General features: G+C 60.5%; 59 protein-coding genes and 2 riboswitches (1 of these 61 cut by a window edge). Of the genes, 30 read left to right on the top strand and 29 right to left on the bottom strand.

The features are described 5' to 3' along the window. The 3 genes from purL to BJ928_RS24540 all read right to left on the bottom strand — a co-directional run. Positions 1-667, bottom strand: partial view of a phosphoribosylformylglycinamidine synthase subunit PurL gene (purL, locus tag BJ928_RS24550; RefSeq protein WP_047633134.1) — the beginning only. Its footprint begins 1,565 nt before the window's first position; the window shows 667 of its 2,232 coding nt (coding positions 1-667); it begins with the start codon at positions 665-667; the stop codon falls past the left edge of the window. A 171-nt stretch (positions 668-838) separates the two neighbouring features. Then, a complete protein-coding gene (locus BJ928_RS24545; RefSeq protein ID WP_047633138.1) occupies positions 839-1,483 on the bottom strand; it encodes an acyloxyacyl hydrolase in 645 nt (214 codons plus the stop codon). A 123-nt stretch (positions 1,484-1,606) separates the two neighbouring features. After that, positions 1,607-3,025 carry a PLP-dependent aminotransferase family protein gene (locus BJ928_RS24540; RefSeq protein ID WP_047633140.1) on the bottom strand — a complete coding sequence of 473 codons (1,419 nt, stop codon included), beginning with the start codon at positions 3,023-3,025 and terminating at the stop codon, positions 1,607-1,609. Between the two features lie 105 nt (positions 3,026-3,130). On the opposite strand from BJ928_RS24540, the gene BJ928_RS24535 reads away from it, so the two are divergent. Next, entirely contained in the window at positions 3,131-3,376 is a 246-nt protein-coding gene (locus BJ928_RS24535) for a DUF1127 domain-containing protein (RefSeq protein WP_047633238.1), read from the top strand. A 41-nt stretch (positions 3,377-3,417) separates the two neighbouring features. Here BJ928_RS24535 and BJ928_RS24530 read toward each other — a convergent pair whose 3' ends face one another. The 6 genes from BJ928_RS24530 to BJ928_RS24505 all read right to left on the bottom strand — a co-directional run bounded on the left by BJ928_RS24530 (position 3,418) and on the right by BJ928_RS24505 (position 7,171). Next, on the bottom strand, positions 3,418-3,951 hold the full coding sequence (locus BJ928_RS24530) for an AAA family ATPase (protein ID WP_047633141.1): 534 nt from the start codon (positions 3,949-3,951) through the stop codon (positions 3,418-3,420). Positions 3,952-4,032: 81 nt separating this feature from the next. Continuing rightward, positions 4,033-4,443 carry a hypothetical protein gene (locus BJ928_RS24525; protein ID WP_047633143.1) on the bottom strand — a complete coding sequence of 137 codons (411 nt, stop codon included), beginning with the start codon at positions 4,441-4,443 and terminating at the stop codon, positions 4,033-4,035. Between the two features lie 110 nt (positions 4,444-4,553). Beyond that, positions 4,554-5,225 carry a phosphoribosylformylglycinamidine synthase subunit PurQ gene (gene purQ / locus BJ928_RS24520; RefSeq protein WP_047633145.1) on the bottom strand — a complete coding sequence of 224 codons (672 nt, stop codon included), beginning with the start codon at positions 5,223-5,225 and terminating at the stop codon, positions 4,554-4,556. A 102-nt stretch (positions 5,226-5,327) separates the two neighbouring features. After that, positions 5,328-5,570 carry a phosphoribosylformylglycinamidine synthase subunit PurS gene (gene purS, locus BJ928_RS24515; protein ID WP_004108879.1) on the bottom strand — a complete coding sequence of 81 codons (243 nt, stop codon included), beginning with the start codon at positions 5,568-5,570 and terminating at the stop codon, positions 5,328-5,330. 17 nt (positions 5,571-5,587) lie between these two features. After that, entirely contained in the window at positions 5,588-6,352 is a 765-nt protein-coding gene (gene purC / locus BJ928_RS24510) for a phosphoribosylaminoimidazolesuccinocarboxamide synthase (protein ID WP_034504846.1), read from the bottom strand. 264 nt (positions 6,353-6,616) lie between these two features. Beyond that, on the bottom strand, positions 6,617-7,171 hold the full coding sequence (locus tag BJ928_RS24505; protein ID WP_047633239.1) for an alpha/beta hydrolase: 555 nt from the start codon (positions 7,169-7,171) through the stop codon (positions 6,617-6,619). A gap of 169 nt (positions 7,172-7,340) precedes the next feature. Here BJ928_RS24505 and BJ928_RS24500 point away from each other — a divergent pair, with 169 nt between their 5' ends. Both BJ928_RS24500 and BJ928_RS24495 read left to right on the top strand, forming a co-directional pair. Then, positions 7,341-8,141, top strand: coding sequence for a DUF2189 domain-containing protein (locus tag BJ928_RS24500; RefSeq protein WP_047633240.1), 801 nt, complete (start codon positions 7,341-7,343; stop codon positions 8,139-8,141). Between the two features lie 87 nt (positions 8,142-8,228). Then, the gene (locus BJ928_RS24495) at positions 8,229-8,744 is read left to right on the top strand and encodes a low affinity iron permease family protein (protein ID WP_047633147.1); all 516 of its coding nucleotides are present in this window, start codon (positions 8,229-8,231) and stop codon (positions 8,742-8,744) included. On the opposite strand, the gene purB is transcribed toward BJ928_RS24495, so the two are convergent. The 4 genes from purB to BJ928_RS24475 all read right to left on the bottom strand — a co-directional run bounded on the left by purB (position 8,725) and on the right by BJ928_RS24475 (position 12,487). Continuing rightward, a complete protein-coding gene (gene purB / locus BJ928_RS24490) occupies positions 8,725-10,026 on the bottom strand; it encodes an adenylosuccinate lyase (protein WP_047633148.1) in 1,302 nt (433 codons plus the stop codon). The genes BJ928_RS24495 and purB overlap by 20 nt on opposite strands. Before the next feature lie 103 nt (positions 10,027-10,129). Then, entirely contained in the window at positions 10,130-10,543 is a 414-nt protein-coding gene (locus BJ928_RS24485) for a hypothetical protein (RefSeq protein WP_047633150.1), read from the bottom strand. Between the two features lie 94 nt (positions 10,544-10,637). Further along, positions 10,638-11,324 carry a ribulose-phosphate 3-epimerase gene (gene rpe, locus BJ928_RS24480; RefSeq protein WP_047633151.1) on the bottom strand — a complete coding sequence of 229 codons (687 nt, stop codon included), beginning with the start codon at positions 11,322-11,324 and terminating at the stop codon, positions 10,638-10,640. Positions 11,325-11,404: 80 nt separating this feature from the next. Next, positions 11,405-12,487, bottom strand: a complete 1,083-nt coding sequence (locus BJ928_RS24475) for an ABC transporter substrate-binding protein (RefSeq protein ID WP_047633153.1) — start codon at positions 12,485-12,487, stop codon at positions 11,405-11,407. A gap of 168 nt (positions 12,488-12,655) precedes the next feature. On the opposite strand from BJ928_RS24475, the gene BJ928_RS24470 reads away from it, so the two are divergent. The 7 genes from BJ928_RS24470 to BJ928_RS24440 are packed head-to-tail and all read left to right on the top strand — an operon-like array spanning position 12,656 to position 18,349. Next, complete coding sequence (locus BJ928_RS24470) at positions 12,656-13,150, top strand: flavin reductase (RefSeq protein WP_047633241.1); 495 nt, start codon at positions 12,656-12,658, stop codon at positions 13,148-13,150. Positions 13,151-13,169: 19 nt separating this feature from the next. Beyond that, on the top strand, positions 13,170-14,099 hold the full coding sequence (locus tag BJ928_RS24465; protein WP_047633155.1) for a MoxR family ATPase: 930 nt from the start codon (positions 13,170-13,172) through the stop codon (positions 14,097-14,099). 3 nt (positions 14,100-14,102) lie between these two features. Continuing rightward, on the top strand, positions 14,103-15,350 hold the full coding sequence (locus BJ928_RS24460; protein WP_047633157.1) for a VWA domain-containing protein: 1,248 nt from the start codon (positions 14,103-14,105) through the stop codon (positions 15,348-15,350). 7 nt (positions 15,351-15,357) lie between these two features. Next, entirely contained in the window at positions 15,358-15,687 is a 330-nt protein-coding gene (locus BJ928_RS24455; protein ID WP_047633158.1) for an XdhC family protein, read from the top strand. Continuing rightward, positions 15,687-16,394, top strand: coding sequence for an XdhC family protein (locus tag BJ928_RS24450; protein WP_047633159.1), 708 nt, complete (start codon positions 15,687-15,689; stop codon positions 16,392-16,394). Before BJ928_RS24455 ends, BJ928_RS24450 begins: the two co-directional genes overlap by 1 nt. Further along, the gene (locus BJ928_RS24445; protein ID WP_047633161.1) at positions 16,391-18,025 is read left to right on the top strand and encodes a molybdopterin-binding/glycosyltransferase family 2 protein; all 1,635 of its coding nucleotides are present in this window, start codon (positions 16,391-16,393) and stop codon (positions 18,023-18,025) included. The genes BJ928_RS24450 and BJ928_RS24445 overlap by 4 nt, the downstream gene beginning before the upstream one ends. Positions 18,026-18,028: 3 nt before the next feature. Beyond that, the gene (locus tag BJ928_RS24440; protein ID WP_047633163.1) at positions 18,029-18,349 is read left to right on the top strand and encodes a TfoX/Sxy family protein; all 321 of its coding nucleotides are present in this window, start codon (positions 18,029-18,031) and stop codon (positions 18,347-18,349) included. A gap of 3 nt (positions 18,350-18,352) precedes the next feature. Here the strand turns inward: BJ928_RS24440 and BJ928_RS24435 are convergent, their stop codons facing one another. The 5 genes from BJ928_RS24435 to BJ928_RS24415 form a co-directional block, all read right to left on the bottom strand. Next, on the bottom strand, positions 18,353-18,775 hold the full coding sequence (locus BJ928_RS24435; RefSeq protein ID WP_047633165.1) for an NUDIX domain-containing protein: 423 nt from the start codon (positions 18,773-18,775) through the stop codon (positions 18,353-18,355). Between the two features lie 67 nt (positions 18,776-18,842). After that, entirely contained in the window at positions 18,843-20,360 is a 1,518-nt protein-coding gene (locus BJ928_RS24430) for a DEAD/DEAH box helicase (protein WP_047633166.1), read from the bottom strand. Positions 20,361-20,557: 197 nt separating this feature from the next. Continuing rightward, on the bottom strand, positions 20,558-21,874 hold the full coding sequence (locus BJ928_RS24425; RefSeq protein WP_047633167.1) for a M23 family metallopeptidase: 1,317 nt from the start codon (positions 21,872-21,874) through the stop codon (positions 20,558-20,560). A 114-nt stretch (positions 21,875-21,988) separates the two neighbouring features. Beyond that, positions 21,989-22,819: a ferritin-like domain-containing protein gene (locus BJ928_RS24420; RefSeq protein ID WP_047633168.1), complete on the bottom strand. Its 831-nt coding sequence runs from the start codon at positions 22,817-22,819 to the stop codon at positions 21,989-21,991. Between the two features lie 4 nt (positions 22,820-22,823). Beyond that, positions 22,824-23,306 (bottom strand): peroxiredoxin, encoded by a 483-nt coding sequence (locus BJ928_RS24415; protein ID WP_047633169.1) that lies wholly within the window; start codon positions 23,304-23,306, stop codon positions 22,824-22,826. Between the two features lie 128 nt (positions 23,307-23,434). On the opposite strand from BJ928_RS24415, the gene BJ928_RS24410 reads away from it, so the two are divergent. Next, complete coding sequence (locus BJ928_RS24410; RefSeq protein ID WP_047633170.1) at positions 23,435-26,854, top strand: DUF3971 domain-containing protein; 3,420 nt, start codon at positions 23,435-23,437, stop codon at positions 26,852-26,854. Between the two features lie 51 nt (positions 26,855-26,905). Here BJ928_RS24410 and BJ928_RS39405 read toward each other — a convergent pair whose 3' ends face one another. Beyond that, positions 26,906-27,232, bottom strand: a complete 327-nt coding sequence (locus BJ928_RS39405) for a hypothetical protein (protein WP_047633171.1) — start codon at positions 27,230-27,232, stop codon at positions 26,906-26,908. Positions 27,233-27,379: 147 nt separating this feature from the next. On the opposite strand from BJ928_RS39405, the gene BJ928_RS24400 reads away from it, so the two are divergent. Continuing rightward, a complete protein-coding gene (locus tag BJ928_RS24400) occupies positions 27,380-28,276 on the top strand; it encodes an alpha/beta hydrolase (protein WP_245432526.1) in 897 nt (298 codons plus the stop codon). Between the two features lie 102 nt (positions 28,277-28,378). Here the strand turns inward: BJ928_RS24400 and tyrS are convergent, their stop codons facing one another. Beyond that, positions 28,379-29,635, bottom strand: coding sequence for a tyrosine--tRNA ligase (gene tyrS, locus BJ928_RS24395; protein ID WP_047633172.1), 1,257 nt, complete (start codon positions 29,633-29,635; stop codon positions 28,379-28,381). 295 nt (positions 29,636-29,930) lie between these two features. On the opposite strand from tyrS, the gene BJ928_RS24390 reads away from it, so the two are divergent. Then, positions 29,931-32,306 (top strand): caspase domain-containing protein, encoded by a 2,376-nt coding sequence (locus BJ928_RS24390; RefSeq protein ID WP_052227773.1) that lies wholly within the window; start codon positions 29,931-29,933, stop codon positions 32,304-32,306. A gap of 182 nt (positions 32,307-32,488) precedes the next feature. Continuing rightward, positions 32,489-33,004 (top strand): GNAT family N-acetyltransferase, encoded by a 516-nt coding sequence (locus tag BJ928_RS24385; RefSeq protein WP_082011899.1) that lies wholly within the window; start codon positions 32,489-32,491, stop codon positions 33,002-33,004. 65 nt (positions 33,005-33,069) lie between these two features. On the opposite strand, the gene BJ928_RS24380 is transcribed toward BJ928_RS24385, so the two are convergent. Continuing rightward, positions 33,070-33,747 (bottom strand): alpha/beta hydrolase, encoded by a 678-nt coding sequence (locus BJ928_RS24380; RefSeq protein ID WP_047633174.1) that lies wholly within the window; start codon positions 33,745-33,747, stop codon positions 33,070-33,072. Positions 33,748-33,980: 233 nt separating this feature from the next. Here BJ928_RS24380 and BJ928_RS24375 point away from each other — a divergent pair, with 233 nt between their 5' ends. The 8 genes from BJ928_RS24375 (at position 33,981) to BJ928_RS24340 (ending at position 41,821) form a co-directional block, all read left to right on the top strand. Next, positions 33,981-35,147, top strand: a complete 1,167-nt coding sequence (locus BJ928_RS24375) for a cysteine desulfurase family protein (protein WP_047633178.1) — start codon at positions 33,981-33,983, stop codon at positions 35,145-35,147. 146 nt (positions 35,148-35,293) lie between these two features. Continuing rightward, entirely contained in the window at positions 35,294-36,763 is a 1,470-nt protein-coding gene (gene sufB, locus BJ928_RS24370; protein WP_047633179.1) for a Fe-S cluster assembly protein SufB, read from the top strand. Positions 36,764-36,834: 71 nt separating this feature from the next. Further along, positions 36,835-37,590 (top strand): Fe-S cluster assembly ATPase SufC, encoded by a 756-nt coding sequence (gene sufC / locus BJ928_RS24365; RefSeq protein ID WP_047633180.1) that lies wholly within the window; start codon positions 36,835-36,837, stop codon positions 37,588-37,590. A gap of 22 nt (positions 37,591-37,612) precedes the next feature. After that, complete coding sequence (gene sufD / locus BJ928_RS24360; protein WP_047633181.1) at positions 37,613-38,887, top strand: Fe-S cluster assembly protein SufD; 1,275 nt, start codon at positions 37,613-37,615, stop codon at positions 38,885-38,887. Between the two features lie 15 nt (positions 38,888-38,902). After that, positions 38,903-40,144, top strand: a complete 1,242-nt coding sequence (locus BJ928_RS24355; protein WP_047633244.1) for a cysteine desulfurase — start codon at positions 38,903-38,905, stop codon at positions 40,142-40,144. Positions 40,145-40,155: 11 nt separating this feature from the next. Further along, on the top strand, positions 40,156-40,536 hold the full coding sequence (locus BJ928_RS24350) for an SUF system Fe-S cluster assembly protein (protein ID WP_047633182.1): 381 nt from the start codon (positions 40,156-40,158) through the stop codon (positions 40,534-40,536). Positions 40,537-40,612: 76 nt separating this feature from the next. Continuing rightward, entirely contained in the window at positions 40,613-41,002 is a 390-nt protein-coding gene (gene sufA, locus BJ928_RS24345; protein ID WP_047633183.1) for a Fe-S cluster assembly scaffold SufA, read from the top strand. Positions 41,003-41,128: 126 nt separating this feature from the next. Continuing rightward, entirely contained in the window at positions 41,129-41,821 is a 693-nt protein-coding gene (locus BJ928_RS24340; RefSeq protein WP_047633184.1) for a transporter, read from the top strand. Positions 41,822-41,848: 27 nt separating this feature from the next. Here BJ928_RS24340 and BJ928_RS24335 read toward each other — a convergent pair whose 3' ends face one another. From BJ928_RS24335 to gcvT, 5 genes are all read right to left on the bottom strand, one after another. Continuing rightward, positions 41,849-42,115 carry an addiction module antidote protein gene (locus BJ928_RS24335; RefSeq protein WP_047633185.1) on the bottom strand — a complete coding sequence of 89 codons (267 nt, stop codon included), beginning with the start codon at positions 42,113-42,115 and terminating at the stop codon, positions 41,849-41,851. A gap of 1 nt (position 42,116) precedes the next feature. Next, positions 42,117-42,770, bottom strand: coding sequence for an esterase (locus BJ928_RS24330; RefSeq protein WP_245432524.1), 654 nt, complete (start codon positions 42,768-42,770; stop codon positions 42,117-42,119). 114 nt (positions 42,771-42,884) lie between these two features. Continuing rightward, positions 42,885-45,749, bottom strand: coding sequence for an aminomethyl-transferring glycine dehydrogenase (gene gcvP, locus BJ928_RS24325; protein WP_047633189.1), 2,865 nt, complete (start codon positions 45,747-45,749; stop codon positions 42,885-42,887). Continuing rightward, complete coding sequence (gcvH, locus tag BJ928_RS24320; RefSeq protein WP_004108766.1) at positions 45,749-46,111, bottom strand: glycine cleavage system protein GcvH; 363 nt, start codon at positions 46,109-46,111, stop codon at positions 45,749-45,751. Before gcvH ends, gcvP begins: the two co-directional genes overlap by 1 nt. Before the next feature lie 25 nt (positions 46,112-46,136). Next, positions 46,137-47,273: a glycine cleavage system aminomethyltransferase GcvT gene (gcvT, locus tag BJ928_RS24315; protein WP_047633190.1), complete on the bottom strand. Its 1,137-nt coding sequence runs from the start codon at positions 47,271-47,273 to the stop codon at positions 46,137-46,139. A 71-nt stretch (positions 47,274-47,344) separates the two neighbouring features. Next, a riboswitch (glycine riboswitch) is annotated at positions 47,345-47,422 on the bottom strand. Between the two features lie 3 nt (positions 47,423-47,425). Beyond that, positions 47,426-47,509: riboswitch (glycine riboswitch) on the bottom strand. 168 nt (positions 47,510-47,677) lie between these two features. Between gcvT and BJ928_RS24310 the strand changes: the two genes are divergently transcribed. The 8 genes from BJ928_RS24310 (at position 47,678) to BJ928_RS24275 (ending at position 54,015) form a co-directional block, all read left to right on the top strand. Then, the gene (locus BJ928_RS24310; RefSeq protein ID WP_047633245.1) at positions 47,678-48,211 is read left to right on the top strand and encodes a copper chaperone PCu(A)C; all 534 of its coding nucleotides are present in this window, start codon (positions 47,678-47,680) and stop codon (positions 48,209-48,211) included. Positions 48,212-48,396: 185 nt separating this feature from the next. Continuing rightward, entirely contained in the window at positions 48,397-49,395 is a 999-nt protein-coding gene (locus BJ928_RS24305; protein WP_047633191.1) for an RluA family pseudouridine synthase, read from the top strand. Beyond that, the gene (locus BJ928_RS24300; protein WP_047633192.1) at positions 49,392-50,045 is read left to right on the top strand and encodes an HAD-IA family hydrolase; all 654 of its coding nucleotides are present in this window, start codon (positions 49,392-49,394) and stop codon (positions 50,043-50,045) included. Before BJ928_RS24305 ends, BJ928_RS24300 begins: the two co-directional genes overlap by 4 nt. A 9-nt stretch (positions 50,046-50,054) precedes the next feature. After that, positions 50,055-50,840: an ATP12 family chaperone protein gene (locus BJ928_RS24295; RefSeq protein WP_047633193.1), complete on the top strand. Its 786-nt coding sequence runs from the start codon at positions 50,055-50,057 to the stop codon at positions 50,838-50,840. 189 nt (positions 50,841-51,029) lie between these two features. Beyond that, positions 51,030-51,380: a hypothetical protein gene (locus BJ928_RS24290; RefSeq protein WP_348628251.1), complete on the top strand. Its 351-nt coding sequence runs from the start codon at positions 51,030-51,032 to the stop codon at positions 51,378-51,380. 62 nt (positions 51,381-51,442) lie between these two features. Further along, positions 51,443-52,975, top strand: a complete 1,533-nt coding sequence (locus BJ928_RS24285; RefSeq protein WP_047633195.1) for an acyl-CoA carboxylase subunit beta — start codon at positions 51,443-51,445, stop codon at positions 52,973-52,975. Positions 52,976-53,098: 123 nt separating this feature from the next. After that, positions 53,099-53,491, top strand: a complete 393-nt coding sequence (locus BJ928_RS24280) for a DoxX family protein (RefSeq protein WP_034477484.1) — start codon at positions 53,099-53,101, stop codon at positions 53,489-53,491. Positions 53,492-53,628: 137 nt separating this feature from the next. Next, the gene (locus BJ928_RS24275) at positions 53,629-54,015 is read left to right on the top strand and encodes a DoxX family protein (RefSeq protein WP_047633197.1); all 387 of its coding nucleotides are present in this window, start codon (positions 53,629-53,631) and stop codon (positions 54,013-54,015) included. Between the two features lie 11 nt (positions 54,016-54,026). Here the strand turns inward: BJ928_RS24275 and sugE are convergent, their stop codons facing one another. From sugE to BJ928_RS24260, 3 genes are all read right to left on the bottom strand, one after another. After that, positions 54,027-54,341 carry a quaternary ammonium compound efflux SMR transporter SugE gene (gene sugE, locus BJ928_RS24270; protein ID WP_047633199.1) on the bottom strand — a complete coding sequence of 105 codons (315 nt, stop codon included), beginning with the start codon at positions 54,339-54,341 and terminating at the stop codon, positions 54,027-54,029. Positions 54,342-54,475: 134 nt separating this feature from the next. Continuing rightward, complete coding sequence (fghA, locus tag BJ928_RS24265; RefSeq protein ID WP_047633201.1) at positions 54,476-55,312, bottom strand: S-formylglutathione hydrolase; 837 nt, start codon at positions 55,310-55,312, stop codon at positions 54,476-54,478. A 17-nt stretch (positions 55,313-55,329) separates the two neighbouring features. Continuing rightward, positions 55,330-55,773 (bottom strand): YaiI/YqxD family protein, encoded by a 444-nt coding sequence (locus tag BJ928_RS24260; protein ID WP_047633203.1) that lies wholly within the window; start codon positions 55,771-55,773, stop codon positions 55,330-55,332. Between the last annotated feature and the right edge of the window lie 160 nt (positions 55,774-55,933).

Here is a 55,933-nt window from a genome sequence, read left to right as displayed (position 1 = left end):
TCGCGCCGCCGACGCCGTCACGACCGGTCTTGGCGCCGAGATAGACGACGGGAAGGCCGACGCCCTTGGCTTCCGACAGGAAGATCGCGTTGGACTTGGCAAGGCCGGCCGCAAAGGCGTTGACCAGGATATTGCCGTTGTAGCGCGCGTCGAACTCGACTTCGCCGCCGACCGTGGGAACACCGAAGGAGTTGCCGTAGCCGCCGACGCCGGCGACGACGCCCGAGACGAGGTGGCGGGTCTTCGGATGATCGGGCTCGCCAAAGCGCAGGGCGTTCATGGCGGCGACCGGGCGGGCGCCCATGGTGAAGACGTCGCGCAGAATGCCGCCGACGCCCGTCGCAGCGCCCTGATAGGGTTCGATGTAGGAGGGGTGGTTGTGGCTTTCCATCTTGAAGACGACGCAGTCGCCGTCATCGATATCAACGACGCCGGCATTTTCGCCTGGACCCTGGATAACGCGCGGACCTTTTGTCGGCAGCGTGCGGAGCCACTTCTTGGAGGATTTGTACGAGCAGTGTTCGTTCCACATGGCCGAGAAGATCCCGAGCTCGGTAAAGGAAGGCTCGCGGCCGATCAGATCCAGAATGCGCTGATATTCATCCGGCTTGAGGCCGTGGGAGGCAATCAGTTCGGGGGTGATCTGGATCGAATTGGAGATGGTCATGGGCGCTCGAGGGTCCTTGCCTGTAAAGGGTTTGAAAGCCGGTCAGGGGATCGGGGTCTCTTTAGCGCAAGTCGCCCTGTCGTGCGACAGGAAAATCACCGGCGTTCACAACACGCCGGCATCGGTGATAAACGGATCGTACGAGCAGCCACTGAGGCCGCTTCGCGATTGTCAGAACTTGTAGCCGACCATGACGCCTGCGCGCGTCATCCCGCCGTTGGGGCCGTCGCAAAGATCGGCGTGCGACGAATGCGCGATCTGCGCCATCACGTTCCAGTGGCTGTCGAAATTGTATCCGAGGCCGGCATATTCGTGGAAGAGCAGCCGACAGCCGAGCATCGGGCCGTGTTCCCTCCAGTCGTCGAGGTTGCCGGTGTGCACCGTGCCGCCGAAGCCGATTTCCGTGAAGATACCGTTGCTATGGGTGAGCGTCCAGGAGAGGCCGCCATAAACCTGTGTTGCAGATCCTTCCGTGCCGATCGATGTGCCCAGGTGAATGCGCGGATGGGTCAGCTGATCCTTCCAGCCGGCAGTCGGATTGTATCCGAACGGATTGAATAGCACCTGAACATCCGGAAACACGCCGCTCTCGTGCTCGTTGCCGTTCTGGATAGAGCCGCTTGCCCCGAAGCGCAATTCGTCGAAGATCTTGACCGGCGCGCTGGCGGCAACGGTAGCCGGGGCAGGTGCAACGGCCTCCGGGCTGGTTGTGATGGCGTCGGCGGCGGTTGCGACCGACTGACCTGCGATGAATATGGAACTGGCTGCCAGAAAACTCGTAACTAAACGCTTGCTTACAAAGCCTGCAATAGCCATGCACTCCCCCTGGTGTGGCGGGCGAATCCTCATTTTTGATTGATAGAATGGTAGGGTGCTAAGAGTCGAGATGGCGGAATTGCATTTGCCTGAGATGTCTGTCGATAAATTAGTAAGGCTTGCTTAAATGTGACTATCGTAACCCGATGAGCCGTTTTCCAGCAACCTGCGTAATGTCATGAAGCCTGCCGCGACATCTTCTCGCTGTGGCGGCGAGGAAAAGGCGACACGGACGCGGTGATAGACCCTCTCGATTCGAGCGGCCTTGAACTCGTCTTCGTCGTCAATGAGCACGCCCTCGGCAAGGGCCGCGTTCTTGAACGTACCGGAGAGCCAGGGTTCGGGTAGCTTCAGCCACAGGAACGGCGCGTGCGGATGCGAATTGAATTCGAAGCCCGCCAATGCCTCGCGTGCCAGTTGCTCGCGTGCCTTGATCTCCTCCACCGACTTGCGGCGCAGTTCGAGCGCGTGGCCTTCTAATACGAGCCGGGCACAGGTTTCCGCCAGGATGAAGGGCAGGCCGCCCGTCGTCATCTTGTGGGTAACCTTGATGCGCTGGGCGAAATGCGGAGGGCAGGCGACCCAGCCGCCGCGGACCCCCGCCGTCACTGACTTCGCCAGGCTGCTGACGACGAAAGTCCGTTCGGGTGCTATCGAGACCATGAGCGGGTTCTGGTCGCCGGTCATGCCGCCATAGAGATCGTCCTCGATGAGCCAGACGCTATGCCGCCGGGCGATCGCCGCGATCGCTCGGCGTCTGGCCTCGGGCATTGTCACCAGCGTCGGATTATGGGCAGTCGGCATCAGGAAGGCGAGGCGTGGATGTTGCTGCTGGCAGAGACGCTCGAAATCTTCGGGGATCATGCCGTGCTCGTCGGAATCCACCAGGATCGTGCGGCGCCCGAGCAGGCGAGTGGCGCGGCTGATCTGTGTATAGGTGAGATTCTCGAAGACGATCTTGTCGCCCGGCGAGGTAACGGCCGAGATCACCGCAATGGCGCCGGCATGGGCGCCGAGCGTCGGCACGATCGTCTCGATTGCCGGCTTCCAGCCGTTGCGGGCGAGCCATATCTGGCCTGCCTCAAACCAGCTTGCCGGGAAATTCCGCGAATAGGAGGAGATCTCCGATTGGTGCTCGGTGCTGATGTCGGCGAAGAGCTTGCCGATGATGACGCCCTGGCCGATGTCGGGAGCGGCTGTCGTATCGAAGCGGATCTTGGCGTCAGGCGTATTCAGCCCGCGGGTGCCGGCGAGCGCTTGCGTGATCGGGTCTACGATCTCGATCTGCTTGCCGTTCGAGCGCTCCAGTACATAGGTGCCACGGCCGACTTCGCCAGCTACCAGGCCGCGCTCGTGAACAAGGGCATAGGCCCTGCTCACCGTGCCGATGGTGACGCCGATATCGTAGGCAAGATTGCGTTGCGGCGGCAGCTTTGTGCCGGGCGGCAATACGCCATGGGTGATCGCGTTCTCGATGGCGTCGGCAACGCGGATATAGACCGGGCCGGTTCCGCTGGAAATGTCAGGTAGCCAATTTGTCATAATGACAATTTCCTAGATTGTCTCCGTTATGGAGTCAATACTATGAGTCAATTTGTATCGTTTGGCTCGGTACATCAAAATTGTCATCATCACATGGAATCGAATATGAGTACAATAGATACAATCTGTTCGGCTGAGGCGCATGACGCCCGCTCAACGGAGACGAGGAGTGTAGCGGCACAGCCAAGGCCGCATGCGATGCGTCGGCTCTGGGCATTTTACCTGCATTGGCTGGAAAAGCGCGAGGGGCGGCGAGTTCTCAGGGACCTGACTAACGAGCAGTTGCGCGACATCGGCCTGACACGTCGTCAGGCGATCAAGGAGGCCAACAAGTCGTTCTTCTGGGACTAAGGGGGATGGCAGGTCCGCCCGACATCAGGGCAGCCTGCCGCTTAGCCATGTCCCAGCACGGAAAGAACGAAGTCAGCACGTTCCTCGACGCCGACCTTCGGCAGGACATGGACTTCGTAGCCAAGCGCCGGATAGGCAAGACCTAGCCGCTCATATTCCGCAACCGCGGCTGAAAAATCATGCCTCCGCTCATGGTCGCCCACATAGATCTCCGGCCAGGGCGGCGTCAGGAAAACATGCCGGTTGTAGCGATGTAATCGGCCGAGCGTGGTCAAGGCTGGCTTGCCCATCAGATGCTCGAGTGCCGATGCCGCATCGATCAAGCCTCTGTCGAAGAAGACCGTTCCGGATATTTTCGCTGCTTCTTCGCGGTCGGCGAGCGACATGGCGATTGCCCTGCGCGCAAATGCCGGCGCATCGACCCATGGCAGCGCCGAACCGTCGCCTTCCAATTCCTCGATGACGATGCGCCGTCCCGGCTCTTCGACGACGTGGTGACCGCGACGCTTGAGTGCCTCCAGCAATGTGGATTTCCCGCCGCCGGAGCAGCCCGAAAGAATGACAAATCTGTCCATGACTATGATCCCGGTGATTGGGGCACGTCATGCGCTGGCTGCGGAATTGCGGTTAAAGCGGGTAGACTTGGGACAAGCAGCTCAGCTGCAGGCCTTCGATCCCCCGGCCCAGCGATTGACGTCGCCCGTGATGCGGCCGCCGGAGGCGCCGCCCATCATCGGACCGAAGGCCTGCAGTTGTGCGGGATTGCCTTCCGCTTGCACAACGAGCGACGGCCGGCCGGTCGGATGTCTCTTGTCGACCACGAGGATGCGCGGGCGACCGCTAAAGGAATTGAGTTCCGGAGCGAGCTGATAACCGGCAAAAGCCGGGTCCGAGGACTTGAACCAGCAGGTATTGGCATTGAGCATGATGCGCTCCATCGTCGACAGGGCGCTGCGATCCGTCGCGTTGATGCTCGGCACGCGCGGACCACCGCAAGATGTGACCAGAAGCCCAAGCATCGCGATGGCAGCGGCGGAGTAGAATCCTGTCGGAAGGCTATGGCGCATCGATCTTTTTCCCATGAGGCGGTTACAGCTAGTCCGCCGAAATTTGTCGGCGTCCTGCTGTTTTATGCAAAGACGCCGATTTTATGGTTCCCGCACAGGGTGGCTTGCTATCAGGCCGCGACCACGCCGAGCGCGGAGGCGAAGAGGCCGCGGCCGTCGTTGCCGCCGTGGGCCGCCTCGATCAGGTTTTCCGGGTGCGGCATCATGCCGAGCACGTTGCCCCTGGCGTTCATCACGCCGGCGATATCGTTGACGGAGCCGTTCGGGTTGGTGCCTTCGGCATAGCGGAAGACCACCTGGCCATTGTCTTCGATCGCCTTCAGCGTGTCGGCATCGGCAAAATAGTTGCCGTCATGATGCGCGACGGGGCTGCGGATGATCTGGCCCTTGGCATAGGCTGCCGTGAAGTCCGTCTCGGCATTGACGACTTCCAGCTTCACTTCGCGGCAGACGAATTTCAGTGAGGCATTGCGCATCAGTGCGCCCGGCAGCATGCCGGCTTCGAGCAGGATCTGGAAGCCGTTGCAGACGCCCAGAACCTTCACGCCCTTGTCGGCTTTGTCCTTGATCGCCTGCATGATCGGCATGCGGGCGGCTATCGCACCGCAGCGCAGATAGTCGCCGTAGGAGAAGCCGCCGGGAATGACGATCAGGTCGACATCCGGGATCTCGGTCTCCGTCTGCCAGACGGTTACCGGTGCGTGGCCGGAAATCTTGGTCAGCGCCGCGATCATGTCGCGATCGCGATTGAGGCCGGGAAGTTGGACGACTGCTGATTTCATGATTCTGGTCCCGCAAGAGGCTAGGGATGATTGCTTGAATTGTTTGGCGAGCCATACTCCATTGCCCGAGACAAAGGAAGAATGGCCCGCGAAAGAGGACAATCAGTCGATCGAAATGGCGAAGTTTTCAATGACCGTATTGGCGAGAAGCTTTTCGCACATGGCCTTCAGGTCCGCTTCCGCCTTTGCCTTGTCGGTGCCTTCGAGCTCGAGATCGAAGACCTTGCCCTGGCGCACCTGATGGACGCCGTCAAAGCCGAGCGCGCCGAGCGCGCCTTCGATTGCCTTGCCCTGCGGATCGAGAACGCCGTTCTTCAGCGTGACGGTTACACGAGCCTTGATCACGATTGTCCTTCCTGAACTTACTTGACGAGAACCGGGCCCGTGCCGCGCACGGGTTCGTTTTCATTGATGATGCCGAGACGGCGGGCGACTTCGGAATAGGCTTCGAGCAGACCGCCCATGTCGCGGCGGAAGCGATCCTTGTCCATTTTCTCGCGGGTTTCGATGTCCCAGAGACGGCAGCTGTCCGGGGAGATCTCGTCGGCGAGGATGATGCGCATCATGTCGCCTTCGAACAGGCGGCCGCATTCGATCTTGAAATCGACGAGCTGGATGCCGACGCCGAGGAACAGACCGGTCATGAAGTCGTTGACGCGGATGGCGAGCGCCATGATGTCATCGAGTTCCGCCGGGTTGGCCCAGCCGAAGGCGGTGATGTGCTCTTCGGAGACCATCGGGTCTTCGAGTGCGTCGGACTTGTAATAGAATTCGATGATCGAGCGCGGCAGCACCACGCCCTCCTCGATGCCGAGGCGCTTGGAGAGCGAGCCGGCGGCAACGTTGCGCACGACGATCTCGAGCGGAATCATCTCCACTTCCTTGATCAGCTGCTCGCGCATGTTGAGGCGGCGGATGAAATGTGTGGGAATGCCGATCTTGTTCAGATGGCTGAAGATATATTCGCAGATGCGATTGTTCAGAACACCCTTGCCATCGATGACTTCGTGCTTCTTCTTGTTGAAGGCGGTGGCGTCGTCCTTGAAAAACTGGATCAGCGTGCCCGGCTCAGGCCCCTCGTAAAGGATCTTGGCCTTGCCCTCGTAAATACGGCGGCGACGGTTCATTGGTATTGTTCTCTGTCTTTGGCGCTCATGGGACAGCGCAAGTGGATCGTGTGTGGGCGTCCCCATAACGGATAAGAAGCGAATTCACAATCCGCCTGCGCCTCCTTCCTCGGAATTCCGGCCTTGGCGGGGTGCCAATGCAAGATTCGGGGTCCAGTTATCACCTGTTTTACAGGCTTTTATCTGACGATGGAATGAAGGTGCCCGGTACTTCACAGGCTAGTGAGGCGACGCATGCCCCTATCCATCGTTGTTACAATAATACTACGGCTTCAGCTGGCTGAGAAACTTGGCAAATACCATCGTGCCCTCGGGCCAGGGGCCGTGTCCGGATTCGGTGTTGATGTGGCCGGCCTCGCCGGCATCGATCAGCATCGAGCCCCAGCTATTGGCGACATCATCCGCATGCTCGTAGGTGCCGAAGGGATCGTTGCGGCTGGCAATGGTGATCGACGGAAACGGCAGGGGATCGCGCGGATAGGGGCCGAAGGTCATCAGATGCTTCGGTCGGATGCCGGGATTGGCGACATCTGGCGGCGCGACGAAGAAGCCGCCTGCAACCTTGTTGCGGAAATGCGGGATCGCATGGATCACGGAGGGAACGCCAAGGGAATGCGCGAGCAGCACGACGGGCTTGTCCGAGGCATTCACCTCTTCAGCGATGCGGGCCACCCAATCGTCGCGCACGGGCTTCGACCATTCGGCCTGTTCCACGCGCCGCGCGGTCGAGAGCTTCTGCTCCCAGCGCGTCTGCCAGTGGTCGGGGCCGGAATTCGTGTAGCCGGGGATGATGAGGATGTTTGCGTCGGAGGCTTTCATGATTTCGCCGATGTGGAAAAGGGGAGCCCAACTGTCAAGGGAAAAAGGCGACAATTGCGGCAAAATTTGCTAGGATCGTGCTTGCCGGTAGCGAATGACGATGTCGGCGACCCATTTTGCCGCCATCTTGCGCCGCCAGCCGAGCACCACGGTTGAGGAGGAGAGCACTATGACGGCATTTCACGTCATGACCGGAGCGGACCACACATTTACGCGTCCCGCCATCCGTAAGATCGGTATCGCCGATCTCATCGATGCCCTGAAGATGGGGCTGGACGATTTCAGCGAGAAGCCATCGCACTACGTCTTCTTGTGCCTGATGTATCCGATTGCGGGCATTGCGCTGGCGATCTGGAGCACCGACCAGAATCTGCTGCCATTGCTGTTTCCGTTGATGTCCGGCTTCGCCCTGCTCGGACCCTTGGCCGCAATCGGCCTCTACGAGATCAGCCGTCGGCGGGAAAAAGGACTGGATACTTCGTGGAGCCATGCATTCGATGTGCGCTTTTCGCCGGCCTTGCCGTCGATCATCGTCGCCGGCCTCATGCTGTTCGGCCTGTTCATCGTCTGGCTCATCGTGGCGCAGAGCATCTACTTCACCTATTTCGGCGATGGTGTCCCTCCGACGCTTTCATCCTTCGCGTCGAGCGTGCTGACGACGCGCGAGGGCATGGCGATGATGCTTTGGGGCGATCTGATAGGCTTCGTTTTCGCTCTCGTCGCTCTGGTGACAACGGTCGTTACGTTCCAACTGCTGCTGGATCGTGATGTCGGTGTCGTCGCCGCGATCGACGCCAGCATCCGGGCGACGCTGACCAATCCCGTGCCGATCGCGGTATGGGGGCTAATCGTGGCCGCGCTGCTCGTCATCGGAACCATTCCGATCTTTGCCGGGCTTGCGGTCGTCATGCCGGTGCTCGGTCATGCGTCCTGGCATCTCTATCGCAAGCTGATTGCGGCCGAAGGCTAGCCCCAAGCGCGATTAGGCAGCGCGCCGTCATCATTGGAACCGCAGCGCGGTTTTCACGTTGATCCGCATCATAGGGAGGTGCGGATCATGGCTCGGCTTACGCATATCTTTACCCGCTTCGCGGTGGTGGTTTCGGAATGGACGGGCAAGCCGGCAATCTTCGTGCTTGCCCTGTTTTCCGTCATTCTCTGGGCCGCGACCGGGCCGGTCTTCGATTACTCCGACACATGGCAGCTGGTCATCAATACCAGCACTACCATCGTTACCTTCCTGATGGTCTTTTTGCTGCAGAACGCACAGACGCGTGACACGCGGGCCATTCAGGCCAAGCTCAACGAGCTGATCCTGACGAGTGCGGCCGAGAACCGTTTCGTCGGGATCGAAAATCTGGACGAAGAGGACCTGAAGCACCTCGACCGGCTCGTAGAAAAGGCAGCGAAGCGCCATCACGAGCAGCAGCAAGGCAATGCCGGCGAGAGTGTTGAACACAATCGCGCGGTAGCCGCAAAATCCGCGAGCAAAGCAAAAAGGCGGCGCGTTGCTCGCACCGCCTCAGGCAAAAGACAATCGAAAACAGGAAATTCTAGCCGAAAACCCGCTTGAAGATCGTGTCGACATGCTTGGTGTGATAGCCAAGGTCGAACTTCTCGCGGATGTCCTCTTCGGAAAGCGCCGCGCGCACCTCCTGGTCGGCCAGCAATTCCTCGAGGAAGTCCTTGCCTTCCTCCCAGACCTTCATGGCGTTGCGCTGAACCAGACGGTAGGAATCCTCGCGGGACACGCCGGCCTGGGTCAGCGCTAGCAGCACGCGCTGCGAATGAACAAGTCCACGGAACTTGTTCAGATTCTTCATCATATTGTCCGGGTAGACGAGAAGCTTGTCGATGACGCTTGTCATGCGGGCCAGCGCGAAATCCAGCGTGACGGTCGCGTCCGGGCCGATCATGCGCTCGACGGAGGAGTGCGAGATATCGCGTTCGTGCCAGAGCGCCACGTTTTCCATTGCCGGGATGGAGTAGGAGCGGACCATGCGGGCAAGACCCGTCAGGTTTTCGGTCAGCACCGGATTGCGCTTGTGCGGCATGGCCGACGAGCCCTTCTGGCCCGGCGAGAAATATTCCTCCGCTTCCAGAACTTCGGTGCGTTGCAGATGGCGGATCTCGGTAGCGAGACGTTCGATCGAGGAGGCGACGACGCCGAGGGTCGCAAAGAACATGGCGTGACGGTCGCGCGGGATGACCTGCGTGGAGACTGGCTCCGGCTTGAGGCCGAGGGCGGCCGCGACATGTTCCTCGACGCGCGGGTCGATGTTGGCGAAGGTACCGACGGCGCCGGAGATGGCGCAGGTGGCAACTTCCTCGCGGGCTGCGATCAGGCGCTGCTTGCAGCGCTCGAATTCGGCATAGGCAAGAGCGAGCTTGACGCCGAAGGTGGTAGGTTCGGCATGGATGCCATGCGAGCGGCCGATGGTGACGGTGTCCTTGTGCTCGAAGGCACGGCGCTTCAATGCTTCCAGCAGCTTGTCGATATCGGCGAGCAGCAGGTCGCTGGCGCGCACGAGCTGGACGTTGAAGCAGGTGTCGAGAACGTCGGACGAGGTCATGCCCTGGTGGACGAAGCGGGCGTCCGGTCCGACGATTTCGGCGAGATGCGTCAGGAAGGCGATGACGTCGTGCTTGGTGACGGCTTCGATCTCGTCGATGCGCGCGACGTCGAACGTGGCCTTGCCGCCCTTTTCCCAGATGGTGTCGGCCGCCGACTTCGGGATAACGCCGAGAGCTGCGAGCGCGTCACAGGCATGGGCCTCGATCTCGAACCAGATGCGGAACTTGGTTTCGGGCGACCAGATGGCGACCATTTCCGGTCGGGAGTAGCGCGGGATCATAGGCTCAAAGCTTTCTTGGCTGGCGGAAAGGGAGAACTCGGCGCCCCCATAACAAAGACGGGCGGCAATCACAATCTTTGTTGGACCAATCTCTCACGCGCCTTCAGGGCGCGCGTCTTGCAAGATAGGCCGAAACGGCGATCAGGCAAAGCAGGCCGAGCGGCAAAAACAGGGTGAGGCCGAGGATGGCGAACTGGTAGACGGCGCTCGCGCCGGTGAAGAGAAACTGGAAGATCCAGATGAGCGAGCCGAACGGCGCATGCCAGCGTGAATAGAACCAGCGATAGTCCATGGCGAACAGGAAGGCCGTTATGGCGGCAGTGCCGATGGAGAGCGCCAGAAAGAAGGCGGCGAAACGCGCGCTGGTCGGTCGGTGGCGGGCAAAGCGCCTGGCAAGGGGCACAAGGATGGGCCAGGAAAGGGCTCCGCCGAAGAAGTAGACGAGCGTGAGGGCGGTAATGTGGCTGCTCAGCAGGCCGTTGCGCAGATAGAGGGCTGCAAGCGCCGACGCGGCCATCGCGACTCCCCAGCCGATTGCACCGGCGGCGGCTTTAAGGCAATGCGATGCGACGGTTCGTATCCGGCTCGTCGCATCCAGATTACTGGTCGGATTAGTTTGATCCAACGCGGCCTCGTTCGGCGGCGGCCCTGAGATCGCCGATGGTCTGGCGATAGGCTTCGACCGATTCGCCCTTGAAGATGGCGGAGCCCGCAACAAGGACGTTGGCGCCGGAAGCGGTGATGATAGGGGCGGTATCGATGGATACACCGCCGTCGACCTCAAGCTCGATCGGCCTGTCACCGATCATGGACTTGGCGTTGCGGATCTTGTCAGCCATGGCCGGAATGAACTTCTGGCCGCCGAAACCCGGATTGACGGACATGATCAGGATCAGGTCGATATCGTCGAGCACGTTTTCCAGGATGGAAAGCGGCGTTGCCGGATTGAGGGTGACGCCGACCTTCTTGCCGAGATGACGGATCGTCTGCAGCGAGCGATGCAGATGCACGCCGGCTTCGGCATGGACCGTGATGCGGTCGCAGCCGGCCTTGGCGAAGGCTTCCAGATAGGGATCGGCCGGGGAGATCATCAGATGGCAGTCGAACGTCGCAGTCGTATAGGGCCGCAGCGCCTTGATGACATCGGCGCCGAAGGAGATGTTCGGCACGAAATGGCCGTCCATGACGTCAAGGTGAATCCAGTCGGCTCCGGCTTCGGTCACATCCTTGACTTCCTGCCCAAGTTTGGCGAAGTCGGCGGCGAGAATGGAAGGGGCAATTCGGATCGGCAAGGTCATGGCTAACTGAGCTCCAACTTATTTTTCGCGTCTGGATTAGCACCGCTGTCGCGGGCAAACAACCGCCCGAGCGGACCGCCTCAATTCGACGACGTCGCTACCGGTACGAAGCCATTGCCGCGCCATTCCAGCAGCCGATAGGGGTTCTCGGTCAATTCGTGGTTCTGTCCGAATGAGATCGGGCCGATTGCGGTCTGGAATGTCGTGCCGATGAGCTTGTCGGCAACGGGCCTGTTATCCGCCTTGGCGCTTTCCGCCGCCTGGCTGGCGATCTGAGCGGCGGCTGCGGCCGGCAGGATATATCCGTCCGGTTCGACGCCGCCGGCGCGCATGGCCTGAACGGTCTGCTGTGCCGCCGGCAGGCTTGCATAGTCGGGCAGCGCGATCGCCTGCACGCCGTCCAGCAACGGAACGGGCGTATCGGCAGCGCGCATGGCATCGCCGCCCATCAGCACCAGCGGGATGTTCTCGCTCTTGGCGTCGCGGGCGATCACGGCGACATCGCTGCGGTCGCCGCCGACGAAGACGCGGGTTGCTCCCGCTTTCTTCAGGCGGCGCACGAGCGCGATCTGTTGATCCTGCCCGGGGCGGTAGGTGTCGGTGAAGACCGGCTTCAGGCCCTTTTCCTCGAGCGCGCTTCGAATCGCGCCAACCAGTTCGCGGCCGTGGATGGTGCCGTCGTCGATCAGCGCCATCGGCTCTGACGCCCAGTTTTTCAGGATGGTGGCGATCGCCATGGAGGCCTCGGCGGCGTCGACCGGCGCCAGCCGAAACAGCGGCCAGCCATTCTTCAGAGCGTCTTCCATGAGGATGCGCGAGCGCACCGAAACCGTGATGACAGGGATGCCTGCATCCTTGAGGCGCGGCAGCGCGCCTTCCAGGGTCTCGGTGCAGAGAAAGCCGATTGCGACCTGTGCCTTGGCGGCAACCAGGGCTTCGGCGGCGGCCCGCCCGCCATCCTCCGTGCAGGGTTCGTTGACGACGGTCGCCGTATCCTTCTGTGCCTGGATCGCGAAGTTCGCTCCGGTGGTGATTTCGGCGCCGAGCGTCGCGAAATTACCGTCCTGCGGCGCCACGACGCCGATGTTAATTCCTGCGGCATGGCTGCTGCCCGCCGCCGAAAGCAGCGCAAACAGGAGCGGAAGGCGACGCAGAACGTTCATCGATGGAGTATCCCGGACAATTTTTCTGCCCTATTTATCCGTCTCCAGGGCATCGTCAAAGAAAAAGCAGCAAAATCGCTCTGTTTTCAATAATGCTATTGTAGAAAAGCTAACACCTGACCGTCATATAGAATGACAGGCAAGCACGACTCAACAAAGGAGATGGTGGTGCTAGACAGGCAACGTATGGACCCGGCGCTTTATCGCGATGCCATGAGCCGCTATGCTGGCCATGTGCAGCTGGTGACGACGGCGCTCGGTGCGGAGCGGCGCGGCGTGACGATCACGGCCGCATGCTCGGTGTCGGATAGCCCCGCGACGGTTCTGATCTGCCTGAACAACAGCAACGCCAAGAACGAGATCTTTTTCAAAAGCGGCATTTTCGCCCTGAATACGCTCGGTGCGGATCACCAGTCGCTGGCCGACGCCTTTTCCGGTAAGACGCAGCTGACTGTCGACGAACGCTTCGCTGCCGGCAAGTTCGAGACTCTGGTGACAGGCGCGCCTGTTTTGAGCGATGCGCTTGCCGCCTTCGACTGCCGCGTGCTGGAAATCAAGCAGGCGTCCACGCACAACATCATCTTCGGCGAGGTGATGGCCATACGTTACAGCGAGCCGAAGCCGGCATTGCTCTATATGAACCGGGGTTATCACGCGCTATAACCCCTGCAAGGGAGTTATCATGGCGGATCAGACATTACCTTCGTTGCCGGGTTCGATCGATGAGACGATGGCGCTGCTCGGCGCTCATGACTACCTGGCCGGCCGGGCTCTCGGCACAGTCCTGTTTCTCGCATTGAAGATGAAGCGGCCGCTCTTTCTCGAAGGCGAGGCCGGCGTCGGCAAGACAGAGATCGCCAAGGTCCTGTCGAAGGCGCTCGACCGGCCGCTGATCCGCCTGCAATGCTATGAAGGGCTGGATGTTTCCTCGGCCGTCTATGAATGGAACTATCCGGCGCAGATGCTGGAAATCCGTCTCGCTGAGGCATCGGGCCTTACCGACCGGGATCGCATCGAGGCCGATATCTTTTCCGAGCGCTATCTGATCCGCCGGCCGGTGCTGCAGGCGCTATCTGCTGTCGGCGGGCGCGCGCCTGTGTTCCTGATCGACGAGCTGGACCGCACCGATGAGGCTTTCGAGGCATTCCTTCTGGAAGTATTGTCCGATTTTCAGGTGACGGTGCCGGAACTAGGCACCATCCGAGCGGCGGAACCACCCATCGTCATCATCACCACCAACCGCACGCGCGAGGTGCATGACGCCCTGAAGCGACGTTGCCTCTATCACTGGGTCGATTATCCGCAGGCCGAGCAGGAGCTGGAAATCATCCGCCGCAAGGTGCCAGGCTGCAACCAAGCACTGTCGCGCCAGATCGTTGCCTATGTGCAGAAGCTGCGGACGCTCGATCTCTTCAAGAATCCGGGCGTTGCCGAGACGATCGACTGGGCGACCGCCTTGACCGAACTCGACCAGCTGGCGCTCGATCCTGACACAATTTCAGACACTTTGGGCACATTGTTGAAATACCAGGATGATATCGCTCGCATCCAGGGCGCCGAGGGCAGGCGCGTTCTTGATGACGTGAAATCGGAGCTGCTCGCAGCAGGTTAAGCCATGGAACCGGGTGGGCATGATGGGATCGTCGTTGCACCGTCACCAGCCAGTGACGGGCGCCTTGCCGATAATATCGTGCTGTTCGGTCGGGCCCTGCGCAAGGCTGGTCTGAAGATCGGCCCGGGCGCTATCGCCGATGCCATCGAAGCGGTCAGGGCCATCGGCATCGGTTCACGCGAAGAATTTCACGCCGCCCTCTGTTCCGTCTTTGTCAAGCGGCATGAGGATCTCGCGGTTTTCGACGAGGCATTCCGGCTGTTCTGGCGCTCTCGCGATCTGGTCGCCAAAATGATCGCGATGATGTCGCCGGTTGCGCCCGATCATCGCGAGAAGGAAAAGCCGAAGCCGGGTGAGAGCCGGGCAAGCGATGCGCTGCTGAATGACCGCAGCGACCGACGTCCGCAACGCGAGACGCCCGACCTTGAAATCGATGCACGATTTACGAGTTCCGGCAGCGAGGTTCTGCGCCACTTGGATTTCGCGCAGATGTCGGCGGCGGAAGTTACGCTCGCCAAAAGGGAGCTCGAAAAGCTGCGACTGCCGCTGGATCGCGTGCGCACGCGCCGCTTCGCGCCGTCGCGCACGTCGGCCAAAATCGATCCGCGCGCGACGATGCGCTCGGCCCTGCGCACTGGCGGAGCGCTGATCCTGCCGCGTTTTCGACGGCCGAAGGAGATACAGCCGCCGCTGGTTGTGCTCGCCGATATCTCCGGCTCGATGAGCCAATATACGCGTATCTTCCTGCATTTCCTGCATGTGCTGACCGAGCGACGGCGGCGCGTGCATACGTTTCTGTTCGGGACGCGGCTGACCAATGTCACCAGGGCGATGCGCCACAAGGACCCGGATCAGGCGCTGGACGAGTGCGCGGCGGCGGTGCGCGACTGGTCCGGAGGGACCAGGATCGGCGAAACGTTGAAGGAGTTCAACCTGATCTGGGCGCGACGGGTGCTGGGACAGGGCGCGATCGTACTGTTGATTACCGATGGGCTGGAGCGCGAAGGCGTGGAATTGCTCGGGCAAGAGATGGATCGGCTGCATCGCTCCTGCCGGCGGCTCATATGGCTCAATCCGCTACTACGCTTCGAGGGTTTCGAAGCGCGTGCCCGCGGTGTAAAAGCAATGCTCCCGCATGTTGACGAATTCCGTCCCGTTCACAATCTATTATCTCTAGCCGATCTCGTATCGGCTCTCACCGCCGGCCGCGCGGGCGCTTATGATCCGCGCCGGTTTCTCGGCAAGCAATGAGGCTCCGATGTCAGATATATCCGAAAGTCTGGACCCGCTTGTTATCGCGGAGGAATGGGTGTCGGCAGGCCGCAATGTGGCCATGGCGACCGTCGTCGACACTTGGGGTTCGGCACCACGCCCGTCGGGCAGCCATCTGGTGATCGACGGTGAAGGCAATTTCCATGGTTCGGTTTCCGGCGGCTGCGTCGAAGGCGCTGTCATCACCGAGGCGCTTGACGTAATAGAAACGGGCAAGTCGCGCATGCTCGAATTCGGCGTTGCCGATGAGACCGCGTGGCGCGTTGGGCTCTCATGCGGCGGCCGCATCCGCGTCTATGTCGAAAGGCTTGCCTGATGGACCGTCAGATATTGGCGCGGCTGAACGACATGCGGCGCAAGAGACGGGCAGCGATCCTCGTCACCGACCTCTCCGGCGGCCCGGACAGGCTGATCGTCGAAGGCGATGCCCTGGAAGGTGCTCTGGCCGAGGCTGCGGCATCCGCATTTCGCTCCGGCAAGTCCGCGGCGCTTGAAATCGAGGGGCAGAGCCTGTTCTTCAACGTGCATCTGCCGCCGCCGCGCATCGTCGTCATCGGCGCCGTGCATATCAGCCAGGTTCTCGCACGCATGGCCGCATTAGCAGGCTTCGACGTGACGATCATTGATCCGCGCACCGCCTTTGCAACGCCGGAGCGTTTTGAGGGCATCGATTTGATTGCCGACTGGCCCGTGGATGCGCTAAGGGAGCGGCCGCTCGACAGCTATATGGCGCTGGTCGCCGTAACCCATGATCCCAAGATAGACGACGAGCCGATCGTGCAGGCGCTGAAGACGGGCTGTTTCTACGTAGGCGCGCTCGGCAGCCGCAAGACCCATGCGGGTCGTCTGGAGCGTTTGAAGCGCGAGGGTCTCTCCGAGGCCGATCTTGGCCGCATTCACGCGCCAATCGGGCTGCCGATTGGTGCCGCAAGCCCGGCGGAAATCGCGGTTGCCATCTTGGCTGAAATCATCGGCTCGCTGCGAGGGCGTGACGTGTCGTCACCCAAGGGCGCGCAGCCATGATCTTCGGAGAATTTCTGACGATGGAGGCGGAGGGCGCGGTTCTCGCGCATTCGCTTCGGCTGTCCGATGGCGGCTTTTCCAAGGGGCACAGGCTTGGCCGCGCCGATCTCGAGCGTCTGGCGGTGGCGGGGATCGAGCGTGTCATCGCCGCGCGCATCGAGCCGGGTGATCTCATGGAAGACGAGGCGGCCGACCGCTTGGCGCGCGCGATAATACCCGACCATCTCACCTTCTCGGAGGCAGCGACGGGACGGGTGAACGTCTATAGCGCCGTCGATGGTCTGTTTGTTGCGGATCGTGTGGCGGTGGACCGGATCAACAATCTCGATCCGGCGATCACCCTTGCCTGTCTCGCGGACCATGTGCCGGTGCGATCGGGCGATATGGTTGCGACCTTCAAGATCATTCCGCTTGCCGTTTCCGGGGCGAAGGTGGCTGAAGGCGTTGAAATCCTGCGGCAAATGCCGGTTTTCGAGGTCAAGCCGTTCTTGCCGCATGCCGTTTCGCTCGTGGCCACGGAGTTGCCGTCGCTAAAGGCTTCGGTCATGGAGAAGACGGCACGCATACTGTCGCAGCGGCTGCGGCCTTCGGGCAGCCTGCTGCAGCGGGAAGAGCGCGTCGCCCATAGGGTGGCCGAGGTTGCCGATGCGATCCGTCGCGGCCTCGCCGCGCCGGACCAGTTGCCGAAGCTGATGATCGTTTTCGGCGCTTCGGCCGTCATCGATGCCGGCGACGTCATTCCCGAAGCGATCAGGCTTGCCGGCGGCGACGTCATTCAGGTCGGCATGCCGGTCGACCCCGGCAATCTTCTGGTGCTTGGAAGGGTGGGTGACGTCCATGTCGTCGGAGCGCCCGGATGCGCGCGCAGCCCGAAAGAGAACGGGTTTGATTGGGTGCTCGATCGTATATTAGCCGGCGAACAACCGTCGCCGCGGGATATTGCCGGCATGGGGGTTGGAGGGTTGCTCATGGAAATACAGTCACGCCCACGGCCGCGCGATCTCGCCAGCAGGTCGCCGTCGGAGATATCGGTCGCCATTGTCATGCTGGCTGCCGGAAAGGCGAGCCGTATGGGCGAGGGCGGCTCACACAAGCTTCTGGCCGAGTTCGACGGCGTGCCGCTGGTTCGACGTTCGGCGTTGACGGCCATTGCCGGCGGAGTATCCGACATCGTCGCGGTGACCGGGCATCGCCGGGCTGAGATCGAAGAGGCATTGAATGGGCTTGCCGTCGAGCGGGTCTTTAATCCGGATTATGTCTCCGGCATGGCCAGTTCGCTCGTTGCGGGCGTCGGTACGCCGGCTGCGCAAAGGGCCGACGGCGTTCTTGTCATGCTGGCAGATATGCCCGGCGTTACCGGCGACGATCTGAAGGTTCTAATGACCGCTTTTCGCAAGGCGAACGGTCTGGCGATCGTGCGGGCCGTATCAGGCGGCAAGCGCGGCAATCCCGTCATTTTGCCGAGATCGGTTCTGAATGCCGTCATGCGGCTAGAGGGTGATGTGGGGGCCCGGCATATTATCGAGACATCGGGCTTGCCGGTCGTTGACGTCGAGATCGGCGAGGCGGCTCATCTCGATGTCGATACGCCGGAGGCCGTTATCGCGGCCGGCGGCGTTCTGAAGGGATAGGGAATGGACAATATCGATATCGAGGAAATGTTTCAGTCACTCGGGCCTGTCGCCATCAAGCGGATGTTCGGCGGCAAAGGCATCTACCACATGGGGCGCATCCTGGCGCTCGAAGTGGATGACGAGATACTTCTGAAGGCGGACGATGCCAGTGCCTCCCAATTCGAAGCCGCGGGCGCGCGCCGCTGGGCCTATGAGGGCAAGAAGGGTAAGGCCGTCAACATGCCGTATTGGTCGATACCCGAGGATGCATTCGACGACCCGGATGAAATGGCGCGTTGGGTGCGGCTTGCCTATGAAGCAGCGCTTCGCTCGGACAAGTAGGCGTCAGCGAAAATCTTCTTCGCGCAGATGGGCGATGGTTGCCGTGGCGAAATCGGAAAGCTGGGCCGGCAATTCGTTTCGGCCGAACCAGCCGAAATCGGAAAGCTTGTCGGGTTCCATTAGCCTTGGTTCGCCGGAAAAGTCCCTGCAGACATAGATCAGCGAAATCCAGTGCTGCCGGTCGGCCTTGACGATGACTTCCGTGGTGCAGAGATAATCGATTTTGCCGATAGAGAGGCCGCTTTCTTCCTCGGCCTCACGGATCGCGGCCTTGGCGGCGGGCTCCATATGATCGACCTTGCCGCCGACGATGCTCCAGCAGCCAGCCTCGGGCGCCTTGAGGCGCCGATAGAGCAGAAGCTTGCCGTCCCGCAAGATTGCGAGACCGGTTCCTAGTCCTGGGAAATCGATGCCTGGCTTGCCCAATATTTAGATCCCGAGGTTGGACGCGACATCCGGCAAGCCGGTCAGTCGCGCATCTGAACGGGATATATCAGGCCTTGGCGTTCGCGACGATGAGCATGAAAGCCGGAATGTCATCGCCGAAGCCGACCGGCGTCGGGCCGTCGTCCTGGTCGCGATAACGATTGCGGCGCTCGCGATGATCGTCATTGGCAGCAGGGAAGGGCCGGTGGCTGTTGCGAGAACCGTTGTGGGACTTGTTATTGTTCTCAGACTTGCGCTCGTTCTTCACGCTTTCGGCCTTTGCTGGTGCTGCTTCAATCGCTACGACGTCATTATCCTCGACGTCGATATCAGATTTATGACTCGAGGCGTTGCGGCCTCCGCGGCTGCGATCCCGATCGCGACCCTTGCTCTTGGTGTCGCGACGACGGGACGAACGGTTGTCGTCGCTGCCTTCTTCTGCCGGAGGCAGGGCCGAAAGATCGCCGTTCAGCCATTGGACATCTTCACCGATCAATTTCTCGATGGCGTCGACATGCTTGGTGTCGCGCTTGGTGACGATGGTGAAGGCAGCCCCGGAGCGACCGGCACGACCGGTGCGGCCGATGCGGTGAACGTAGTCTTCCGAATGGATAGGCACGTCAAAATTGAAGACGTGGCTCACATCAGGGATATCGAGACCGCGCGCCGCAACGTCGGAAGCGACGAGCAGCTGCAGGTTTCCATCCTTGAAGTTCTGCAGCATGGCCATGCGCGAGCGCTGGTCCATGTCGCCATGCAGTGCTCCGGCGGAAAAGCCGTGGCGGTCCAGCGAACGGAAGAGGTCGGAAACATCCTTCTTGCGATTGCAGAAGATGATTGCGTTCTTCAGATCCGTCTGAGCGCGGATGAGATCGCGCAGCGTTGCGCGCTTCTCGTAATCCTTGCCATGCGAGGCAACGAAACGCTGCGTCACGGTCTTGGCCGTCGATGCCGGCTTGGCGACTTCGACGCGTTCCGGATTCTGTAGGAAGCGGTCGGCCAGCTTCTGGATTTCCGGCGGCATGGTTGCCGAGAAGAACAGGGTCTGGCGGGTGAAAGGGATGAGCTTGGCGATACGCTCGATATCCGGGATGAAGCCCATGTCGAGCATACGGTCGGCTTCGTCGATGACGAAGATCTCAACGGCGCTCATCAGCAGCTTGCCGCGCTCGAAATGATCGAGCAGGCGGCCTGGCGTGCAGATCAGTACGTCAGCACCACGCTCAAGCTTGCGATCCTGGTCCTCGAAGGAGACGCCACCGATCAGCAGAGCGATGTTGAGGCGATGGTTCTTGCCGTACTTCTCAAAATTTTCGGCAACCTGCGCCGCGAGTTCACGCGTCGGCTCCAGAATCAGCGTGCGCGGCATGCGTGCGCGTGCGCGGCCCTTTTCGAGCAGGGTCAGCATCGGCAGCACGAAGGAGGCCGTCTTGCCTGTGCCGGTCTGCGCAATGCCGCAGATATCGCGGCGCTGAAGCGCAAACGGGATTGCACCGGCCTGGATCGGTGTCGGTGTGGTGTAACCCGCGTCCGTAACCGCGGAAAGGACTTTTTGGCTCAGGCCAAGGTCAGCAAATGTTGTCAAAGGGAAATCTAATTCCGTCTTGGTTCAGTCGAACACCATGAGTCGACACGCAGAAATGTGCCGCAACGCAGCGCGACATAGAACCAAATACCCGGGAAGTCAAGGAAAGCAGGCGCTTCAACCGACCTGAAGTTCATTCATAACGCAATTTTTGGATTAGTGCCATCTTTGTTGCGCGTTTGTCACAATTTCGGCAGCTAAATTGCGCCCAATCCGCTGACGTAACTTGCCAGTTTCGTCCCGGCATTGATGAAATACATCGGGTCTATCGGGTGTCCGTTCTCTCGCACTTCATAATGAAGATGCGTTCCTGTCGAGCGTCCGGTACTGCCGGCGAGGCCTATGGCATCGCCGGTCGCGACCTTGTCGCCGACTTTGACGAGGACCTGCTCCATATGTCCGTAGCGCGTAGAGATGCCATCGCCGTGGTCGATCTCCACCATGTTGCCGTAGCCGCCCGTCCATCCGGCCGAAACCACCTTGCCGGGGGCGGTCGCCTTGATCTTCTCGCCGGGACTGAAATGGAAATCGGTGCCGGTATGAAGCGCCAGCGTGCCGAAGAAGGGGTCCTTGCGATTGCCGAAGGGACTGGTGATGAGTTTTCCCGGCGCCGGATTGCGGAAGGGCAGGCTTTCGGCAGCCCCCCGCACCGTTTCCAGATGCGTCAAGGCGGTGTCGAGGTCGGCCATCGATTGTTCGAACTGATCGACATTTTCAGGCGGGACATAGGGGCCGCCAATGCCGCCATCGGCATCCCCGGCTGTCGAGGCTGCGACCTCGGTCGGAACCTTGACCCCGACATTCTGCATGATCGACTGGATCTCGCTCGCGGTTTCGGACGCATCGGCGGTGAGATTGCGGATACGGGACAGCTGATCCTGTTCGATATGCTTCAATGACAGCGTTACCTTGGAAAAGACCCGATCGGCGCGATCCGCCATGGTTTCCGGAGCAGGGACATAGGCAAGCGTCGAATTGTCGGGCGTGGCGTCAGCCGGCTTGCCGCCCAGGAGAAGCTTTTCGATTGCCTTGGGCGAGGTCAGTTGCGCGTGTTCGTTCTTCGGGGCGGCGATGTTGGCATCCGGATGCGCGCTCTTGTCGGTCAGGCCGGAATTCTCTGCCCTGTCGAGCAGGGTGCTGAGTTTGCCGTTGCGTGAAGAAAGCTGCTGCTGCTGTTCGATGAGCTTGTCGACCTTCTCTTCCACGACCTGCTGATCGAGAAGCTGGCGGGAGGTGACGCGATCGACCTGGGCGCGTAGCGCGGCGATACGGTCCTCGTAGTCATATTGCATGCGGGCCTGACGGGCCATCGTCGCGCCTATCAGATCGTCGCGAAGAACCAGATAGGACGTCGCGAGGAGATAGCCGATCGAGAAGATCCCGACCAAACAGACGGCAAAGGCGGCCATCCATGGTCGCACGGTCATGTGGCGCACCGTGTCGCCGCTGGCGAGGATAATGGTATGGTGTCGCTGTTGTTTGCCGAAAACCCGGTTCTGAGGCTTTGCTGTCACCGAGACTCTCCCAATCGATGCCTTGAGGCATTGTCTGGAAGTACACGTCATTATGGTTAACGAATCCTTTCCGGATCGTGACTAGAAACCGGAAAGCTCTTTTATATTGGCACCTTATGCGTTGCTCGTTGAGGTCAGCGAGCGATAGAAGGATGGCGTCAGTCCTGCTTCCGCCCGGGCGATATCGTTGAACGGCGCCTTGAGCGAACCGCGGAAATTGGCACGCACCAGCTCCTGGAAGGTTCGGGCGGGGTCGCGCTTTTCCCTCGCGCAGAGGAATCGGAACCATTTGGCGCCGACGGCGACATGGCCTTTTTCGTCGTTATAGATGACGTCGAGAACGGCGGCGCTCTCCAGGTCGCCGGTTTCGCGCATCTTCGCCTGCAGCGCCGGTGTCACGTCCAGCCCGCGGGCCTCGAGGATCAGCGGTACAACCGCCAGACGGGCCGTCAGATCGGTGCGGGTCGCATGGGCTGCCTGCCAAAGGCCGTCATGAGCCGGCAAATCGCCATAGTCGGCGCCCAGTTCGCGCAGCCGCGCACGCACCATGCGGAAATGCTTGGCCTCCTCAAAGGCCACCTGCATCCAGCCGTCGAAGAAGGAATTGGGGACAGGTCCTGTCGCGAAGCGCGCGACGATATCGAGGGCCAGATCGACGGCGTTCAACTCGATATGGGCAATGGCATGCAACAGCGCGATGCGGCCCTTGAGCGTGTGCAGGGACCGCTTCTCCATGTGTTTCGGCGGCACCAGCTCCGGCTTTTCGGGCCGGCCCGGGCGGTCGGCCAGCGGCGGATCGAGCGGCGAGCGCAGCGACAGCGTACGGGCAAACCAGCGCCTTGCCGATTCCTGGGCAAGTTCGGTCTTGAGATCGAGATCCGCCGAGCGGATGGCAGCGATGGCGCCGCCGCGCAGCGATGTGATCGTTTCGGGGCTGCCGGACATGCCTTCAGAGCTCCCTGGCGGCCGCCAGAACCGCTTCAGCGTGACCAGCGACCTTGACCTTGTCCCATATCCTGACGATCCGGCCGTCAGCGCCGATCAGGAAGGTCGAGCGAACGACGCCCATATAGGTGCGGCCATACATGCTCTTCTCCCGCCACACGCCATAGGCCATGGCCATCGTCTTTTCCTCGTCGGAGGCAAGCGGCACGGAAAGCGCATGTTTCTTGACGAATTTGTCATGGCTTTTCACCGAATCGGGTGAGACGCCGAGGAGGGCGACGCCAAGCTTTGCGAAATCGGCCGCTAGCGCCGTGAAGGAAATCGATTCTGTCGTGCAGGCGGTCGTGTCGTCCTTCGGATAGAAATAGATGACCAGCGGCTTTCCGGCAAAATCGGCAAGGCGCACATGGTCGCCACCATCGCGAGGAAGGTCGAAATCCGACGCTTTGTCGCCGATATTCAGTTGAGCTGGAAGCACTTCCGCCACGGGAAAACCTTTCTTTTGCCGGTTTTTTAGATGACACTTGGGGTAAGCCATATATACTGCTCACGTGTGCCGTCCAATGGGACGCAGCGTCACCAACAAAATTGTATAAGCGAAAGGCACGCGCAGGAGTGATCCGAGGCGAAAAGGTAACATTCCGCAAAAAGGATCTCGTATCGCTCGACCATTTGCCGTCCGCTCAGGTCGAAGATCCGTTGATCGTGCATGTGCCGGAGCGGGTTCGCCGCAGCCGCTCGCACGTCTGGCATGTCTGCCGGATAACGTTGGTTTTCTTTGCGTTTCTCGCCATTATTCTCGGAGCCGTCATCGCGACCATAGAGGGCGGTATCTTCGATGCGCCGCTGTCGCAGAAGGCGCAGACGGCGCTCGACCGGGCTATAGGCCCGCGCTACAAAGCGGAAGTCGGCGCGACCGTTGTCCGCTTCACCTCCGGCCTGCGGCTGGCGCTGGAGGCGCGAGATGTCAATGTCCTCGACCAGGAGAGTGGCAAGCACCTGTCGACGATGTCGGCCGTCAATATGGAGCTGGACCCATTGGCCCTCATCGAGGGGCGCGTGGAGATAGCAAGCGTTGCGGCGGAGGGCATCGCACTCGATACCTCACTTCTGCCGCAGGGCGATCCGGTCGATTGGACCGCGTTGCGTGTCGACGCATTGCCCAAGGGGCTGAATGCAGCCTTTGACAACCTCGATTTCCTTCAGCATTTCGTGCAGCGCGGCGGCACGAATTCCGTGCGCATCTCCGGCTTCTCGATGAAGCTTGCGCGGCAGGAGGGCGATCCGATCTCTCTTGTCGTCGACAATCTGACCTTCGAACGCGATACGCCGGGTTCGCTTCACCTTTATGGTCAGGTCACGCTCAACGGGTCCATCGCTCTTCTCGATGTGAGGGCAGGCCAGACGGAGGACGGTCACAGCTCTTCGCTGACGGCCAAGATATCCAATCTCGATCTCAAGCCGCTTACCATGACCTATGATCCGACCGGCACGCCGCGGCAGGGTTTAATGACCTTCGCGGACGTCACGCTTTCGGCTGTCAAGGGTGGGGCAGGCGTCGATCCGAAGCTGAATGCCGCCATCAATGTCCAGCCCGGCGTCCTTTATATGGACCATGACGTGCAGGAGCTGACGCATGCGAACCTCAATCTCGCCTACAACTTCGATCACCAGACCCTGGAGATCGCGCCGTCGACGGCGCAGTTCCTAAACACCGTTGCGCCGTTTTCCGGTGCTTTGATCGATCTCGATCGCATGGACGCCAATGCGGGCAAGGGATTCGGCATAGACTTCGTCATCAAGGACGGCGTTGCCGCTTCGTCTATCTCGGGTGAAAAACCCGTCAGCTTCGACGGTCGCGCCACAGGGCGGTTCTTTTCCACGACCAAGGAATTCCAGTTCGACAATCTCGGAATATCGACGCCGCAAGGCTCGCTCTTCGGCTCCCTGCACATGAAGCTTGGCGACAGTTCACCTGAAATCAGCTTCGGTGGCCGCGCGGACAAGCTCGATACGACCGTTGTCAAGCAGTTGTGGCCGTTCTGGATGGCTTCGAAACCGCGAACCTGGGTCGAGGACAATCTCTTCGGCGGTTCGGTGACCAACGCCGCCATATCCGTCTTCATTCCGGCCGGCCGGCTACGGGAGGCCTCAAAGACCGGCAAGCTGCAGCTCGGCAAAGACGAGCTGCATATCTCCTTCGATATCGACGGGGCGCGAATGAATGTGCCGGGCGAAATTCCGCCCTTGCGCGATACCAAGGCGCATTTCGATCTGACCGGTCCGAACATGGCCGTCAATATCGACACGGCCACCTCCTATTTCTCGACGGGTCGCAAGATCACGCTGAGCGACAGCAGCTTCTCTATCCCGGCGACCTACGACAAGCCGCTGATGGCGGATCTCGATCTGACGATTGCCGGTTCCGGCGATGCGATCGGCGAACTCCTGACCTATAAGCCCCTGGAGGTGCTGCAGCGCACCGAGTTCAAGCCGGAAGATTTCAACGGCAAGATCGTCGCCAAGGTCGATGCCAGGATAGGGCTGATCAAGGATCAGCAGCCGCCCCCGCCGGACTGGCAGGCAAAGCTCAATCTCGACAATGTCGATTTGCTGAAGCCGATGAACAATCGCAAGATCGACAATCTGACCGGCGCGATTTCCGCCGATCCGCAATCGGTGCATCTGCAGGCCCAGGCGCAGATCGACGGCATTCCCGCCCAGATCGACATGGTCGAGCCGACGGACAGCAAGTCGACGGTCAAGCGCGCCCGCGTCATCACGGCGACGCTTACGGACGCTCAGCGCAACACGGTCCTGCCGGGGCTTCGCGACATGATCGAGGGGCCCGTGAAGGTGGAGTTGACGCGCATCGACGACGATCGTCAGGGCGTCAAGGTCGATCTCGGCAAGGCCGCGCTGACCGTGCCGTGGATCGGCTGGTCGAAGGGCAGCGGCATTGCGGCGACCGCGCAGTTTGAGGCATCTGGCCCAGACAATCAGACGGCGCTCAAGAATTTCACGCTCAAGGGCGACGGATTCGGCGCCAGCGGCGATCTCATGATCAGCAAGGGCAGCCTTACTTCGGCAAGCTTCGACAGCGTGAAGCTCTCGGCGCTGGATGATTTCTCGCTTGCGCTGAAGCGGGGCAAGAGCGGCGGCTACGACGTTGCCGTATCGGGCAATTCCGCCGATATACGCCCCATCCTCGCGCGACTGAAATCGTCGACATCGGGCGGTCAGCAAAGCTCGGGTGGAGACGCGTCGGCGAGCGCGACCGTTCGCGCCAATCTCGACAAGGTCATTGGTTTTAACGACGAGACGGTCGGCAACGTCAAGGGCGTCTATTCCATCGTCGGGGGCAAGACGACGGCGGCGGATTTCACCGGCGTCACCCGCAGCGGCGAAGCGCTCGTCACCCAGATGAGCAAGGGCAACAATGGCGTCATCCGCATCACCAGCGGCGATGCGGGCGCCGTCGCGCGCTTTACGGATCTCTACAAGCACCTCAAGGGAGGGCTGCTCAATCTGTCGCTGCGCTCGATCGGTCAGGACGACTGGGACGGTTCGCTCGATATCCGCAACTTCGAAATCATCGACGACAAGAAGCTTTCGACCATTGTATCAACTCCGAGCGGCAAGAACGGCAAGAGCCTAAATTCGGCCGTCAAGCAGAATATCGATACGCGTTCGCAGAGCTTCGAGCGCGGTTTCGCGCGGCTGGTGATGCGTGACGGCGCGCTCTCGGTGGAAAATGGCGTGGTCCGCGGCGTTCAGGTGGGGGCGACCTTCCAGGGCATGCTGAAGGACGCCAACGGCAAGATGGACATGACGGGAACCTTCATGCCCGCCTACGGCCTGAACCGCCTGTTCGCGGAAGTTCCGATCGTCGGCTTCATTCTGGGCAACGGCAGTGACCGCGGCCTCATCGGCATCACCTTCAGACTGACGGGCACGCTGGAAAAATCCAGCATCCAGATCAACCCATTGTCGATCATCGCGCCGGGTGTTTTCAGACAGATCTTCGAATATTGAGCGGCGCGATGCTGCTGCGGCCCTTCGATAGCGGAGGGGCGGCGAGGCAGATTATGTTTCGGCGGCCATCTGTTTGCGTATGCGTTGGGAGCCTCCGTCCATACGCCGGGCGAATGGTCGGTCGGGGTCCACAACGCGCCAGAACGGAGCCGTACCGTTTTGGCTGATCTGCACCAGGTGTCGCTGAACGGTGACCGGGCAGCACGCATCCGCTCCGTATTGCCTGGCAAGCGCCTGTCTTATTCTCCCAAGATCGGATAGCTGACCGGGAGGTGCCGCCCATAATGCGCGAGAAACCATCTCTTCGCTGGGAATCAACATGCTTTGCGTGAGGCTTCGGCCTTTGCGCCTCGTCTTGATAACAGGCAATTCATCCATAATCCCACCTCCAGGACTGACATTCCGCCAAAGGACGTGCGGACGAGTCGTGATCCGACATTGCAGGTGCGGAAAACCTGCAGAGCGACGTGCTATGACCTCCGGGTCGGCAACCTTCAACCACCGCGACATCTGTCGGAGCATTCCATGTCCGCGCTTCTATCGACGTTTCGGGCAAGCTATGGCACCGTGAGCTTCATGACCGAATTCAAATCGCGCCTTGCAAATTGGACGACGGGCAATTGCAACGCAAATGGCATCGACATTCATTATCTGCGAACAGGTGGCGATTATCCTCCGTTGATCGCTTTGCACGGGCTGCTCGGTGACGGCGCGTGTCTGGCGCCGCTGGCGCGAGCGTTGGAGAGTGACTTTGACCTCGTGTTGCCTGATGCCAGAGGACACGGAAAATCCAGCGCGCCTGCCAAGGGATATTCATATGGCGACCAGGCGGGCGACGTCGTCGAACTCCTGAGGAGTTTGAAGCTAAAAGCGCCAATATTGCTTGGTCATTCGATGGGAGGCATGACTGCTGCCGTCGCCGCTCGCGAACTTGGAGCAGGAGTTTCAGGCGTCGTTCTGGTCGATCCGACCTTCATAAGCCCAGAATGGCAACGTGAAGTTTTTGAAAGCGATATCGCCGAAGAACAGCGGCGATCGCTCCTTTCGCACAGATCCGATCTGCTTGTCGAAGCGCGGGGTCGGCATCCATTGCGATCGATGGAGATTCTGGAATACTTGGTTGACGCGAAGTTTCGGACCAGCATGTCCGTATTCGAGGTGCTCACACCGCCAAACCCCGACTACCGTGAGCTCGTGCGAAGCTTAAGCGTGCCTATTCTGCTCGTGATCGCGGAAAGGGGGATTGTCTCGCTGCATATGGCCCGCGAGCTGCAAGAACTCAATCCCTTGCTTCGATACGAACTGATCGCCGACGCCGGTCATGGCATCCCCTATGATCAGCCCGAGCGATTGGGAGCGGTGATCATGTCCGTCCTGCGGGCGACATCGAATCCGTGGGTCGGATCAATGCATATCCACTGACCGAGCCGTTTCATTTTCTTGTCAGTTGGTCTTCGGCTTGGCAAAGACAATAAAGCCGGCGAGAGGTCGCCGGCTTTGCAGGTTCTCACGCTGCTCGATCGCTCAAGCGGCCGGGCGGATCAGAATGTGCTTCTTCTTGCCGAGCGAGAGCTTGATCACGCCATCCGCGGTAATCTCGCCGGTGCCGATGAGCTTGCGCTCGTCGCTGACGGCTTGGTCGTTGATGCGCACCGCGCCGCCCTGAACGTGACGACGGGCTTCGCCGTTCGAGGCGGCAAGGCCGGCGCGCACGATGAGCGCCAGAAGGCCGATGCCGGCCTCCAGTTCGGAGGCGGGGACATCGATCGTCGGCAGGTTTTCGGACAGGCCGCCTTCCTCGAAGGTCTTGCGGGCCGTTTCGGCAGCCTGCTCGGCAGCCGCGCGGCCGTGAAGGATCGCGGTGACCTCGGTCGCGAGGATCTTCTTGACCTCGTTGATCTCAGAGCCGGCGAGCGCGGAGAGGCGAGCAATCTCGTCCATCGGCAGCGTCGTGTAGAGCTTGAGGAATCGCGAGACGTCGGCATCCTCGGTGTTGCGCCAGTACTGCCAGAAATCATAGGCCGACAGCAGGTCAGCATTCAGCCATACCGCGCCGGTTGCCGATTTGCCCATCTTTGCACCGGACGCCGTCGTCAGCAGCGGCGAGGTCAAGGCAAAAAGCTGCTTGGTCCCCATGCGGTGACCGAGGTCGATGCCGTTGACGATATTGCCCCACTGATCCGAGCCGCCCATCTGCAGGCGGCAATCGTAACGCTTGGCCAGTTCGACGAAGTCGTAGGCCTGCAGGATCATGTAGTTGAATTCGAGGAAGGAGAGCGATTGCTCGCGATCCAGCCGTGTCTTGACGCTGTCGAAGGACAGCATGCGGTTGACCGAAAAGTGGCGGCCGACGTCACGAAGGAATTCGAGATAATTCAGCGAGCGCAGCCATTCGGCGTTGTTGATCATCAACGCATCTTTTGGGCCTTCGCCGTAGCCAAGGTAGTTCGAGAAGCAGCGCTTGATCGAGGCAATGTTGCTTTCGATCATGTCGACCGTCATCAGCTGGCGGGACTCTTCCTTGAAGGAGGGGTCGCCGACCATGCCGGTACCGCCACCCATTAGCGAGATTGGCCGATGGCCGGTCGCCTGCATCCAGTGCAGCATCATGATCTGGATCAGCGAGCCCGCATGCAGGCTCGATGCGGTTGGATCGAAGCCGATATAGGCTGTCACAGTTTCCTTGGCGAAGAGGTCGTCGAGGCCGGCTTCATCGGAAATCTGATGAATGAAGCCGCGCTCTTGCAGCGTGCGCAGGAAATCGGATTTGAATTCAGCCATGATCTTGGTCTCTCGATGCCACAACGCTTGAGGATGCGGCGAAGTCGCTGTTGTTGAAAGTCGCGGGGCGCGTTTATCATCGATTTGCCGGCGCGTCATCATTTTGGTGGCGCAGGCATCAAGTTTCGGTCGGGTTGGCGGGTCGATCGAGCTTTGTAAGCGGGCCTTTTCAATGTGAAGAGATCGTAACATCGCCCCGAAGCTGCCAGGAATAAGCCGTGCATTTGCCCGAATCAAATCCTAGTGATCTTTTGTTGATCCCGTGTGCGCCACATGTTTCCTGAAAGAAACCGGTATGTCACCTTTGCTTTCGATGATGGGATTGTCATTCAAAAAGACGATCTGGGCATTTCTTGCCACGATATTGGTTTTGGGCGGTATCGCTGCGGCGAACCCGGCCGAAGCGCAAGGTTCAGCTGAGAAGAGAATGGCGCTCGTGGTGGGTAACGCCGCCTACAAGGCGGGTGCCTTGCCGACGCCGGCCAACGATGCCGGTCTGATCGCACAAACCCTGCAGGCCGCGGGGTTCGATGTGATCGGCGCGCGCGACCTCGATCAGAATGATTTGCGCGATGCGATGCGCGACTTTCTGACGAAGGCGAATGCGGCAGGCCCGAACACCGTCGTCTTCGTCTACCTGGCCGGTTACGGCGTGCAATATCAGGGCGATAATTATTTCGTGCCCGTCGATGCGCAGATGGCCAATGCCACGGATGTCCCGGTCCAGGCGATCCGCATCAGTGATTTCACCAAATCGCTGTCCGCCCTGAACAACCGTGGCAGCATCGTCGTGCTGGATGCCGCAAGGGCCAATCCCTTCGTGAAATCCGACCAGCCGCTGGCCGGCGGTCTGGCCCTGGTCGATCCGGATACCAATCAGCTGATCGCCTTCAATGCCGCGCCCGGCACGGTGGCGCCGCAGGAGGCCGGTCCCTATGGTTCCTACGCCCATGCGCTGGCGGAGATGATCCGCGTCGGCGGCCTGTCGCTCGATGATGTGTTCGATCGCACGCGGCTTCGGGTCAGCGATCTGACGAAGGGCGCCGAGATCTCCTGGGATGCTTCCAAGTTCAAGAATGCCTTCAACTTCTTCGATCGCGGTCCCGATGCGCCGGCCGTTGCGGTGTCGACCGCCGATGCCGTGGCGAACCGGACGAAGCCGATCCGCGATTTCGACGAGCGGGATGCCTATTTCGCCGCGCTCGATCGCGATACGCTTCAGGGCTACGAGGATTTCCTCGCCGCCTATCCGGACGATTCCATGGCCAGGCGCGTGCGCGCAATCGTTGCCGCCCGCCGCGAAGCGATCACCTGGCGCGAGACCTGGCGCGATGACACGCCACAGGCCTATTGGTCCTATCTGAGGCGTTATCCGCATGGCCCGCATATGTGGGATGCCCGCCGTCGCCTCGAGCATCTCGAGGCAGCGCTCGAGCCGCCGCCGTCATTTGCCGTGATCGAGTATGACGTGCCGCCGCCGCCACCGCCGGAAATCGTCTATGTCGACCGGCCCGTGCTCTACTTCGACGATGCCGATTTCGGCTATGCGCCGCCGCCGCCGGTCGTCTTCCTGGCGCCGCCGCCGCCGGATTTCGTCGTGCTGGCGCCGCCGCAGCCCGCTGTCGATCTCTATGTGTTGCCGGCGCCGATCTTCGTTCCCGTGCCCGCATGGGTCGAGCCGCCACGCGATATTGCGCCGCCTGAAAACAACATCATCTTCAACAATATCCACAATACGGTCGTGAACAACACGACGGTCATCAACAACAACAATACTGTCGTCAACGAGAATGGGGCTGCACCCGCAGCACCTGGATTGACGACTGGCCAGAAGCTCGCCGGCGCGGCTGTCCTTGCCGGTGCTGGCGCTGCGGCACTGCATGTTGCCCTGCCGCCATCGGTGCAGAAGAAGGCGGCGGTTCTGCAAAAGCAGAATCCGGCCGCAGCCGCCAAGGCAACGCCTGGAGCCGCTCCGGCGGTTGCTCCTTCGGCTCAGCCGCAATCTGGAAATACCGCCGCTCATGCGCTTCCGGGCGCCAACGGTCAGCCGCTGCCGGCCGCCGGCAAGCTGCCGGGCAATCCGGGAGCGGCTCAGGCAAAGCCGGGACAAGCGCCGCAAGCCGCGCCCAATGGCGTGCATAATCCGGCTGTCGCCACGCAGCCCGTCCAGCCGGGCGCCAATGCCAATGCCAACGCCAACGCCCATGCGCTTCCCGGCTCGAAGGGGCAACCGCTGCCGCCTGCCGGAAACCTGCCTGCGGGGAAGGGTCAAAACCAGATCGCCAAGACCCCGGCTCCTCAGGCGGCTCCTGGCGGCAAACCGAATCCGGTAGCCGCTGCACCGAAGCCGAACGCTCACGGCCAGCCGATGAAGCCGGCAACGCCGCCGGCCGCTGTCGCCAGGGCGCCTGTGAAGCCACCCGCAGCGGCCAAGAGCCAGCCGCATGTGGCGGCCGCACCGCCGCGGCGCGCTCCAGCAGCTGTCTCGCAGCCGAAGCCTGCGCCCCACGTGGTCGAGCAGGCGAGGGCGCCAGCTCCGAAGCCGCAGGCACAGCCGAGACCGCAGCCTCAGCCCAAGGTGGAACAGCAGGCGAGGAGACAGCCGCCCCCGCCGCCAAAGCCTCAGGAAAAGAGGAAATGCGGCGCGCCGGGCCTGCCCGCATGCCATTGATCTCCACCATGCAATGATTGACCGAAGGCCCGCATATGCGGGCCTTCGTATTTCGAAAACTGCTCGATCGCTCTTGTTGAAATCCTGCCCGGTGGTTACCACTGACGGATCGGTTCGCGATCGGTATTCATTCTTGAATGCGGACCGCAGGTTTCTGTGCAGTCAGAAGAGCAGACGAGCCAATGAGCAACGCCATCATACTCGAAACACCGCGTCTCGTTCTGACGATGTGGGACAAGAGCGATGCCGAGATAATCAGGCAGCTGCACTCGACGATCGAGACGACTCGTTATCTCTCGGGCGGTGTGCCATGGACGCTGGAGAAGGCAGAGGAGCGGCTGCAGAGCTGGTTCGATGAGCAGGCGCGCGACGGTACGACCAAATACAAGATGCTGCGGCGTGAAGACGGCCGTTTCATCGGTCGTGCCGGCTTCTCACGGTTTCTGGAGAGCGGCCGGGGCGAGTTCGAGCTCGGCTATTCACTTCAGAAGGATGCCTGGGGCAACGGATATGCAACGGAAATTGCCGGCGCCCTGGCGAAATGGTTTTTCACGCGTGGCATTGCTGATCGGTTCATCGCATTTACGCATCCGGAAAACGTTGCATCACAGCGAGTTCTCCAAAAGATCGGCATGCAATACGATGCGCCGATCGTGGTCGGCGGTGCCAAAGGACTTTGTTTCAGGATGTCGCGCTAAGTCAGCAATGTGGAGCGTTCCCGCGTTTCAAAGAACGGTGGAAACGCTCCGAGAGGGGATACCTCTTAGCGAATGCGCTTCGCGGCCGGTTCCGGCACCAGTTCGCCGTTCAGGCGACGGTCGAGATAATCCTCGCATTCGCCCAGCAGGGTTTCGACCTGGCCGTTGAAGAAGTGATTGGCGCCCGACACGACCTTGTGCGTGATCAGGATGCCCTTCTGCGTCTTCAGCTTCTCCACGAGGCCGTTGACGTCCTTTTCCGGGGCAACCTTGTCGGCGTCGCCATTGATGATCAGGCCGGATGACGGGCACGGTGCGAGGAAGGAGAAGTCATAGATGTTCGGCTGCGGCGCAATCGACATGAAGCCTTCGATTTCCGGACGGCGCATCAGGAGCTGCATGCCGATCCAGGCGCCGAAGGAATAGCCGGCAACCCAGCAGCTTTTCGAATCGGGATGGAGGCTCTGCACCCAGTCGAGCGCCGATGCCGCATCGGAGAGCTCGCCGGCGCCATGGTCGAATTCGCCCTGGCTGCGGCCGATGCCGCGGAAATTGAAGCGTAGCGTGGTGAAGCCGCGCTTCTGGAACATATAGAAGAGCTGGTAGACGACCTGATTGTTCATCGTGCCGCCGAACTGCGGGTGGGGATGAAGGATAATCGCGATCGGGGCGCTTTTTTCCTTGGAGGGCTGATAGCGGCCTTCAAGGCGACCCGCGGGGCCGTTGAAAATTACTTCGGGCATCGATACTCCGGCTCTTCTTTTTCTGCGTTCAAACCTAACGGCACGCAGCAAGTTGACTTGACGAATGCGCTCATCTTTTCTAGAACGCAGTTTAGAACAATTCGAAACTTGATGCGGTGGTCCGCGCGTTGTCTGTGCAACGGTTTGTGGAACGTGTCATAAGGCATGCTCGGCTGATATTTCAAGGAAAATGAGCCGGTCGCAGCAAAGCAACGTCGCGCAGGAAGAAGATTATGGCGGCAACACGCCTCTATCTCGACTGGAATGCTACCGCACCGCTCCATCCGGCGGCCCGCGAAGCCATGCTGCATGCGATGGATATTCAAGGCAACCCCAATTCTGTTCATGGCGAAGGTAGGGCGGCACGCGCAGCTGTCGAGGCCGCACGCCGGCAGGTTGCAGCCCTCACGGGCGCCGAACCCGCCCATGTGGTTTTCACCAGCGGCGCCACCGAGGCGGCCAATATGGTGCTGACGCCGGAATTCCGCATGGGGCGGACGCCGCTTGCCGTGAGCCACCTCTATATATCGGCCATCGAGCATCCGGCCGTGCGGGAAGGTGGGCGATTTGCCAGGGACAATGTCAGCGAAATACCCGTGACATCGGACGGTACGGTCGATCTTGCTGCATTGGAGACCATATTATCAGCCCATGACAAGGCAAGCGGCCTGCCGATGGTCGCGATAATGCTCGCCAACAACGAGACCGGAATTCTCCAGCCCGTCGCGGAAGCGGCGAAGCTTGTTCAGGCCGCGGGCGGTCTTTTCGTGGTGGATGCCGTTCAGGCGGTCGGCCGGGTGTCGCTTAATATCAATGCGATCGGCGCGGATTTCCTTATCGTGTCCTCGCACAAGATCGGTGGGCCGAAGGGTGTCGGCGCTCTCGTCTCGCGCGGCGAGGTGTTGATGCCGAAGCCGTTGATCCATGGCGGCGGTCAGGAAAAGGGCCATCGCTCGGGCACGGAAAATACGCTTGCCATCGTCGGATTCGGCGCGGCGGCAGAGGCCGCCGCCCTAGGTCTCGATGCTCGCAATGCTGCGATCGCTTCATTGCGGGATCGGCTGGAAGCGGGGATGGAGCTTGCAGCGCCGGATGTCATTATTCACGGCAAAGGCGGCGCACGTATTCCGAACACAAGCTTCTTCACGCTGCCGGGATTGAAATCCGAAACTGGGCAGATCGCCTTCGATCTTGAAGGCGTCGCCATATCAGCCGGCTCGGCCTGCTCCTCAGGCAAGGTCGGCGAAAGCCATGTGCTGGTGGCGATGGGATGCGACCCGAAACTCGGGGCTCTCCGTATTTCGCTGGGGCCGACCACAACCGAAGCGGACATCGATCGCGCAATCGCTGCGTTTGCCCGCATTGCGGGAAGACGCAAGCTGGCGGGTGCGGCGGCCTGAGGGCCACAATTTTGCGGAAACCGAAATTTCCGCTTGCCAAGCGGGGTGAAAAGTCCCTTTTGGCCGACTACATAGGGGGCAGACATAAGTCTGCCGCAACGTTGACAAGCTGCCGGACCTTGGATCCGGCGAGATTGGAGAACGAAATGCCTGCAGTCCAGGAGACGGTCGATCAGGTTCGCCAGATCGACGTGGACCAGTATAAGTATGGTTTCGAGACCACAATCGAAGTGGAAAAGGCTCCCAAGGGTCTTTCCGAAGACATCATCCGCTTCATCTCCGCTAAGAAGCAGGAGCCGGAATGGATGCTGGAATGGCGCCTCGAAGCCTATCGTCGTTGGCTGACGCTTGAAGAGCCCACTTGGGCGCGCGTCGACTATCCGAAGATCGACTTCAACGACATCCACTATTATGCCGCGCCGAAGAAGTTTGCAGGCCCGAAGTCGCTCGACGAAGTCGACCCGGAGCTGCTGAAAACCTACGAGAAGCTTGGTATTCCGCTGCGCGAGCAGGAAATTCTTGCTGGTGTCGAGAAGCCGAAGATCGCCGTCGATGCAGTGTTCGATTCCGTTTCGGTCGTCACCACCTTCAAGGAAGAGCTGAAGAAGGCCGGCGTCATCTTCATGTCGATCTCGGAAGCCATCCGCGAGCATCCCGATCTGGTGCGCAAGTATCTCGGCTCCGTCGTGCCGACCTCGGACAATTTCTATGCGACGCTGAATTCCGCTGTCTTCACCGATGGTTCGTTCGTCTTCGTGCCGAAGGGCGTTCGTTGCCCGATGGAGCTGTCGACCTACTTCCGCATCAACGAGAAGAACACCGGCCAGTTCGAGCGCACGCTGATCATCGCTGAGGAAGGTGCTTACGTCTCCTATCTCGAGGGCTGCACGGCTCCGCAGCGCGACGAAAATCAGCTTCACGCTGCAGTCGTCGAGCTTGTTGCGCTCGATGACGCCGAAATCAAGTATTCGACGGTGCAGAACTGGTATCCGGGCGACAAGCAGGGCAAGGGCGGCATCTACAACTTCGTCACCAAGCGTGGCGATTGCCGTGGCCATCGCTCCAAGATCTCCTGGACGCAGGTCGAGACCGGTTCCGCGATCACCTGGAAATATCCGTCCTGCATCCTGCGCGGCGACGACAGCCGTGGCGAATTCTACTCGATCGCGGTTTCGAATGGCCATCAGCAGGTCGACAGTGGCACCAAGATGATCCATCTCGGCAAGAACACGTCGAGCCGCATCGTCTCGAAGGGCATCGCCGCCGGCGTCTCACAGAACACCTATCGCGGTCAGGTCTCGGCGCATCGCCGCGCGACCAATGCCCGCAACTTCACGCAGTGCGACTCGCTTTTGATCGGCGACAAGTGCGGCGCGCATACGGTGCCCTACATCGAGGCGAAGAACTCTTCCGCGCAGTTCGAGCATGAAGCCACGACGTCGAAGATTTCCGAAGACCAGCTGTTCTACTGCCTGCAGCGCGGCATCCCGACCGAGGCGGCGATCGCGCTGATCGTCAACGGCTTCGTCAAGGAAGTGCTGCAGGAGCTGCCGATGGAATTCGCCGTCGAAGCACAGAAGCTGATCGGCATCTCGCTCGAAGGCAGCGTCGGCTGACGCACACGAACCTGAAATAGCTTTGGCGCGCCACGCGCGCCGCACACTCATTCCTGCGATAGGATACTAAAATGCTTGAAATCAAGAACCTGCACGCTCGTATCGCCGAAGACGGCACCGAGATCATCCGCGGCCTGAACCTGACCGTGAAGGCAGGCGAAGTTGCCGCCATCATGGGCCCGAACGGCTCCGGCAAATCGACGCTCTCCTACATTCTCGCCGGCCGCAGCGACTATGAAGTCACCGAGGGTGACATCCTCTATAACGGCGAGAGCATTCTCGAGCTCGACGCTGCCGAGCGCGCCTCCAAGGGTATCTTCCTGGCCTTCCAGTACCCGGTCGAAATCCCCGGCGTTGCCACCATGCAGTTCCTGAAGGTGGCGCTGAACGAGCAGCGCAAGGCGCGTGGCGAAGACGAACTGACGACGCCGGATTTCATCCGCCGCGTCAAGGATGCTGCCGGCAAGCTGCAGATCAACATGGACATGTTGAAGCGCCCGCTGAACGTCGGCTTCTCCGGCGGTGAGAAGAAGCGCGCTGAAATCCTGCAGATGGCGCTGCTCGAGCCGAAGCTTTGCGTGCTCGATGAAACCGATTCCGGCCTCGACATCGATGCGCTGAAGATCGTGGCCGATGGCGTCAACGCGCTGCGTTCGCCCGATCGCGCCGTGATCGTCATCACCCATTACCAGCGCCTGCTCGACTACATCGTTCCGGACACCGTTCACGTCCTCTACAAGGGCCAGGTGATCAAGTCCGGCGACAAGACGCTGGCGCATGAACTCGAAGCCAACGGCTATGCCGACATCATCGGCGCTGCAGCCTGATCGAGGCGGAAAGGACACGTCGATGAACATTCAGACGACGAACCGCCTGACGTCAGCCGAGACGGCGCTGATCGAGGCGTATAACGACCAGATGGGCGATCTGCCCGGCGATGGCGAAGTCTTCGCCGTCCGCGACCGCCTGCTGGACGAGCTGAAGACCGCAGGCCTGCCGACGCGCCGCGTCGAGGCCTGGCATTACACCGATTTCAAGAACCTGCTGCGTCTGGTGCCGAGCGATATCGGCAAGGGCCTCGCCGCCGCGCTGCCGCCGATGGTCGAAGGATCTTCGGTCGTTACCCTTCTCCAGGGCAAGGCGAGCGAAAAGGCCGCTGTCAAGAATCTGACAATTGGCCGCTATGCCGATAGCCTGATCAACGGCACGGCCGCTGTCGGTCTCGAAGCGCTCGGCAACGACGACGCTATCGGCCGCATCAATGCGAGCTTCGTGCGCGACGGTTACGTCATCGATTTCCCCGATGGCACCGAACTCGACGTGCCTCTGGAAGTGCAGTTCGTGCATGCCGGCGGACAGATTCACAGCCGTCTTCCGATTTCCTTCGGCGCCGACGTCAAGGCGACCTTCATCGAGCGTCACCACGCGGTCGAAGGCGCGGCTGCGCTGGTTTCCTCGGTCAGCGAAGTCAAGATCGGCAAAGGCTCTGAAATCACCTGGATCATCCTGCAGGAGCAGGGCAGCGAGGACACGCATCTCGGTCAGCTTCGCATCGATCTTGGGGAAGATGCCAAGCTGAAACTGTTTGTCATCAACGCCGGCGGCAAGCTTGTTCGTCAGGAGCTGTACATCAAGGTATCGGGTGAGGGCGCCGATCTGACGCTTCGCGGCATCAATCTGCTCGGTGGCGATACCCATACGGACGTGACGATGGTGCTCGGCCATGATGTTCCGAACACCGGTTCCACGGAAGTCATCCGCAATGTGGTGTTCGATCGCGCACGCGGCGTCTTTCAGGGCATGATCCGGGTCGCACCGGATGCGCAGAAGACCGACGCCAAGATGGCCTGCAACACGCTGCTGATGTCCGACGATGCCGAGTTTTCGGTAAAGCCCGAGCTCGAAATCTTCGCCGACGACGTGCAGTGCGGCCATGGCGCCACTGTCGCCGATATCGACAAGAACCATCTCTACTATCTGATGGCGCGCGGTATTCCGGAGAACAAGGCTCGCGCCATGCTGGTCAATGCCTTCGTGGCCGAGATCGTCGAGGAACTGGAAGACGAAGCCCTGGTCGAGGCGCTGGAAGGCGTTATCTCCGCCTGGCTGGAAAAGCACGCCTGATTGGAGGCAAAGCTCGTGGACAAGATCATGCCGGCAACGGCCTATGACGTCGAAGCCATTCGCCGGGATTTCCCGATCCTGGCGAAAACGGTGCACGGCAAGCCGCTGGTCTATCTCGACAACGGCGCCTCCGCGCAGAAGCCGCAGGTCGTCATCGATGCCATCTCGCATGCCTATTCCAACGAATATGCGAATGTGCATCGCGGCCTGCACTTCCTCTCCAATGCGGCGACGGAAGCCTATGAGGCGGCTCGTGAAAAGGTGCGCCGCTTCCTGAATGCGCCGTCGGTCGACGATATCGTCTTCACCAAGAACTCCACGGAGGCGATCAATACGGTCGCCTATGGTTGGGGTATGCCGAAGATTGGTGAGGGTGATGAGATCGTCGTCTCCATCATGGAGCATCACTCCAACATAGTTCCCTGGCATTTCATCCGGGAGCGGCAGGGCGCCAAGCTCGTCTGGGTGCCTGTCGATGACGAAGGCGCGTTCCATATCGAGGATTTCGAGAAGAGCCTCACCGAGCGCACCAAGCTTGTTGCCATTACCCATATGTCGAACGCGCTCGGAACCGTCGTTCCGGTGAAGGAAGTGTGCCGCATCGCCCATGAGCGCGGCATTCCCGTCCTGATCGACGGCTCGCAGGGTGCCGTGCATATGCCCGTCGACGTGCAGGATATCGATTGCGACTGGTACGTCATGACCGGTCACAAGCTCTACGGCCCCTCGGGCATCGGCGTGCTCTATGGCAAGAAGGAGCGGCTTACCGAGATGCGGCCGTTCCAGGGCGGCGGCGAGATGATTTTCGACGTCACCGAGGAAAACGTCACCTATAATGAGCCGCCGCACCGCTTCGAAGCGGGCACGCCGCCGATCGTGCAGGCGATCGGCCTCGGCTACGCGCTCGATTACATGGACAGCATCGGCCGCGAGGCTATTGCGCGTCATGAGGCCGATCTGGCTGCCTATGCGGCGGAAAGGCTGCGGGATATCAATTCCCTGCGCGTAATCGGTACTGCGCCCGGCAAGGGCGGCATCTTCTCCTTCGAACTTGCGGGAATTCATTCCCACGACGTTTCGATGGTGATCGACCGGCAGGGTGTTGCGGTTCGTGCCGGCACCCATTGCGCCCAGCCTCTCTTGAAACGCTTCGGCGTCACCTCCACATGCCGTGCATCGTTCGGCATGTACAATACGCGCGCCGAGGTGGATGCCTTGGCCGACGCACTGGAATATGCACGGAAATTCTTTGCCTGAGGAGGCAAGCGATGTCACTCGACGAAAGCGAACAGAAGATCGATGTGCGCGACGGGATCGTGCATTCCAGCATTCCGGAAGATGAGCTGGCGCGCCTCAGCGACGACATCATCTCCGCGCTGAAGACGGTCTACGATCCGGAAATTCCCGCCGATATCTTCGAACTCGGCCTGGTCTACAAGATCGATATCGAGGACGACCGCATGGTGAAGATCGTCATGACGCTCACCGCGCCCGGTTGCCCGGTTGCCGGTGAAATGCCCGGCTGGGTGGAAAATGCCGTCGGCGCCGTCGAAGGCGTCTCCGGCGTCGACGTCAGCATGACCTTCGATCCTCCGTGGACGCCGGATCGCATGTCGGAAGAAGCGCAGGTCGCCGTCGGCTGGTATTGAAGCTTTAGGCCGCCGGCTTTACATTGAGACTCGAAGCGCCGGATCTTGACCCCGGTTGCGGAAGGAGAATGAGCCCATGGGCTTTGCAATCATGAGCATGACGGATGCGGCGGCGAGCCGCGTCAAGGCAATCGTCGAGAATTCCGGTCCCGATGCCAAGGGCGTTCGCGTCGGCATCAAGAAGGGCGGCTGCGCCGGCATGGAATATACCATCGACCTGGTAACAGAGCCGAACGCGAAGGACGATCTGATCGAGCGCGATGGCGCCAGGGTCTGGGTCGAGCCTTCGGCCGTACTCTATTTGCTCGGCACGGAAATGGGTTTCGAAGTCACCACGCTGCGCTCCGGCTTCATTTTCACCAATCCGAACCAGACATCGGCCTGCGGCTGCGGTGAATCCGTCGAATTGAAGCCCGCAGATCTTGCTGCCCTGGCTGCTCAACGTCAGGCAGCGCAACCCGCTTAAAGCCGGGTCACCGTATTTTCCCTCGCTGCATTTCGTGCTTTTATCGAAGCACGCCTCGGTTTGTTTGCCGCCTCCCTGGCTTCCGGCTTTGCCGGGTAATATCGAAGGCAGGCAATGGGGGACCTTATGGCGGCTGCGGCGTGGGTTTACACATTGATTCCGGCTGGCGCTGCCATTGCTGGCGCTGCCGTCGCGGTGAATACGCGGCCAGGGCCCAATCTTGTCAGTGCCATCCAGCACTTTGCGGCCGGCGTCGTCTTTGCCGCGGCCGCCGGTGAAATCCTGCCCGATGTCATGCATCGAGGTTCTCCCTTAGCGACGGTCATTGGCGGCGCCATCGGTGTTGGCGTCATGCTGCTGGTCAAGCAACTGGAAAACTGGGCCAAGGGACCGGTTGGACTGCTGGCAGCCATCGGCATCGACATCCTGATCGACGGCCTCGTGCTCGGCATCGGGTTTGCAGCCGGGCCGAAGGTCGGCCTGCTGCTGACGATCGCCCTGACGATCGAGGTGTTGTTCCTTGGTCTGACCGTGGCGAACGAGCTTGGCGAGAGCGTGCGCTCCCGTGCCAAAATCGTCGCAATCACCGCGGCGCTAGCGCTGCTGTTGCCGATCGGCGCGCTGCTCGGGACGCCGATCGCCTTGTTGCCCGACCCGATACTGACCGGATTCTTCGCGTTCGGGCTAATCGCACTGCTCTATCTCGTCACGGAAGAATTATTGGTCGAGGCCCACGAAACACCTGATCGTCCTTGGGTGACGGCGATGTTCTTCGCGGGCTTTCTGGTGCTTCTTCTGCTCGAAGAGGCGATCGGTTAGCGGCGCTTCCAGGGTCAGTTGTCGTTCTTAATTTGCAGCCGGCACCGGCGTCAGCTTGAGCCCCAGTGCCTTGACAACTTTCAGGATCGTCGCGAATTCCGGATTTCCATCTCCGCTCAGTGCACGGTAGAGCGCCGAGCGGTTCATGCCGACGTCCTTGGCGAGCTTGCTCATGTTGCGCATGCGGGCGACTTCACCCAATGCCTTCGCGATGGAGGCCGGATCATCCGTTTCGAAGGCGGCTGCGATGTAAGTGTCGGGATTGTCGGTGCTCAGGGAAATCTCCTTGTTCATGTCATATGCCTTTCCGTATGAGCCAATCGCGGATAATGCCGATCTCGTCCTGATGCAGGTCGTGTCCGGTCGCCAGCACATGTGCGCTGATATCCGCACCGGCATTTGCAAATTGATTTTTCATGATTTCAGCATCACCAGGCTCGCGGCGCTGGTCGTGTTCGCCCGAGGTGATCAGGACAGGCAATGCGGCGAGTGGCGGAAAATCCGCATTCGGATTCGGCGAAAGCGGTCGCATCAAAATCGCGGCGGATACCAGTCGAGGCTGCCGAAATAGGATCGAAGCGGCCATGATGGCGCCATTTGAAAAGCCGAGCAGTATGGGCGGCCGCTCGAGCAGATTTTCTTCCAATGCTCTTGCGAGGAACCTGCAAATATCGTCGGTTCGCCTGTCGAGATCTGCGTGGTCCAGACTCCGATCCGGATTGCGGCGGAAGAAGGCAAAGCCCGATTCCCAAACCACCGGACCGCGTAGCGCCATGTAAGGTCGCTGCGGCGCGACAGCGTCGGCAAGAGGGATAAGCGAGGTTTCGTCTCCGCTGCTGCCATGCAAGAGAAGCAATGGGGAGGAAGAGTATTCGGCTCGCCCGTTGACGAAATGAATTTCCGGCTGTTCCGGCATAAGTCTGAATTCCAGGCCCCGTTGCCGCGTCATCAAAAACGCCGCGCATCCTTTCGGACACGCGGCGTTTTCTTAGACAAGTTTCGCAATAGATTTATGTCTATTGCCTGCGAAGCGACTGAACCGCTTCGCTTTTTGGCAAAAATCCTATTCTGCAGCCTCAGCGTAGGATTCGAGCGGCGGGCAGGTGCAGATCAGGTTGCGGTCGCCATAGACATTGTCGATGCGGTTGACCGGAGACCAGTATTTGTCGACGCGGAAGGCACCGGGCGGGAAGCAGGCCTGCTCGCGCGAATAGGGGCGATCCCATTCGCCGACGAGATCTTCCACCGTATGCGGGGCGTTCTTCAGCGGATTGTTGGTCTTGTCCATCCGACCGTCCTCGATGGCACGAGCCTCCTCGCGGATCGCCAACATCGCCTCGCAGAAGCGGTCGAGCTCGGCCTTCGTTTCCGATTCGGTCGGCTCGATCATAAGCGTGCCGGCAACCGGCCAGCTCATGGTCGGTGCATGGAAGCCGCAATCGATGAGGCGCTTGGCGACGTCGTCGACCGTGACGCCGGCACTTGCGACCAGCGGGCGGGTGTCGATGATGCATTCATGCGCCACACGTCCGTCCTTGGACTTGTAGAGCACGTCGTAAGCACCCTTCAGGCGGGCAGCGATGTAGTTGGCGTTGAGGATCGCCACCTTCGTCGCCTGCGTCAGGCCTTCGCCGCCCATCATCAGGCAGTAGCTCCACGAGATCGGCAGGATCGAGGCCGAACCGAAGGCTGCCGCCGAGACCGCACCGCTGCGGCCGTCCGTTTCCGGATGGCCGGGCAGGTGAGGTGCCAGATGCGCCTTGACGCCGATCGGACCCATGCCGGGACCGCCGCCGCCATGCGGAATGCAGAAGGTCTTGTGCAGGTTCAGATGGCTGACGTCGGAGCCGATATCACCCGGACGCGAGAGGCCGACCATGGCGTTCATGTTGGCGCCATCGAGATAGACCTGACCGCCATGCTTGTGCACGAGATCGCAGATCTCCTTCACCGTTTCCTCGAAGACGCCATGCGTCGAGGGATAGGTGATCATGCAGCACGAGAGGTTGTCGGCATATTGCTCGGTCTTGGCGCGGAAATCGGCCATGTCGATATCGCCGTCATCGCTGACCTTGACCACCACGACCTTCATGCCCGCCATCTGAGCCGAGGCGGGGTTGGTGCCGTGGGCTGAGGTCGGGATGAGGCAGATGTCGCGATGACCCTGGCCATTGGCAATGTGGTAGTTGCGGATGGTCAGCAGGCCGGCATATTCGCCCTGCGCGCCCGAGTTCGGCTGCATGGAGAAGGCGTCATAGCCCGTCACCGCGCAGAGCTTGTCCGTGAGATCATCAATCATTTCGCGGTAGCCAAGCGCCTGGTCGGCCGGCACGAAGGGATGGATGTCCGAAAATTCCGGCCAGGTGATCGGCAGCATTTCCGCTGTCGCGTTCAGCTTCATGGTGCAGGAGCCGAGCGGGATCATCGAGCGGTCGAGCGCCAGATCGCGGTCCGAAAGACGACGGATATAGCGCGTCATCTCGCTTTCGGCGCGGTTCATGTGGAAGATCGGGTGCGCCAGGTATTCGCTGGTGCGCAGCAGGGTCTTCGGCAGGCGATAGGACGGTTCGAAATCGGCGATGCGGAAGTCGCCGCCGAATGCACGCCAGACGGCTTCCACCGTCGCCGGGCGCGTACGCTCGTCGAGGCTGATGCCGATCTTGGTTTCACCGACCTTGCGCAGGTTCACGCCTTCGGCGACGGCCGCGCGCAGGATCAGACCCTGCATGTGACCGACCTGGACGGTGATCGTATCGAAAAAGGTTTCCGGCTCGACGGCATAGCCGAGCTTTTCCAAACCCTTGGCCATCAGAACGGCCTTCTGGTGGACCTGCTGGGCAATGGCCTTCAGGCCCTGCGGACCGTGGAAGACGGCATACATGGAGGCCATGACGGCGAGCAGCACCTGGGCGGTGCAGATGTTCGACGTCGCCTTCTCGCGGCGGATATGCTGTTCGCGGGTCTGCAGCGACAGGCGATAGGCGCGGTTGCCGCGCGCATCGACCGAAACGCCGACGAGGCGGCCCGGCATGGAGCGCTTGTAGTCGTCCTTGACGGCCATGTAAGCAGCATGCGGACCACCATACCCGACGGGAACGCCGAAGCGCTGCGAGGAGCCGATGGCAATATCCGCGCCCATTTCGCCCGGAGATTTCAAGAGCGTCAGCGCCAGGAGATCGGCGGCCATGATGGCGATCGCACCGGTCTGGTGCAGGCGAGCGATCAGGCCGCTGAAGTCGTTGATGTGGCCATGCGTGCCCGGATACTGGAAGATCGCGCCGAAGACATCGACCGGATCCAGATCCGTGAATGGATTGCCGACGATGACGGTCCAGCCGAGCGGCTCGGCGCGGGTCTTGATGAGGGCGATGGTCTGCGGGTGGCAGGCGGCATCGACGAAGAAGGCCTTAGCCTTGGATTTGGCGACGCGTTCCGCCATTGCCATGCCTTCGGCTGCGGCGGTCGCTTCATCGAGCAGCGAGGCGTTGGCGACATCGAGACCGGTAAGGTCGCTGATCATCGTCTGGTAGTTCAGCAGCGCCTCAAGACGGCCCTGGCTGATCTCAGGCTGATAGGGCGTATAGGCCGTGTACCAGGCCGGGTTTTCCAGAATGTTGCGCTGGATGACCGGCGGCGTGATCGTGCCGTAGTAACCCTGGCCGATCAGCGAGACGAGAACCTTGTTCTTGTTGGCGGTTTCGCGCAGGCGGTCGAGCGCCTCGCGCTCCGTCATCGGCGCGCCCCAGGTAAGCGGCGTCTTCTGGCGGATGGCAGGCGGCAGCGTCGCGTCGATCAGGCCGTCGAGGCTCTTGTAACCGATCACCTTGAGCATGTCGGTCATCTCGGAGGGAGACGGACCGATGTGGCGGCGATTGGCGAAATCGTAGGGCTGGTAGTCGGTGAATGTAAATTCTGTAGGCGTCGTCATTATCCGATCAGCTCCTTGTAACCGGATTCATCAAGAAGACCATCAAGATCGCTGATATTCTTCAGCTTGAGCTTGAAGAACCAGCCAGCGCCCATCGGGTCGGAATTGACGAGGGCCGGATCGGCCGTGATGGCTTCGTTGACTTCGGTAATCTCTCCGTCGAGCGGACAATAGACCTCGGAGGCCGCCTTGACGGATTCGACGGTTGCCGCGTCGCCACCCTTGGAGAAGCTGGCGCCGACTTCAGGTAGTTCCACGAAAACGAGGTCGCCGAGCTGCTCGGCGGCATGCGCCGTGATGCCGACCGTTGCTACGTCGCCTTCGACCTTCAGCCACTCATGTTCTTCGGTGAATTTCAGCATGGGTAATCCTCTCTGGAAAAGACGTTCAACGTTTGTAGGTAGGCTTGATGAAAGGCAGGGCGCTGACGACGACCGGCAGGTACTTGCCGCGCACTTCAGCGTAAACGGTGATGCCGGGCGCGGTGAAATCGGTCGGCACGTAGCCCATGGCAACGGGGGATTCGACGCTCGGGCCGAAGCCGCCCGAGGTAACTTCGCCGATTTCGCTCTTGCCCTCGGCATCGGCATAAAGCTTGGCATGGCCGCGTACCGGCGCCTTGCCGTCAGGCTTCAGGCCGACGCGGCGGCGCGTGGTGCCGCCATCTAGTTCGCCGAGAATACGGCTTGCGCCTGGAAAGCCACCAGCACGGGCGCCGCCCGTCTTGCGGGCCTTCTGGAGCGCCCATTCGAGCGCGCCTTCGATCGGCGTCGTCGTCTGGTCGATGTCGTTGCCATAGAGGCAGAGGCCGGCTTCGAGGCGCAACGAGTCACGGGCGCCGAGGCCGATCGGCTGCACATCCGGATGCTCGAGCAAGCGCTTGGCGATATCCTCGACCTTGTCAGCAGGCACGGAGATTTCGAAACCGTCTTCACCGCTATAGCCGGAGCGCGATACCAGGCAGGAGACGTCGTGGAGGCGACAATGGCGCACGTCCATGAACTTCATATGGGCAATGTCGGCCCAGAGCTCGGCGAGAACGTCGACTGCGCGCGGTCCTTGAAGTGCAATGAGGGCGCGATCAAGTAAGGTAATTTCGCAGCTGTCGCCGATATGATCTTGAAGATGCTTGAGATCTTGATCTTTGCAGGCCGCGTTCACGACGACAAAGAGATAGTCGTCCATATGCGTGATCATCAGGTCGTCGAGGATGCCGCCCTTGTCGTCGGTGAAGAAGCCATAGCGCTGGCGGTTCTCGGCGAGGCCGAGAATATCGACCGGCACGAGGCTTTCCAGCGCCAGCGCCGCATCCTCATATTTGCCGGAGCGGGCGCGGATCGTCACCTGGCCCATATGCGACACGTCGAACAGGCCGGCGGAGGATCGAGTCCAGAGGTGTTCCTTCAGCACGCCGGGCGCATATTGCACGGGCATGTCATAGCCTGCGAACGGCACCATGCGGGCGCCGAGCGACACATGCAGGGCATGAAGGGGGGTGATCTTGAGGGCAGCGGTCTCGTCCAAATGACGCCTCCGGGTTTTGCGCTCGTTTCGAAGCGCAGAGCTCACAATTTCGGCGCAAGCGCGCCCGATGATGAGCCCCCTCTGTCTGTTTGCCTGAGATTGTTATCCCTTCGGCGAACGCTTACGCGCTTCTCTCCAGAGTTCCGTCTGCCCCTTGCTGGTCCTTTGGCCTGAGAGTTTCCGGGGCGGTTGCTCCTTCGGCACCGGCTTGCGCCGGATTCTCCCAACAGGGTCGAGTGTCATTATCCGGTCCTCGTCGAAGATGGCAAGGGGCAAGTGTCGCCGCTGAACAAATTTTTGTCGCGCCGATCAATCCTGCGTTTGGCAATGATTACGGGCCTTTGCAACAATCATTGGAGCGGTTATCCCTTCTGGTCGATAGAGGAGACAGGCAGGAGATGAATATGAACCGCAACCACGCCGCCGCATTGGTAATTTCGATCGGCGCATTCTCGCTTTCCGTCACGGGGGCGATAGCACAGGACAGCGGCGCGATGAAATCCATGCCGGGCATGCATATGGATGCAGCCGCTGCGCCCGCCGGCTCCGCCTCCGCCAAGCTCGGGGATCTCGACATCAGCGGCGGCTACGTCCGCGCCATGCTTCCCGGGCAGCCGGTCGGCGGCGGCTACATCACCATTCACAACGCGGGCAAGACCGATGACAAGCTGACCTCCGTGACGTCTTCATCCGCCGGCAAGGTGGAATTGCATGAGATGAAGATGGAGGGTGAGATCATGAAGATGCGCGAGATCAAGGGTGGCATCGCCATTCCCGCCGGCGCCACGGTGACGCTTGCACCGAATACGATGCACATGATGTTCAAGCAGGTGAAGACGCCCTTCAAGCAGGGTGGCACGGTGCCTGTGATGTTGATGTTCGACAAGGCGGGCATGGTCGACGTCAATCTGCCCGTCGTCTCGGCTAGGGGAAACTGAGCCAGAAAATCAATCGGCCGCACGATTCCGGTTTCCACTTTGCCTCGAAATGCTCTAAAGCCACGTCAAAAGGCCGGGAAACCTCCGGCTGCGGGGCTCGTGGTCCCGTCAATTGAGTTCGCATGATCCCGCCAAACGAGGTTTGGCATTTGTGGGGACATGCCGCGGTGTTTGAAAGAAGAAGAATGGCCGGGATTGAACATATACAGGTCGAGCCTGATGAAGCGGGCATGCGTCTCGACCGCTGGTTCAAGGTGCATTTCCCGGGGCTCGGCTTCGGCCAGCTGCAGAAGCTGCTGCGTTCGGGTCAGGTGCGCGTCGATGGTGGCCGCGTCAAGACGGATGCGCGCGTGCAGCCGGGACAGATCGTGCGCGTGCCGCCTCTCGATGTCGATGCGAAGGCTCTGAAGAGTGGTCCGATCGCCGGCAACGACCTCAAGCACGGCGGCGACGCCGAGCTTCTGTCGCGAATGCTGCTTCATGAAGACGACAAGGTCTATGTGCTGAACAAGCCGGCTGGCCTTGCCGTGCAGGGCGGTTCCGGCCTTACCCGTCATATCGACAAGATGCTTGAGGCATGGACAAGCAAGAAGGGTGAAAAGCCGCGCCTGGTGCATCGTCTCGACCGGGACACCTCCGGCGTACTCGTGGTCGCGCGCACCCGTGGTGCCGCACAGAAGCTGACGGCGGCGTTTCGCGAACGCGACACCAAGAAGACCTATTGGTCGCTGGTCAAGGGCGTGCCGCGCAAGCATGAGGATAAGATCTCCACCTGGCTGGTGAAGGAAGCGACGGCCGATGGCGACCGCATGCGTATCGCCAAGCACGGTGAGGAGGGCGCGGACCACGCAATCTCCTATTACCGCGTGCTCGAAACCGCTGCTCAAAGCCTCGCCTGGCTGGAGATGGAGCCCTATACCGGCCGCACGCATCAGCTGCGCGTCCATGCGCTGCACATGGGCCATCCGATCATCGGCGATCCCAAATATTTCGATGACGATCCTAACTGGGATTTTCCCGGTGGAGTCCAAAAGCGCCTGCATCTCCACGCGCGCCATATCGATATTCCGCATCCGACGGGTGGCCGCCTGCGCGTCACCGCGCCGCTGCCGCCGCATATGGTGCAGACTTGGAACCTTCTCGGCTTTGATATGGAATCGGCAGGGGAGCCGGACGACGAATGAAGCTGGTACTTTTCGATTGCGACGGCACGCTGGTCGACAGCGTGCGGCTGATCCATGAGGTTATGGCGCGGACTTTCGTGGCTTTCGGCTACAAGCGTCCCGATGTTTCCGCCACCAAGTCGATCATCGGCCTGACGCTCGATATCGCCATTGCCCGTATGCAGGGCAAGCCGCATGTCGACGACGAAGCGATTGCCATGACGGCGCACTACAAGTCGATCTTTCCGGAAGTCCGCGACGAGGCGGACATGCAGACACCACTCTTCGACGGCATCAAGCCGCTGATCGAGACGCTTGCGGCCCGTGATGAACTGCTGCTTGGCGCGGTCACGGGCAAATCGCGCCGCGGCCTGACCCATATTCTTGCCGCTAACGATTTCACGCCCTATTTCATCGTCTCGCGCACTGCCGACGATTGCCCGTCGAAGCCGCATCCGGCGATGGTGACGGAATGCTGCGATGAAACCGGCATGGACCCGCACGATACGATTGTGATCGGTGATGCCATCTATGACATGCAGATGGCAAAAGCGGCGGGTGCGACGGCCATCGGCGTTGCCTGGGGTTACGCTTTGGTCGAGGAGCTGCTGGCCGCCGGCGCCGATGCCATCGCCCACCATCCGAACGATTTGTTGAGCCATATTCTCTGAGGTGACGCCATGCGCGACCTGTTGAACGATCTCTCCGAAGGTCTGAGCCACCCCGATCCGATCCGGCGCGCGCAGATCCAGATGAAGAAGCCGCTGCCGAAGCGCTTTTACAAGGATGTGACAATCATCGCGGACGAGGGTGGTCATGCCATCGCGCTCGACGGCAAGGTGGTGAAGACGCCGGCAAGACGCTCCCTGGCGCTGCCGACGGAGGCGCTTGCCAAGCTGGTGGCCGCGGAGTGGGTGCGTCAGTTCGATGTCATCGATCCCGCCACCATGCCGGTAACACGCCTCGTCAACACGGCTATCGATGGCGTTGCGACCGAAAGCCAAGCCGTGTTCGACGAAATCGTACGTTTTTCGGGCAGCGATCTGCTTTGCTACCGCGCCGATGGGCCGGAGCGGCTGGTCGAACGGCAGTCGGAACGCTGGAACCCGGTCATCGAATGGGCCGCGCGCGACCATGGCGCCCGCTTCATCCTGGCGGAAGGCGTCATGCATCAGGAGCAGCCGAGCGAAGCCATTGCGGCCTTCAGCGCTACCTTGCGCAAATATGATACGGCGATGGAGCTTGCGAGCCTGCACACGATTACGACGCTGACGGGCTCAGCGATCCTGGCGTTGGCCTTTGCCGAAGGATTCCTGCCGCTCGCCGACGTCTGGTCACTCGCGCATCTCGACGAGGATTGGACAATCGAGCATTGGGGCAGCGACGAAGAAGCCGAACAGCGCCGTGCACAGCGTTTTGAGGAATTTCAGGCCGCGACCGACGTTTTTTCCGCGCTTCGCAGTTGAATATTGTTGGATTTCAGTCCTTTATAGCGATCTGCATATCTTGCGGGTTGGAAATTCGGGGCAGGGATCATGTTGTTGTTGAGGCCGGGAGCCGTGTCGGCACTCGTGGGATGTTTGGCATTGGCCGCGTGTTCAAGCTGGTCCGTCGATCCCCCGCCTCCATCTTATGCTGTACGCAGTGCAACCGTCGTGGCCGATCAGGCTTTGCCGCCGACATCACCGGCGTTGGTTGCCGCCGTCAATGATCGCGTCAATGCCGCGATCGCTGCAACAACCTTCGGTCCGCAATTGCCGCCTGTTGCCATCACCGTCAGGCTGACGGACGTGCGAAAGGCACGCGGCTTCAATCGCGACCGCAGCAGCGCGAAGATCAATATCGATGCCGCCGCGCCAGATGGCGGTGCCGTGATCGCCATGGCTTCGTTCGACGTCAAGGTCGTCGCTCCCGATCCGGCCACAGCGGACGAGCTGATGGCGGAAGATATCGCCGCGCGCATCCGCTCCATCTTTTCGCTGAACACGCCGCGGCTCGCAGACTGAGCAGATGCTTTAAACAAGGCTTGCGCCATGCTAAGCCCGAGTGACGAGGGAGAGAGGGCAGCATGAAGGAAATCCTGCAGGAACTGGAACGTCGCCGCGAAATAGCAAGGCTCGGAGGCGGACAGGCGCGCATCGACGCCCAGCATGCGCGCGGCAAGCTGACGGCGCGCGAGCGCATCGACATCTTCCTGGATGAAGGTTCCTTCGAGGAATTCGACATGTTCGTCGAGCATCGCTCGACCGATTTCGGTATGGACAAAAGCAAGATCGCCGGTGATGGCGTCGTGACCGGCTGGGGTACGGTCAACGGGCGTACCGTTTTTATTTTTGCTAAGGATTTCACTGTCTTCGGTGGGTCTCTTTCAGAAGCACATGCGGAAAAAATCACCAAGGTACAGGATATGGCGCTGAAGAACCGGGCGCCGATCATCGGTATCTACGATGCCGGTGGGGCGCGCATTCAGGAAGGTGTCGCGGCACTTGGCGGCTATGCCGAAGTCTTCCAGCGCAACGTGCTGGCTTCCGGCGTCATTCCGCAGATTTCGATCATCATGGGGCCATGTGCCGGCGGTGACGTCTATTCGCCTGCCATGACAGACTTCATCTTCATGGTGCGCGATACTTCCTACATGTTCGTCACCGGGCCTGATGTGGTGAAGACTGTCACCAACGAGACGGTGACATCCGAACAGCTCGGCGGCGCCTCGGTGCATACAACGAAATCCTCGATCGCCGATGGTGCTTACGACAATGATGTCGACACGCTTCTGCAGGTGCGCCGCCTTATCGATTTCCTGCCGCAGTCGAACACGGCCGTCCTTCCGGAGATCGAATCCTATCAATCCGTGACAGCGCCGGATACCTCGCTCGACACGCTGATCCCGGCCAATGCCAACAAGCCCTACGACATCAAGGAACTGATCCTGAAGGTGGCGGACGAGGGCGATTTCTTCGAGATCCAGGAAAGCTTCGCCAAGAACATCGTCTGCGGCTTCGGGCGCATCGAGGGTGCGACCGTCGGTTTCGTCGCCAATCAGCCGATGGTGCTTGCTGGCGTTCTCGACAGCGACGCTTCGCGAAAGGCGGCGCGATTCGTGCGCTTTTGCGATTGTTTCAATATTCCGATCGTCACCTTTGTCGATGTACCCGGCTTCCTGCCGGGGACCGCGCAGGAATATGGCGGCCTGATCAAGCACGGCGCCAAGCTGCTCTTTGCCTATGCGGAAGCGACCGTGCCGAAGCTGACGGTCATTACCCGCAAGGCTTTCGGTGGCGCCTATGACGTGATGGCCTCCAAGCATTTGCGCGGCGATCTCAACTACGCCTGGCCGACGGCGCAGATCGCCGTCATGGGCGCCAAGGGTGCGGTCGAGATCATCTTCCGCAAGGATATTGCCGATCCCGAGAAGATTGCGGCGCATACCAAGATGTATGAGGATCGCTTCCTGTCGCCGTTCGTTGCCGCCGAGCGCGGCTATATCGACGAGGTCATCATGCCGCGCTCCACCCGGCGGCGGCTGGCGCAGGGACTGAGGATGCTGCGCAACAAGGATTTGACCAACCCCTGGAAGAAGCACGACAACATCCCGTTATAAGTCTGTGACAACAAGTCACAGATTTTACACGGAAATTTGATTGGACGTCAGAAGCCGTGTTTTCACGTTCATGCTCGTCCACTCTATTGCTTCGTCGTGGGGGAGTTAAAACTGGAGTTTAACATGGCGCTTTCCGATCGGCTGAATCAATATCAGCCCTATGCTCTTACCGTATTGCGTATCGTCACCGGCGTATTGTTCATCGAACATGGCCTTCAGAAGCTTTTCGGCTTTCCGCCCGGCGGCCAATTCCCAAGCCCGCTGCCGACCCTGCTTCTGGTTCAGGGTATCATCGAAGTCGTCGGCGGACTGGCGACGATCGTCGGCTTCTTTACCCGCCCGGTCGCATTCATCTTGTGCGGCAACATGGCAGTCGCCTATTTCATGGCGCATTATCCGAAGAATTTCTTCCCGGCCAACAATGGCGGCGACGCAGCGATCCTCTATTGCTTCATCTTCCTGTTCCTGATCTTCGCAGGCCCCGGCCTTCTGGCGATCGACAACAACAAGAAGTAATCGGCCTCCTCGCCGGGCCCGGCTGATCGTTGGGTCCGGCGAATAAATTCGTCTCTTGCGTGTTCACTCCGTTGTCGGTGAAGCGAGAGTATCTTTGACAGGATCTCCTTCGCATCCCCTATCGAACGGAGATCCTCATGTCCCTTTCCGAGCGCCTGTCGTCCTATCAGCCCGCCGCTCTTGCTGTCTTGCGAATCGTGACCGCAATCCTGTTCATCGAGCATGGCACGCAGAAACTCTTCGGCTTTCCGCCGGCACCCTATGCGATCACGACGCTGTTCTTCGTGGCGGGGATTATCGAACTCGTCGGTGGCGTCCTGATCCTGCTCGGGCTTTTCACGCGTCCCGTCGCCTTTCTACTTAGCGGCGAAATGGCGATCGCTTATTTCACGGTGCATATGCCCATCAATTTCTTTCCGGCGAACAATGAGGGCGACGGCGCCATATTGTTCTGCTTCATCTTTCTGTTTTTGGTGTTTTCCGGACCGGGACATTGGGCGCTGGACAATCGCCAGCGCCGATGATGGCAGCTCTGTCAGGCCACGAATTTGAGGCCGGCAATGCCAGCCACGATCAGGCCGATGCAAAACAGACGGACCAATGTCGCGGGATCGCCGAGCAGCCAAATGCCGAGCAGAACCGTGCCGACCGTACCGATGCCGGTCCAGACGGCATAGGCCGTGCCCATGGGCAACGTCTTCACCGCCAGGCCAAGCAATGCGATACTGATGATCATGGATATGATGGTGAAAATCGTCGGCGTCAGTCGTGTGAAGCCATGGGTATATTTCAGGCCGACTGCCCAGCCGATTTCGAACAAGCCTGCAAGGAAAAGCAGGAACCAAGCCATTTTACGCTCCTTCGTTAAGAGCGAGGCCGTCCCCGCGATGTCTACGGCCGGTTTTGGATGCCGGCCGCCGCAGTCGTCTGCGCGTTTCCTATATGCCTTTATCGCCTCCTTATTTCAAGGCGATCGTGCCACCCTTACTTTTCCAGCCGCTCGGCATGCCACGTCAGATGATCATCCATAAAGGACGAGATGAAGTAGTAGGAGTGATCGTAACGCTCGTGCATGCGTAGCATCAGGCCGATATCGGTGCCCTTGATCGCCTCTTCGAACAACCATGGGCGCAGGCCGTTTTCGAGAAAGCTGTCTGCCTTGCCCTGATCGATCAGGAATTCGGGGAAGTAGGCGCCGTCTTCGACGAGCGCGCAGGCGTCGTAGCGCCGCCAGGCTGCCTTGTCGCTACCGAGATATTTCTCCAGCGCCGGGGCGGACCAATCGGCTGTCGACGGCTGTACAATGGGAGCGAAAGCGGAGCAGCTCTTGAAGCGATCCGGGTTCTTCAGCGCGATCGTCATGGCGCCGTGGCCGCCCATGGAATGGCCGAAGATGCCCTGGCGGCTCATATCGGCGCGGAATTGCTTTGATACGAGGGCGGGCAGCTCCTCGGTGATGTAGCTGTACATCTGGTAGTTTTCGGCCCAGGGCGTCTCGGTGGCGTCGAGATAGAAGCCGGCGCCTTTGCCCATCTGCCAATTGGTCAGTTCGTCCGGCACGTCATTGCCGCGCGGGCTCGTGTCGGGGCAGACAATGATCAGGCCGAGTTCGGCGGCCATGCGGCGGTATTCACCCTTTTCCATGACGTTGGCATGCGTGCAGGTGAGGCCGGAGAGATACCAGAGGACCGGCCTGGGCTCCTTGATCGCCTGTGGCGGCACAAAGACGGCAAAGGTCATCTCGCATTTGCAGGCTTCGGACTCATGCGAGAAGACACCCTGCATGCCGCCGAAGGCGGTGTTTTGGGAAATGATGTTCACGGCTGGTCTCCAGGCGTTTAGTTGGTTTTCGAACGTCGGCAGAGCCGGTCGAAGGTTTCGAGAAAGGCGGAACGGTCGCGCGGTGAGAAGGCGGCGTTGTAGCCCTTGCTTTCACCGGTTTCGCGAAGGTGAGCGCCAAGATCGCGCATGGCCGTCGCCATGCCGATATTCGTCTTGTCGAAGATGCGACCGGTCGGCCCCGTTACCAGTGCTCCGGTCGCAACGCAACGGCCGGCAAGCGGCACGTCGGCCGTGACGACAATGTCGCCGGCGCCGGCGTGCTCGGCGATCCAATTGTCGGCGGCGTCGAAGGCATTGGAGACAATGACGTTGTGCACCATGGGATCTCGCGACGGCCGCAGCCCGGAATTGGCGACGAAGGTCACTTCGATGCCGTGGCGTTCGGCAACCTTCAGGATCTCCGGCTTGACCGGACAGGCATCGGCATCGACATAAATCATAATATCAAATCTTTTCAGCTATATGCGGCGTATTCTTTATGCGCCGCATACGTTTCTTTCGTGGCTTGAAGCCGTCAATAGATCACGACGCCCCGGACACTCTTTCCGGAATGCATGAGGTCGAAGCCCTTGTTGATGTCTTCGAGCGGCATGGTGTGGG

Origin of the sequence: Rhizobium sp. WW_1 (genome assembly GCF_003610155.1) — a bacterium.
Classification (GTDB): Bacteria; Pseudomonadota; Alphaproteobacteria; order Rhizobiales; family Rhizobiaceae; genus Rhizobium; species Rhizobium tropici_A.
This window is presented reverse-complemented; position numbering and strand designations above follow the sequence as displayed.

What these genes read in the sequence shown, in the direction of transcription:
- BJ928_RS24545 (WP_047633138.1), bottom strand. Translation starts at nt 1,483, where the DNA reads ATGGCTATTGCAGGCTTTGTAAGCAAGCGTTTAGTTACGAGTTTTCTG.
- BJ928_RS24540 (WP_047633140.1), bottom strand. Translation starts at nt 3,025, where the DNA reads ATGACAAATTGGCTACCTGACATTTCCAGCGGAACCGGCCCGGTCTAT.
- BJ928_RS24535 (WP_047633238.1), top strand. Translation starts at nt 3,131, where the DNA reads ATGAGTACAATAGATACAATCTGTTCGGCTGAGGCGCATGACGCCCGC.
- BJ928_RS24530 (WP_047633141.1), bottom strand. Translation starts at nt 3,951, where the DNA reads ATGGACAGATTTGTCATTCTTTCGGGCTGCTCCGGCGGCGGGAAATCC.
- BJ928_RS24525 (WP_047633143.1), bottom strand. Translation starts at nt 4,443, where the DNA reads ATGCGCCATAGCCTTCCGACAGGATTCTACTCCGCCGCTGCCATCGCG.
- purQ (WP_047633145.1), bottom strand. Translation starts at nt 5,225, where the DNA reads ATGAAATCAGCAGTCGTCCAACTTCCCGGCCTCAATCGCGATCGCGAC.
- purC (WP_034504846.1), bottom strand. Translation starts at nt 6,352, where the DNA reads ATGAACCGTCGCCGCCGTATTTACGAGGGCAAGGCCAAGATCCTTTAC.
- BJ928_RS24505 (WP_047633239.1), bottom strand. Translation starts at nt 7,171, where the DNA reads ATGAAAGCCTCCGACGCAAACATCCTCATCATCCCCGGCTACACGAAT.
- BJ928_RS24500 (WP_047633240.1), top strand. Translation starts at nt 7,341, where the DNA reads ATGACGGCATTTCACGTCATGACCGGAGCGGACCACACATTTACGCGT.
- BJ928_RS24495 (WP_047633147.1), top strand. Translation starts at nt 8,229, where the DNA reads ATGGCTCGGCTTACGCATATCTTTACCCGCTTCGCGGTGGTGGTTTCG.
- purB (WP_047633148.1), bottom strand. Translation starts at nt 10,026, where the DNA reads ATGATCCCGCGCTACTCCCGACCGGAAATGGTCGCCATCTGGTCGCCC.
- BJ928_RS24485 (WP_047633150.1), bottom strand. Translation starts at nt 10,543, where the DNA reads ATGGCCGCGTCGGCGCTTGCAGCCCTCTATCTGCGCAACGGCCTGCTG.
- rpe (WP_047633151.1), bottom strand. Translation starts at nt 11,324, where the DNA reads ATGACCTTGCCGATCCGAATTGCCCCTTCCATTCTCGCCGCCGACTTC.
- BJ928_RS24475 (WP_047633153.1), bottom strand. Translation starts at nt 12,487, where the DNA reads ATGAACGTTCTGCGTCGCCTTCCGCTCCTGTTTGCGCTGCTTTCGGCG.
- BJ928_RS24465 (WP_047633155.1), top strand. Translation starts at nt 13,170, where the DNA reads ATGGCGGATCAGACATTACCTTCGTTGCCGGGTTCGATCGATGAGACG.
- BJ928_RS24460 (WP_047633157.1), top strand. Translation starts at nt 14,103, where the DNA reads ATGGAACCGGGTGGGCATGATGGGATCGTCGTTGCACCGTCACCAGCC.
- BJ928_RS24455 (WP_047633158.1), top strand. Translation starts at nt 15,358, where the DNA reads ATGTCAGATATATCCGAAAGTCTGGACCCGCTTGTTATCGCGGAGGAA.
- BJ928_RS24450 (WP_047633159.1), top strand. Translation starts at nt 15,687, where the DNA reads ATGGACCGTCAGATATTGGCGCGGCTGAACGACATGCGGCGCAAGAGA.
- BJ928_RS24445 (WP_047633161.1), top strand. Translation starts at nt 16,391, where the DNA reads ATGATCTTCGGAGAATTTCTGACGATGGAGGCGGAGGGCGCGGTTCTC.
- BJ928_RS24440 (WP_047633163.1), top strand. Translation starts at nt 18,029, where the DNA reads ATGGACAATATCGATATCGAGGAAATGTTTCAGTCACTCGGGCCTGTC.
- BJ928_RS24420 (WP_047633168.1), bottom strand. Translation starts at nt 22,819, where the DNA reads ATGTCCGGCAGCCCCGAAACGATCACATCGCTGCGCGGCGGCGCCATC.
- BJ928_RS39405 (WP_047633171.1), bottom strand. Translation starts at nt 27,232, where the DNA reads ATGGATGAATTGCCTGTTATCAAGACGAGGCGCAAAGGCCGAAGCCTC.
- BJ928_RS24400 (WP_245432526.1), top strand. Translation starts at nt 27,380, where the DNA reads ATGTCCGCGCTTCTATCGACGTTTCGGGCAAGCTATGGCACCGTGAGC.
- tyrS (WP_047633172.1), bottom strand. Translation starts at nt 29,635, where the DNA reads ATGGCTGAATTCAAATCCGATTTCCTGCGCACGCTGCAAGAGCGCGGC.
- BJ928_RS24390 (WP_052227773.1), top strand. Translation starts at nt 29,931, where the DNA reads ATGTCACCTTTGCTTTCGATGATGGGATTGTCATTCAAAAAGACGATC.
- BJ928_RS24385 (WP_082011899.1), top strand. Translation starts at nt 32,489, where the DNA reads ATGAGCAACGCCATCATACTCGAAACACCGCGTCTCGTTCTGACGATG.
- BJ928_RS24380 (WP_047633174.1), bottom strand. Translation starts at nt 33,747, where the DNA reads ATGCCCGAAGTAATTTTCAACGGCCCCGCGGGTCGCCTTGAAGGCCGC.
- BJ928_RS24375 (WP_047633178.1), top strand. Translation starts at nt 33,981, where the DNA reads ATGGCGGCAACACGCCTCTATCTCGACTGGAATGCTACCGCACCGCTC.
- sufB (WP_047633179.1), top strand. Translation starts at nt 35,294, where the DNA reads ATGCCTGCAGTCCAGGAGACGGTCGATCAGGTTCGCCAGATCGACGTG.
- sufC (WP_047633180.1), top strand. Translation starts at nt 36,835, where the DNA reads ATGCTTGAAATCAAGAACCTGCACGCTCGTATCGCCGAAGACGGCACC.
- sufD (WP_047633181.1), top strand. Translation starts at nt 37,613, where the DNA reads ATGAACATTCAGACGACGAACCGCCTGACGTCAGCCGAGACGGCGCTG.
- BJ928_RS24350 (WP_047633182.1), top strand. Translation starts at nt 40,156, where the DNA reads ATGTCACTCGACGAAAGCGAACAGAAGATCGATGTGCGCGACGGGATC.
- sufA (WP_047633183.1), top strand. Translation starts at nt 40,613, where the DNA reads ATGGGCTTTGCAATCATGAGCATGACGGATGCGGCGGCGAGCCGCGTC.
- BJ928_RS24340 (WP_047633184.1), top strand. Translation starts at nt 41,129, where the DNA reads ATGGCGGCTGCGGCGTGGGTTTACACATTGATTCCGGCTGGCGCTGCC.
- BJ928_RS24335 (WP_047633185.1), bottom strand. Translation starts at nt 42,115, where the DNA reads ATGAACAAGGAGATTTCCCTGAGCACCGACAATCCCGACACTTACATC.
- BJ928_RS24330 (WP_245432524.1), bottom strand. Translation starts at nt 42,770, where the DNA reads ATGACGCGGCAACGGGGCCTGGAATTCAGACTTATGCCGGAACAGCCG.
- gcvP (WP_047633189.1), bottom strand. Translation starts at nt 45,749, where the DNA reads ATGACGACGCCTACAGAATTTACATTCACCGACTACCAGCCCTACGAT.
- gcvH (WP_004108766.1), bottom strand. Translation starts at nt 46,111, where the DNA reads ATGCTGAAATTCACCGAAGAACATGAGTGGCTGAAGGTCGAAGGCGAC.
- BJ928_RS24310 (WP_047633245.1), top strand. Translation starts at nt 47,678, where the DNA reads ATGAACCGCAACCACGCCGCCGCATTGGTAATTTCGATCGGCGCATTC.
- BJ928_RS24305 (WP_047633191.1), top strand. Translation starts at nt 48,397, where the DNA reads ATGGCCGGGATTGAACATATACAGGTCGAGCCTGATGAAGCGGGCATG.
- BJ928_RS24300 (WP_047633192.1), top strand. Translation starts at nt 49,392, where the DNA reads ATGAAGCTGGTACTTTTCGATTGCGACGGCACGCTGGTCGACAGCGTG.
- BJ928_RS24295 (WP_047633193.1), top strand. Translation starts at nt 50,055, where the DNA reads ATGCGCGACCTGTTGAACGATCTCTCCGAAGGTCTGAGCCACCCCGAT.
- BJ928_RS24285 (WP_047633195.1), top strand. Translation starts at nt 51,443, where the DNA reads ATGAAGGAAATCCTGCAGGAACTGGAACGTCGCCGCGAAATAGCAAGG.
- BJ928_RS24280 (WP_034477484.1), top strand. Translation starts at nt 53,099, where the DNA reads ATGGCGCTTTCCGATCGGCTGAATCAATATCAGCCCTATGCTCTTACC.
- BJ928_RS24275 (WP_047633197.1), top strand. Translation starts at nt 53,629, where the DNA reads ATGTCCCTTTCCGAGCGCCTGTCGTCCTATCAGCCCGCCGCTCTTGCT.
- sugE (WP_047633199.1), bottom strand. Translation starts at nt 54,341, where the DNA reads ATGGCTTGGTTCCTGCTTTTCCTTGCAGGCTTGTTCGAAATCGGCTGG.
- BJ928_RS24260 (WP_047633203.1), bottom strand. Translation starts at nt 55,773, where the DNA reads ATGATTTATGTCGATGCCGATGCCTGTCCGGTCAAGCCGGAGATCCTG.